The sequence below is a fragment of the Ensifer sp. ENS09 genome (assembly GCF_014852425.1).
Lineage (GTDB): Bacteria > Pseudomonadota > Alphaproteobacteria > Rhizobiales > Rhizobiaceae > Ensifer.
In genome coordinates this window covers 507182-562480 of sequence record NZ_JACVBP010000001.1, presented here as the reverse complement: position 1 = coordinate 562480, position 55299 = coordinate 507182, and the positions used below count along the sequence as shown (strand labels likewise).

Sequence of the window (55299 nt, the reverse complement as noted above, 5' to 3'; positions counted from 1 at the left end):
GTCGCACGCTGCTGCAGAGCGTGGTATCGCCGGTCATTTCCACTTCGCTCTATTTCATCGTCTTCGGGGCGGCGATCGGCGGACGTATCCAGGAGATCGACGGCGTCTCCTATGGCGCCTTCATCACGCCCGGCCTGATGATGCTGACGCTGCTGACGCAGTGCATCGGCAACGGCTCCTTCGGCATCTACTTCCCGAAATTCACCGGCACGATCTACGAGGTTTTGTCCTCGCCGGTCTCGATGGTCGAGATCGTGCTCGGCTATGTTGGCGCGGCGGCGACCAAGGGGATGATGATCGGTACGATCATTCTGCTGACGGCGTCGCTCTTCGTCGACCTGACCATCGCTCATCCCTTCGTGATGGTCTTCTTCTTCGTGCTGACGGCCATATCCTTCAGCCTGTTCGGCTTCATCATCGGCATCTGGGCCAAGGATTTCGAGCAGCTGAACCTGATCCCGATGCTGGTGATCCCGCCGCTCGTCTTCCTCGGCGGCAGCTTTTACTCGATCAAGATGCTGCCGCCCTTCTGGCAGGCGGTCAGCCATTTCAACCCGGTGCTCTATCTCATCAGCGGTTTCCGCTGGAGCTTCTTCGAGGTCTCCGACGTCAGCCCGATCTTCAGCGCCGTGATCATCGTCGCCTTCCTGACGGTCTGCATGTCGGTGCTCGCCTGGATCTTCCGCACCGGCTACCGCCTGAGAAACTGACGGCCGCCGGTCGTCAGTGTGTCGGCGCCGGCACAGCTCCGCTGGCATAGGCTATGATTGTGCTGGCGACGGCCATCGCAAGCAGCGCCTGAAGAATCGTGATTACGACGTGGAGGAACGACCGCACGGCGGAAAGCCCGAGGTCGGCCATGAACCAGCGCGTTTCGGCGACGATGTACCAGACGATCGAGGCGACGACGAAGACGACGCCGGCGGAGGTGAAGGCGTTGTGCCCGGCAAGCAGCAATTGGCCGCCGAGGCTGATCGCAAAAGCGAAGGGCGCGGTGACATAGCATTGGCTGAAGAAGGGCGGACGCAGCGTCTCGCGTGTCAGCTTCGCACCCTTGCTGCGCAGGAGCTTCACCGCCATCAGCAAGGGTAGAATGCTGAAGGCGACGGCGCGAAACATCAGCAGGTTGGAATCGGAGGCAAGGAGCGACGTCGCGGTCCACGGAACAGCCTGCCTGACGAGGCCAAGCTCCAGCGCGTGTGCCAGAAGCAGCGTGATCAGCAGAAAGAGCGGTGGGCTCAGCGCATCCGAATACTGGTCCTGAAGCTCGTCGCCGAGCTCGACGTCGGCATAGCGCATCATCGCCTGCGGGTGTCGCAGCGTGCGCCACAGGGTCAGCGGATAGAACAGCAGCCAGCAGACGAGCTCGTAGAGCAGCTCTTCGATCGACTTCAGCAGTCGCATGAAATCCATGAGCGGCTCCTCTGCCAGGATTGATCGGGCCGGAGCAGTGACCGGCCGGATGTGCGGTCAGTCGCGCAGGCGCAGCTCGTCGGTGCGCATCTGCAGCATCTCCAGCGTCGACAGGAAGCTCATGCCAAGCAGGCTCTGGTCGAGCTTGCCTTCGGCTGCAACGGTCGCACCGATGTTGCGGCGCGTGATCGGGCCGATCGAAATCTCCTGAAGCATCACCGGGGCTGCCTGGGCTCGGCCATTGGCAGTCATGACGGTGACGATGTAATTGAGGTTGGCCGGGTCGAGGCCGATCTTTTCCGCATCTTCATAGGTGAGCGCGATGCTGCTGGCGCCGGTATCGACCAGCATGCTGATGTCCTTGCCGTCGACCGTCGCGGTGGTCTCGAAATGACCGTTCAGCATCTTCTGCAGCACCACTTCCTGCTGGCCTTCGCTGTCGGTGATGATGGTGGCGCGGCCGGGGATCAGGCCGGCGAGCAGGCGGTTGCCGAAGCCCTGCAGCTCGAAGCGGTAGACATAGGCCGAGACCAGCGCCAGAACGACGAAGAGCCAGATGGCGATCTGGCGCAGCCCTTCGCCGAAGCGGTGGCGGCTTTGCAGGATGCCGCCGCCGATCAGCGTGGCGATGGCGCCGAGCGAAACCAGTTGTCCGAACTGGTCGTTGGCAAGCCCCATTGTGCGGCCGGTGTCGTGGTTGACGATCAGCAGGACGAGACCGATGGCCAGGATCGAGAGCAGGATGGCAAGACGGGTCATGCTTCGCCGCGTTCCCTCGCCATGCGCGTGCGCCGGGTTTCACGCCGCGGTTTGCGCTCGACGGTCTCGAGGCGCTGAGGCAATGCGCTCATGATCGCCCGGCGTTCGGCATCGGTATAGAGCGTCCAGCGTCCGACTTCGTCGCGGGTGCGGCCGCAGCCGAAACAGTAGCCGGTCTTGTCATCGATCGAACAGACGAGAATGCAGGGAGATTCCATGGGCGTGCTCAGTTTTCCCTTGATATATCGATGTTTCAAACCGTCAGCGCAAGGGCACCGAGTACGGCGATTTCGGTCAGTTGCTGCGTGGCTCCGATCGTGTCGCCCGTTTGTCCGCCGATCTTGCGCATTGCCAGCCGAGCGAAACCCTTGACGGTGACAAGGAATGCGACGAGCGCTGCGACGAGGCCAAGCGATGGAACCTGCGCAAGATAGAAGAGCAGCATAGCAACAAGAACGCCCGAGGCGAGCGCGAAGCGCGTGGCCGCCGGCTCGGGCGCGCCGGCTGCTGCGGCGACACCGCCGCTGCGTGCTGGTGGGAGCGAGGACCAGTGCCAGACCATGGCGGCGCGGCTGAGGCACGCGGCACCAAGGACGGCCATGGCAGCGCCGAGCGGTGAAAAGAGCGGCAGGATCGAGGCGAGCGCCGAGACGCGCAGACCGAAGGAGAGGATGAGGGCGACGGCCGCATAGGTGCCGATGCGGCTGTCCTTCATGATCGCAAGCGCCGCGTCGCGGTCGCGGCCGCCGCCAAAGCCATCCGCCGTGTCGCCAAGCCCGTCTTCGTGCAACGCGCCGGTGACAAGCGCCTGGATGGCGACGACGACAAAGGCGGCAAAAAGCGAGCTCACCTGCAGCGCCACGAGGCCCATGGCGACGGCGGCCGACGGCAAGGCAATCAGCAGGCCGGCAAGCGGGAAGGCGCGCACGGCGCGGCTCAAGCGCCCGTCATAGCCTTCGAAATGGCGCGCGGGCATGGGGATGCGGCTCAAGAAGCCGATCGACCGCGCCACATCGTCACAGAAATCGCCAACGAAGCCCATGGCTCCTCCAAGGTTGCGGCCATTGAGCCGGCCTCTGCCAAACTCGCCGACTGCGGCGAGTCTCGCAAGCCGGACGGGCCCGCCGGTGCGTACCGGCCACACTTTTCCAAGACCTTTCACCGGCCGCCTGCAACCGCTGACGGATCGAGGCGGCGACGCCGATTGGCGCAAATGTCGTTGCCCGAATTTTCAGCGACCTCTATGAGGGGCGTAGATAGAGCTTCACGATGATGCAAGGATTCCTCCCATGAGTGCCAGCGGCCTGCCGTTTGATGACTTTCGCGAATTGTTGCGCAACCTGCCGGGCCCGGATGCGGCCGCGCTGGTTGCCGCACGGGAGCGGGACGCCCAGCTGACGAAGCCACCCGGCGCGCTCGGCCGCCTCGAGGAAATCGCCTTCTGGCTCGCCGCCTGGACCGGCAAGGCGCCGGCCGTCAACCGGCCGCTGGTGGCGATCTTTGCCGGAAACCACGGCGTCACCCGTCAGGGCGTGACCCCGTTCCCGTCGTCCGTCACCGCGCAGATGGTCGAGAACTTTGCTGCCGGCGGTGCTGCGATCAACCAGATCTGCGTCAGCCACGACCTCGGGCTGAAGGTCTTCGACCTGGCGCTCGAATATCCGACCGGTGACATCACCGAGGAAGCGGCACTTTCCGAGCGCGATTGCGCGGCGACCATGGCCTTCGGCATGGAGGCAATTGCCGGCGGCACGGATCTGCTGTGCATCGGCGAAATGGGCATCGGCAACACCACGATCGCGGCCGCGATCAATCTCGGCCTTTATGGTGGCACGGCCGAGGAATGGGTCGGCCCGGGCACCGGCTCCGAAGGCGAGGTGCTGAAGCGCAAGATCGCTGCCGTCGAAAAGGCCGTGGCGCTGCATCGCGACCACCTGTCCGATCCGCTCGAACTAATGCGCCGCCTCGGCGGCCGCGAGATTGCGGCCATGGCCGGCGCCATCCTGGCGGCGCGTGTGCAGAAGGTGCCCGTGATCATCGACGGCTACGTGGCGACCGCCGCGGCCTCGATCTTGAGGGCAGCCAACCCGTCCGCGCTCGACCATTGCCTGATCGGCCATGTCTCGGGCGAGCCGGGGCATCTGCGCGCAATCGAGAAGCTCGGCAAGACGCCGCTGTTGGCGCTCGGCATGCGGCTCGGCGAAGGCACGGGTGCGGCGCTCGCCGCCGGCATCGTCAAGGCGGCAGCCGCCTGCCACAGCGGCATGGCGACCTTTGCCCAGGCCGGCGTCAGCAACAAGGAATAGTGAAGTTTCGGCCGGTCTTTGCAGGAAGACCGGCCGGTTTCTGTCCAAGGCCTGTCACGGGCGCGACGCCGTCGTGTGCCGGGCCTTGATGGATGCGTCCTTCTCGCCTATCCAAAGCGCAAATGCGCGCCCTAGCTATAGTCCTTGGGTGCCTGCAACCGAAACCGCCTTGCATTCGCCTCAATCACGATGTCGAAGCAAGCATAGTTTCAAGCCCTGTCGAGACGAAATGGACGCCAAGAACACCACGCACCGCATTGGACAGACGGGTCCTGTCGAAAAGCAGACCGGCATTCGGCATCTGTTTGCCGCTGCGAGCTATTCGCTCGGCGGCGCCAAGCGGCTGATCGGCGAGGCGGCCTTCCGCCATGAGCTGATCGCCTTTGCTGCTGCGATGGTCGCTTTCATCGTCGTCGGCGCAACCTTCTTCCAATATGTGGCGATGGCGATCCTCTTCCTGCTGATGATGGCCTTCGAGGCGATCAACACGGCCATCGAGGAAATCGTCGATCGCGTTTCTCCCGAAATCTCGGAAATGGGCAAGAACGCCAAGGATCTCGGATCCTTCGCCTGCCTCTGCCTGATCGTCGCCAACGGCGTCTATGCCGCCTATGTCGTGATCTTCGATGGCTTCATGAACTAATCGGCCAGCCGGCCGGCGCCTTCACCCGATAGAGCACGTGCGGGCGCAGCGGGTTGCCCACGGGCACCGTGACGTCGTCGAAGTCCTCGGCCGGATCCGTGCGCATGCCCAATCGTTCCATCAGTGCCCGCGACGGCTGGTTGATGCGCGAGGTGTAACCGATGACCTCGGCAAGGCCGAGTGCGCGCCACGCATGGTCCAGGCAGGCGCTCGCCGCCTCCAGCGCATAACCCTGCCGCCAGTGGACGCGGGCGAGGATCCAGCCGATTTCGACATGCGGACCGCCGGGGATTTCGTCTCCGGCCTCCGAAAGGCCGAGACCGCCGATCAGCGCCCCATCGGACTTGCGTTCAACGGCGACGAAACCGAAGCCGCGGTCGGCGAGGTGACGGGTGCAGTCGTCAATCATCGCTGCCGTTTCGTCGTGCGTCAGAATGGCCGGATAGTAGTAGCGCCGGACTTCGGGATCGGCATTCGCAAGCGCAAAGGGCGCGATGTCGCGTTCCTCCCAGGGCCGAAGCCTGAGGCGTTGCGTTTCGATGTGCATGGATCAGGCGAAGCTCTTGCGGCGGCGAACCGGGGCTGACACATCCTCGATCGCCGGCAGGCTTTCGAGCACGCGGCGGGCCGGCAGGATGGCGATGGCTTCAGTGCCTTCGCGCAGCTTCGAGCGCAGAATGAATTCGCCATTGTGCTTGGCAAGGATCGCCTGGACGATCGGCAGGCCGAGACCGGTGCCCTGTTCAGCGCTCTTGATGGCGATCGAGCCCTGGCCGAAAGCGGAAAGAACGATCGGAATTTCCTCTTCGGGAATGCCCGGGCCGTTGTCCTTGATCGAGAGATACTGGCCGCCGCCGGCAGTCCAGCCGACCTTGAAGGTGACTTCGCCGCCGGTACTGGTGAACTTCACGGCATTCGACAGCAGATTGAGAATGACCTGGCGCATCGATTTTTCGTCGACCCAGACCGAGGGCATGCCGTGTTCGAACTGCTGGTGGATCGTGATGTTCTTGGCGCGGGCCTTCAATTGCACCATGCCGATGCAATCCTCGGCGATATCGACGAGGCTGACTGAATCCTCGTTGAGATCGTAGCGGCCAGCCTCGATGCGCGACAGGTCGAGGATCTCGTTGATGAGGTTCAAGAGATGCTCGCCCGAGCGGTGGATGTCGTTGGTGTATTCCTTGTAGGTCGGGTTGCTGAGCGGGCCCAGAACCTCGGTCGACATCACCTCGGAGAAGCCGAGAATGGCGTTCAGCGGCGTGCGCAGCTCGTGCGACATGGATGCGAGGAATCGCGACTTGGCGAGGTTGGCTTCTTCAGCGCGCCGGCGGGCTTCGTCGGACATCGACTTTGCCACTTCGAGTTCCGCGATCAGGTCGTCCTTTTCCGACTGAACGGAAAGGATGTGAACGCTTGCGCGGTTCATCCGGTCGGTCATCAGCACCAGGAAGAGCAGCGACAGCGAGATGATGCCGGTGAGGCCGACATAGATGGGGTCGCCGGTCGTGAGCGATGCGAAGGCGAGGGCGGCGACGACCGGTGCGAACGTGTAGAGGAGCGCGTTGCGCAGCAGGAACGTGCCCATGGCGGTCGCAGCAAGCGCGACCAGCAGCACCGTACCCTCGAAGAAGCCGAAGCGCACATTGCCGCAACTGGCACAATCCTGCGCCACGAAGGTCGCCCAGCAGAGGCCCATCAGCACCTGGCCGAGCAGGAAGCGGCGACGCCAGACCGGAACCTTCTCGGCGCTCATGTCTTCCCGGCGTGCCTTACGCGCAAAGAAGAGCGTGACGGCATGGGCCGAAAGCGTCATGACCGCCCAGAGGACGAAGCCGAGATTGCCGGAGAGGTAGATACCGACCGCTGTTATCAGCGCGACGAGCACCGGGATGGCGATCGCGCCATGCAGCGCACTGTCGATGTAGAGATTGAGCATCTCGCGCTCGAAGCCCGAAGGCACCGACGAGCCCGTCTGCAGCCGTTCGCGCGTCGCGCGGACTGTCCTCGAAACAGCCTTGTTTCGATGGCTACGCGATTTGTCGACGATAATCTTATCGGTCGATGTGCTGGCAGCGATACTCATGCTCATATGCGACGGTTGCGATTGCGTTGCAGTCTAGTGAGCAATCCTTAAGAAGTTGCTGCGGTGCGTGAAGGATTCGACAACCATTGTGGCGCAGCCGTGTTCAAGGGCGCAACAGATCGTGCTGCATGTGAGATTCCTTCTCTAATCTTTTGGAATCGACCATGTTTATGACGCGCTGGTCTGTCAGGCACCGTGCGGGCAAACGAGGTTAGGGCAGGCGTGAAATTCGGGCGGACGACATATCGGTTTCCCAGGGGCCGCGGCAGGTCCCGCGGTCATCCGCCGTCCGGCGGACGTCGCGGCATGGCCGGCGGATGGATCATTCTTCTGCTGCTCGCGATCGGCGCCTTTTTCGCCGACCGGTTGCCCGTCGGAGAGCGATCTGCGACCGGTTCAGCACGGGGCGCGGCGATTGCGAGCGACGGCGACAGCCTGCGGATCGACGGGAAGCGCGTCCGCATCGAGGGCATCGATGCGCCGGAACTCGCCCAGACCTGCCAGCGCGACGGCGTTGCCTGGGATTGCGGCCGTGAGGCGCGCGACCGGTTGCGGGCGCTGATATCGGCGGGCGATGTGCGCTGTCGTTTTCACGGCCGCGACAAATACGGCCGCGAGCTTGGTATCTGCGATGCGGCCAGCCGCGATGTCGGGCGCGAAATGGTGCTTTCGGGTTATGCGGTGAGCTACGGACGCTATGAGGCCGAGGAGGCAAGGGCTGAACGGGAGCAGCGCGGGCTCTGGGCCGGCGAGTTCGTGAAGCCGCAGGAGTGGCGTCGGACAAACGGTCATCCCGACGAGGGGCCGCACCTGATTGATGGCTGGCTTGCCGCGATCCGCGGTTGGCTGCTCGAACGCCTGACCGCACTCTTTTCCGGTATCGCCGATGCCTGACGATCGCATTGCTCAACTCGAACGGTTGCGGGCAGACATTGCCGCCTGCCGCATCTGTCGCGACAATCCGCAACGTGGCGAGGCCGACCGGCTGCCGCACGAGCCGCGGCCGGTGGCGGTGATCTCCACTGCCGCGCGCATCCTGATTGCCGGGCAGGCGCCCGGGCTGCGTGTGCATGACAGCGGCCTGCCGTTCAACGATGCGTCCGGCGACCGGCTGCGGCAGTGGCTGGCCGTCGATCGCGAGGCTTTCTACGATCCGGATAAATTCGCGATCGTGCCGATGGGCTTCTGTTTTCCGGGCTATGACGCCCATGGCAGCGACCTGCCGCCGAGGCGCGAATGCGCGCCGCTCTGGCGCCACCGGGTAATGGAGCAGATGCCGCAGGTGGAGCTGGTGCTGGCGATCGGCCACTATGCGCAGCGCTGGCACATCGGCCCGGACTGTCCGAAATCGATGACCGAGACGGTGAAGGATTGGCGGCGCTACGCCATGCGCAACGCTGTGCCGGCGATCCTGCCTCTGCCGCATCCAAGCTGGCGCAACACCGGCTGGCTGAAGCGCAATCCCTGGTTCGAGGCGGACGTGCTGCCCTTTCTGCGCGAACGCGTTTCCGTTCTCGCGAATTGAAACAATTTTCTTTATCTTCACCAATTTCGCGCTATAGAGGGAAAAATAATTCGAGAGGGACTCTCATGGATCGCCTAGACCGCAAAATCCTGCGCCTGCTGCAGGAGGATTCCACGCTGGCCGTTGCCGACCTTGCCAAGAAGGTCGGGCTTTCGACCACGCCGTGCTGGCGGCGCATCCAGAAGATGGAAGAGGACGGCGTCATCCGCCGTCGCGTCGCGCTGCTCGATCCGGTGAAGATCAACACCAAGGTCACGGTCTTCGTCTCGATCCGCACGAATTCCCACTCGATGGAGTGGCTGCGCCGGTTCTCCGAGGTGGTGTCCGAATTTCCGGAAGTGGTCGAGTTCTACCGCATGAGCGGCGACGTCGACTATTTGCTGCGCGTCGTCGTGCCTGACATCGCGGCCTATGACGCCTTCTACAAGCGCATGATCGCCAAGATCGAGATCCGCGACGTCTCCTCCGTCTTCGCCATGGAGCAGATCAAGTATACGACCGAGCTGCCGCTCGACTACATGATGATCGACCAGGCGAAGTCCAGCGAGGACTGACCTCAGCTAAGGCTCAGGCGAGGCCAAGCCTTGCCAGGATCTTTTCGTTCGACAGTTCGCGAACCGCGTCCTTGCCCGTCCAGCGGGCGGCGCGGTTTTCGCTTTCCGCCAGTTTCTTAGCCAGTGTAAGTGCCGGGCCGTGGCAGGCGGCACTGCGCTTGCCGATCTGCCGGAGCGCCCAGTTGACCGCCTTCTTGACGAAGTTGCGATCGTCGCCGGAATGCTGCTCGATCAACGGTAGCCAGGCGAGAAGCGTTGCGTCCGGCTCCTTCTTCAGGTGAACCGCAGCCGTGGCGATCATCGCAAAGGCGATGCGGCGGACGAATTCCCGTTCGTCGGCGGCAAACTCCGGGATCAGTTCGCGTTCGAAGCGTGCGGCAATGAAAAGGTCGGCGACGGTATCGACCACTTCCCAGGAATTGCAGTCCTCCGCCCAGCGGCGCGCCTCGTCGAGCGTCAACACTTGCGGATTGGCGGTGAAGGCGGCCAGGATGCGCGCCTCGCGAATGCCGGACTGCCAGAGCTCCAGCGCACGGCTGTGATCAGCTTTCACCAGCCGGGTGATCTTGTGCAGTTCGACATTGGAGAGCCCGATCGCGCTATCGGTGACGATGCCGAAACGTGCCATACCGGGGAGATTGTCCTTGGAGCCGAGTGACCGCAGATGAGCGATGATCTCGTCTGCGGTCGAGGAGGGGCCGAGGCTCACTTTTCGAGGCGGGCGAGCAGCGAGGACGTATCCCAGCGATTGCCGCCCATTTCCTGCACATCGCCGTAGAACTGGTCGACCAGCGCCGTCACCGGCAGCTTGGCGCCGTTGCGGCGGGCTTCGGCGAGCACGATGTCGAGATCCTTGCGCATCCAGTCGACGGCAAAGCCGAAATCGTACTTGCCGGCGTTCATGGTCTTGTGGCGGTTTTCCATCTGCCAGGAGCCGGCCGCTCCCTTGGAGATGACGTCGACGACCTTCTCGATGTCGAGGCCGGCCTTCTTGCCGAAATGAATGCCTTCGGCGAGCCCCTGGACGAGGCCGGCGATGCAGATCTGGTTGATCATCTTGGTGATCTGGCCGGCGCCGGCCAGGCCCATCAGGCCGACCATGCGGGCAAAGGCTTCGATGACCGGCTTGGCGCGATCAAAGGCGGCCTCGTCGCCACCGCACATCACCGTCAGCACGCCATTTTCGGCACCCGCCTGGCCGCCGGAAACCGGGGCGTCGATGAAGTGAGCGTTGCGGGCCTTGGCCGCCTCGTAAAGTTCGCGGGCGACCTCGGCGGAGGCCGTGGTGTTGTCGATGAAGACGGCATCGGCCTTCAATTTCTCGAAGGCGCCGTCCTTGCCGGTGGTGACCGAGCGCAAGTCGTCGTCATTGCCGACGCAGCAGAAGACGAAATCGGCGCCATCGGCAGCTTCCGCCGGCGTGCGCGCCGCGCGACCGCCGAACTCGGCAGCCCATTTCTCGGCCTTGGCGAAGGTGCGGTTATAGACCGTCAGCTCGTGCCCGCCGCGGACCTTGAGGTGGCCGGCCATGGGGTAGCCCATGACGCCGAGACCGATGAATGCAACCTTTGCCATTTTCCGAATACTCCCATTGCTTTCGCCTTGGTGTAGCCGATGGCGCGGGTGCGGAAAAGAGAGAAGGGAGCATCGTGCGATGCTCCCTTCTCATGATGCCGTCATGGCCCAATCAGGGCTTGAAGCGTGCGACCACCAGATGTCCGGCAATCGGCTCGCCTTCTTCCAGGCGAACCGTGATGTCGCCGACTTCGACGATCTCGAAGCCGGTGGCGGCGAGGCGGTCGCGCAGGTAGCTCTCGGCATGGGCAAAGCGCTGGTGCGGGCCGACCATGAAATCGCGGCCGGCGAAGGTTTCCGTGGGCAGCGTCTCGCTGGAGAAGATCAGCAGGCCGCCCGGCACGAGGTTGTCGACGGCGCCAAAGAACAGCGCCTCGAGCGCGCCCATATAGGGAAGCACGTCGGTGGCGACGATCAGGTCGAAGGGCTCGTCGTCATTGTCGTCGAGAAAGTCGACCGCTTCGGCGACGTAGAGCGTCTCGTAGAGGTCTTTTTCATGGGCGATCTCGACCATGTTTTCGGAGAGATCGACGCCGGTGATGTCTTCGGCCATGTCGCGCAGCGCGCCGCCGGTTAGCCCCGTGCCGCAGCCGAGATCGAGCACGCGGTCGAACGGCCCGAGCTCAAGCGCCTGCAGGCGCTGGCGAACGAGCAAGGGCACGCAGTAGCCGAGCTGGTCGACGAGCACGTTGTCGAAGACTTCGGCATGCTGGTCGAAGAGCGTGGCGACATAGGCGTCGGGCGCCTTCACAGGCGTTTCGCCGCGTCCCATCGAGGCCAGCCGCACGGCGGCGCCGCCGTGGTCTTCCGGATCGAGCGCCAGCACTTCGTGATAGGCGTCCGCGGCGGCATCGAACTTGCCGGACTTTTCCAGGGAGAGGGCGCGATTATAGGCCTCGGCCAGCGCTTCCTCGTCGATTTTCGTGCTTTTCTGGGTCATGGGCGCTTCTTACGTCCGCAGCCGGTCTTTGGCAATCTCCGTCGGCGAAAGCTTTGCGGCGGCAGGTCGGGCGTGCCTGTGGCCAGTGGCAGGATTTCATTGATCTTTTGAACGAAAAACGTCGCCATGCGGCGTCATCGGGATTTATCGGCGACAGGAAAGGAGTCATCATCGCAAGCATAAGAAAAGACGGGAGGAATGCCGATGTCCGCCGAGCTTGGGCCGCTGATCTTGAGCGCCGAAACGAAGGAGCCGAAAGGCCCGCCTTTGCCGCAGACGTCGCAGGAACAGATCAACGCCGTGGTGCATTATTATCGCGGCGAGATGGGGCGCATGGCCGGCTGGCGCGACCGCATTGACCGGACGTCCAACTGGGCAATCACTGTCGTTGCGGCGCTGCTTTCGGTCTCACTATCGACGCCGTCGTCGCATCATGGCGTGCTGCTCTTCGCCATGCTGCTGATCACGCTCTTGCTTCTGATCGAAGCCCGGCGCTATCGCTTCTTCGACGTCTACCGCGCCCGGGTGCGGCAACTGGAGCGCGGCTACTTCGCCCAGATCCTGGCGCCCGACGGCACGCCGAACCTCAATTGGGCGGCGTCGATCGCCAAGAGCCTGCGCAAGCCCGCCTTCCTGATGAGCTACCGGGAAGCGGTCTGCCGCCGGCTGCAACGCAATTACTGCTGGATGTACCTGATCCTGCTGCTCGCCTGGGCGCTGAAGATTTCGTCGCCGAAGATCTCCACCAATGGCGAGCCTTTCGGCCACGTGCGCTCCTGGATGGACGTCGCCCAGAATGCAGCCCTCGGTCCGTTGCCCGGCTGGCCGGTGATCATCGGTGTCGTGCTGTTCTATGGGGTGGTGCTCTACGGCTCGCTGCACAAGGAGCCGCACGAGGGCGAACTGGCGCATGGGGAGGTGCATGTCTGAAGGCGCCGGGCGTCACGTCTCGCCGGTCTCGACGACAGAGAGCGATCACCAGTGAAGCTCTCAGTGCAGAATGAACTCGCCCTTCAGTGCGCGCCATTCGGTGGCCGAGATCAGCTTGCGGTGCACGTAGCGCACCGAATGCAACGGCCCGTCGAGCTTCTCTTCCCAGAATTTCAGGAAGCTGCGCATCTCCGGGAATTCCGGTGCCAGGTCGTAGTGCTGCCAGATGTAGGTTTGGAGGAAGGCCGGATGGTCGGGCAGGTGGTAGAGGATCTGCGCCGTCGTCAGTCCATAGCCCTTGAGCTGAAGTTCCATCTCGTTCGTCATGTGGACCTCACTTCTCGCAAAGGTTGGTCTCTATGATGAAACGCCTGATTTGTTAATCAAGGGCTAATGTTTGTCCCGAAGTGAAACTTTCTCGTGAAATAACAAAAGCTTGGCAGCCTCTCTTTGGGAGTGCTGCCAAGCCCGTTCGAAATCGACGTAGAAAACCTAGCGCTTCAGATGGCGCGTCAGCCGCGCTTCCAGCAGGCTCCAGATGTTGCGCAGGATCTCGACCATGATGAGGTAGAGAATGGCTGCCCAGATATACATCTGGAAATCGAAGGTGCGGGAGAAGGCGTAGCGTGTTTCGCCCATGAGATCGAAGACTGTGACGATCGCGACGATCGCCGAGCCCTTGATCATCAGGATGATTTCGTTGCCGTAGGGGCGCAGCGCCACGATCATCGCCTGCGGCAGGATGATCTTCCAGAAGGCGACGCGCTGGGGAAGGCCGAGCGCGTCAGCGCCCTCGCGTTGGCCGCGCGGCACGCTCTCGATCGCGCCGCGCAGGATTTCCGCCTGGTAGGCTGCGGTGTTGAGCGTGAAGGCGAAGATCGCGCAGTTCCAGGCGTCACGGAAGAACCACCACAGGCCGACCGCTTCGAGCTGCGGGCGGAAGCTGCCGAGGCCGTAATAGATGAGGAAGAGCTGTGCCAGCAGCGGCGTGCCGCGGAAGAAGTAGACATAACCGTAGGCGAGCCACGACAGGACCTTGTTCTTCGACATGCGGGCAAAGGCGATCGGCAGCGACAGGATGGCGCCCATGACGATCGAAAGGCCGACCAGCATCAGCGTGACGCCGAGGCCGTTGATGAAACGCGGGCCGTACTTGGCGAACTTGTCCGGATCCCAGCCGCCGACCACGGTCAGGAAGATGCCGACGCCGAGCGCCAGCCAGATGCCGAGCGCAACGCTGCCGACGAAGCGGGTGAGCGTGTAGGGCTTCGCCGGAACCGGCGGCGGCGCCTGCGGCGGGATCATCGTTGCAACGACACTCATCGGCCCATCTCCGCACGTTTGGTTCGCCGTTCAATGTAGGAGAAGACGATCGAGGAGATCATCGCAAGAATGAGGAAGAGCACGCAGGCAACACCGTAGAATTCGAAGGCCTGCTTGGTCACGCGGGCGGCAATGCCGGTCTGACGCAGGATGTCCGTCAGGCCGACGACCGAGACGAGGGCGGTGTCCTTGAGCAGCGCCATCCAGAGATTGCCGAGACCGGGCAGGGCGATGCGCACGAGCTGCGGCAGGATGATGAGGCGCATGGTGCGGCCGCGATGCAAGCCAAGGGCGTCACCGGCTTCGTATTGTCCATGCGGGATGGCCTTGAAAGCCGACAGCAGCACCTCCGAGCAATAGGCGGAGAAGACGACGCCGAGTGCGATCATGCCGGCGAAGAAGGCATTGATCTCGACCGGACCGTCGTAGCCGAGCGATGCCAGCAGTTGTTGAACGAGGATCTGCAGGCCGTAATAGACGATGAAGAGCGTCAGCAGTTCGGGCAAGCCGCGGAAGATCGTCGTGTAAATGTTCGACGCGAGCCGAACTGTGCGCTCTTCGGACTGTTTGCCGAGCGCGATGAAAAAGCCGATCAACAGGCCGACGGGCAGCGTTGCGATGGCAAGGCTCGCGGTAATGACGAAGCCGTGGGCGATATCGTCACCCCATCCGGTGTCACCGCAGGCGAGAAGCGTGCCAGGTGCGAGCCAGGTAAAGACCCCGACCGGGCCGCAGAATGGATCGACGATCGATCCGATCCAGGAGAGGATGGAATAGAAGCCGGCAAACAACCCGCTCATGTCAGAGATTTCCCCTTTTGCGCTGTTTTTATGCGTATCGATCGCGCTTTGTTTTAGGCACTTGTCAAACAAAAACGGCGGAAGGGCAAGCCATCCGCCGTTGCAATTTTCGCATCAACCGACGTTTTTCCGGCATGATTCACTAGGAAATCGCACCGGAAACAGTCAATCAGCTGCCGTAAACGTCGAATGGGAAGTACTTTTCGTTGATTTCCTTGTACTTGCCGTTGGCGCGGATCGCTTCGATCGCCTTGTTGAACTTCTCGCGCAGCGCATCGTCGCCCTTGCGGACCGCGATACCGGCGCCGTCGCCGTTGATGACGGGGTCGATCGGCAGGGTGCCGAGCAGCTTGCAGCAGGCGCCGTCAGCAGTCTTCAGCCATTCCGAGAGCACGACGACGTCGTCGATGACCGCGTCGATACGGCCGTTGGCGATGTCGAGCTTGTACTCGTCAGCCGTCGGATAGAGCTTGATTTCGGCACCCTTCATATGCGCTTCGGCATAGTTGGAATGGGTGGTCGAGCCTTGCGCGCCGAGCGCCTTGCCCTGAAGGGCGGCTGCGGTTGCCTCGGTGATCGGCGAATCCTTCGGCACGACGATTGCCGGCGGGGTGTTGTAGTACTTGTTGGTGAAGTCGACCTTTTCCTTGCGCTCGGCGGTGATCGACATGGACGCGATGATGGCGTCGAACTTCTTGGCGATGAGCGCCGGAATGATGCCGTCCCAGTCCTGCGTCACGAAAGTGCACTCGGCCTTCATTTCCACGCACAGCGCCTTGGCGATGTCGATGTCGAAGCCCGTCAGCGTGCCGTCCGCTTCCAGGTTGTTGAAGGGCGGGTAGGCGCCTTCCGTGCCGATCACGACCTTTTCGCCGTCGGCCATGGCCGAGCCTGCCATGAGCACGAAAACGGCAGCCGATGCGGCGGCTGCCAGCCGCTTGGAAATACGCATGATAGTCCTCTCTGTTGGTCGACATCCGGCATTGTTGTTTTTCGCGGATGCCAATTTCAGCCGGGGCGTCTGCCGCCGGTTGTGGCGATATTCGTACTCTTTTCCACTAAAAATCAACAGGAAAGCGAAGGCGCTCAACGGGAATCGGAATTCGACCGATGATTGTGCTTTTCAGTGTCGGAGAAACATGAACAAGGCGTTCAGCGGCGGTTAATCTTGCCTCCGCTAGCCCTTGTCAAGGAACCGGTTCGCGGTTTGGGCGTTGCATTGGACCGCGCGTCTCGCGGCCAACACAAAAAAGCCGAAACCTTGGGTCAAGGCCCCGTAAGTATTCGTGTTCGTATTCCCTTCGTCAGCGTCTCATGGGTTGACGAGAGGATGCGGGCCAGGACCTCCCAGGAAGAGGAAGGAAGACAAAATGTCGATTCGATCCAAGCTGTTTGCGACCGTCGCGCTGCCGGTGCTGTCGGTGTCCGTGGCGGTTCCGCCTGCCGTGGCCGACAGCCTGATGAAGCCATTCGAGGTTGCACAGGAGGGCGGTGGCCAATCCGACCAGGAACTGCTGCTGCAGCAACAGCGCCAGGCGGAAGAAGAAGCTGCGCGCCAGGCTGCCGAACAGCAGCGCGCCGCTGAAGAAGAGGCCGCGCGCCAAGCCGCCGAGCAGCAGCAGCGTGCTGCCGAGGAAGAGGCAGCGCGCCAGGCGGCCGAACAGCAGCGTGCCGCTGAGGAAGAAGCTGCGCGCCAGGCTGCCGAACAGCAGAAGGCTGCCGAGGAAGAGGCTGCCCGTCAGGCCGCCGAACAGCAGAAGGCCGCTGAGGAAGAAGCTGCCCGTCAGGCCGCCGAGCAGCAGAAGGCTGCTGAGGAACAGAAGGCTGCTGACGAGCAGAAGGCCGCTGACGAGCAGAAGGCTGCTGAAGAACAGAAGGCTGCCGAAGAGCAGAAGGCTGCCGAAGAGCAGAAGGCCGCTGACGAGCAGAAGGCTGCTGAAGAGCAGAAGGCTGCCGAAGAGCAGAAGGCTGCCGAAGAGCAGAAGGCTGCTGAAGAGCAGAAGGCTGCTGAAGAGCAGAAGGCTGCTGAAGAGCAGAAGACTACTGACGAACAGAAGGCTGCTGAAGAGCAGAAGGCTGCTGAAGAGCAGAAGGCTGCCGAAGAGCAGAAGGCTGCCGAAGAGCAGAAGACTGCTGACGAACAGAAGGCTGCTGACGAACAGAAGGCTGCCGAAGAGCAGAAGGCTGCTGACGAACAGAAGGCTGCCGAAGAGCAGAAGGCTGCCGAAGAGCAGAAGGCCGGTGGCGAAACCGCTCCTGCCGTCGAGCCGCAGCCGCAGACCGGCGAAGGGCAGCCTGCACCCGGCACGGAACAACCGCAGACGGGTGAAGGCCAGCCTGTGCCTGGTGCGGAGCAGCCGCAGACGGGTGAAGGACAGCCTGTGCCTGGTACCGAGCAGCCGCAGACCGGCGAAGGCCAGCCCGTGCCCGGCACCGAGCAGCCGGTGACCGCCGAGCAGCCGCAGGTGCAGCAGCCGGCTCCGGAAGTGGTCGATACCCGTACCGAAGAAGAGAAGGTGAAGATCGCCGACGATCCGGCCGCGACCGACGAAACCGTCGTCCTGCCGGTCGAAAACGGTGCGGCCGTGCTCGACAGCGACAAGGACGCCGACAATGCCGGCGGCAACCAGGCGCGCGAAGAGCGTCAGAAGCTGCGCGAGGAACTGCGCGCCAAGGAAGAGGACGCACCGCCGCCAGCCGACGATGCCGCAGCGCAGGCTGCGATCGCTGCCGAGATCCAGGCCGACCTGCCGCAGAAGATCGAAGCGAACCTCAACGAAAAGGGTACGCGCGTCGACGAGGCTCCGGTCTTCGTGGTTCCGGAGACGACCAACATCGTCAACAACACCGTTATCAACAACACGGTGATCAACAACAACACGACGGTCAACAACATCACCAACAACATCACCGAGGTGAAGATCGTCGAACAGATCGACAACCGGGTGATCCTCGGGGTCGGCGACCAGATCTTCGTGCGTGGCGACGACCGTCCGCGCCTGCGTTACGATGCGGAAGAGACCTACTACGATCAGCTTCCGCGTGGCCGCACCCGCGAAACCATCGTGCGTCCGGGCGGCTACCGGATCGTCACCGTCTACAACCGTTACGGCGACATTCTGCAGCGCTCGCGTGTCGACCGCGACGGCAACGAATACCTGATGATCTATGCGCCCGAGCGTGACGAAGGCCCGCGTCCGGCGATCATCGACGTCGGCTACGAACTGCCGCCGATGCGCCTGCGCATCCCGGTCCGCGACTACATCGCCGACGTTTCCGACGATCCCGATCGCGACTACTACCAGTTCCTCGCCGAGCCGCCGGTCGAGCGTGTCGAACGCGTCTACACGATGGACGAAGTGCGCCACTCCGCCCGCCTGCGTGACAAGGTTCGCCGCGTCGACCTCGACACCATCACCTTCCCGACGGGCAGTGCCGAAGTGTCGATGTCGCAGGCCAAGACCATGCGCAAGGTCGCAGCCGCGATGGAGAAGATCCTTGCCAAGGATCCGGGTGAAACCTTCTTCATCGAAGGCCACACCGATGCCGTCGGCTCGGACCGCTCGAACCTGGTGCTCTCCGACAAGCGCGCCGAATCGGTCGCCTCGCTGCTCACCGAGGTTTACGGCATTCCGCCGGAAAACCTGGCGACCCAGGGCTATGGCGAGCGCTTCCTGAAGGTTCGCACCCAGGATGCCGAGCAGCAGAACCGTCGCGTCACCATTCGCCGTGTGACGCCGCTGGTTCGCCCGGTCGCGCAGCGCTAGGCGCCGATCAAGCTTCGGGCAGGGCTGCCCACCTAAATCCCGGAAACCCGCCTCGCAAAAGGCGGGTTTCTGTCATTTGACATTCCTTCCCAGACATTCTTCCTCGGATTGCCATGAAAGCCCTTGTTCTCGCGCTTGTTGCCGCCACCACGTTCGCCCATGCGGCCACCGCTGCGCCTGGGCTCGTCGAGCCGGATCTGCGTCTGCCTTCCAATCCCGGCGGAAAGGGCGCAGCCCCGCGGGTTGCGCTGACGCTTGACGCCTGCAGCGGCGCCACCGACATGCGCATCCTCGGCACGCTGATCGAAAACCGTATCCCGGCGACGATCTTCGTCACCGCGCGCTGGCTGAAGCGCAACGGCCTCGTCGTCGAGGTGATGAAGGCACATCCTGATCTGTTCGAGATCGAGGACCACGGCGCGATGCACGTGCCGCCGATCGACGTGAAGATCTCCGTCTATGGTATCGCGGCAGCCGGCTCCGAGGCGGCGGTCGCGGCCGAAGTCGATGGCGGCGCTGTCGCAATCAAGGCGCATGGACTGCCGGCGCCGAAGTGGTTTCGCGGCGCGACGGCCAAATACACCCATTCGTCGATGAGCCAGATCCGCGCCATGGGTTACCGCATCGCCGGCTACTCGGTGAACGGCGACGGCGGCTCGCTGCTGGGGGCCGCAATGGCTGAAAAGCGCATTCGCGCCGCCAAGGACGGCGACGTCATCATCGCCCACATCAACCAGCCGACCCATTCGGCCGGCGCCGGCGTTGCCCGCGGCATTCTCGACCTCAAGGCCAAGGGCTACAGCTTCGTGCGTCTGAACGACATTCCGGACCAAACGGCCGTCGGCGCGACGAACTGACGATGACCAGCAGGGCCGTGGCCCACGGCATCCCCGAGGTACATCGGGCGCCCGGCCGCGGAGTTGATTGGGCGGCGCGCATGGTGCGCAGCCCAGCAATTGACGGCCGCTGCTCGACGCGTTGAAGCCGTCTGTCGAAATCGATTTTCGGTTGAAGGAACCTCGCCATAGGATTTTTCCGCGTAGCGGTAGCCTGGGAGGTGTGGATGAAGCGCGTCGTCTTCGGACTCGTTGTCGCCCTGATGTCGTCGGTGTTCTCGTCCTCCGTCCACGCGGACGGTGCGGCCCCGGGCCTGCCGCCGTTCGACAAGGTGCTGGAGCGGGCTGAAGACGGCGATGTCCAGGCGCAGGTCGATCTCGGTATGCGTTACCACACCGGCGAGGGCGTTGAGCGCGACTTCCTGAAGGCGATCGGCTGGTACCGGAAGGCGGCCGAGAGCGGCGATGCGAAGGCGCAATTCCACCTCGGCACCATCTATTTCAACGGCGGCGAAGGCGTGAAGCAGAACTATGAGGAGGCCGGACGATGGTTTCGGTTCGCCGCCGAGCAGCGCGTTCCGGAAGCCCAATACAGTCTCGGGGTGATCTACGAACAGGGGTTGGGCGTCGCCAAGGACGATGCGCAGGCCTTCACCTATTACCGGTTGGCGGCTGAACAAGGCTATGCGGCGGCCCAGTTCAACCTAGGCTTTCTCTACCAGCAGGGGCGCGGTACGGCGCGCGACCCGGCCGCGGCGTTTGAATGGTATCGGAAAGCATCGGAACAAGGCCTGGTGGCCGCCATGCACAATCTGGCCATCGCCTATTTCCAAGGCAGCGGCACGCTGAAGAATGACGCGGAGGCTTACCGATGGACGTCGCGAGCCGCGGTCGCCGGAGAGGCGCGTGCCCAGTACAACCTCGGTTTCATGTATGAGAAGGGTGTCGGCGTGGAACGCAACATGGCCGAAGCGCTGCGCTGGTACCTGCGTTCCGCCGAGCAGGGATATGTTGATGGGCAAGCGAATGCCGGCCGGCTCTATTTCAACAGCGAGGCGGGGCGAATCGACGCCCAGGAGGGACTTCGCTGGCTTCGCCCGGTTGCGAACGCCGGCCATAAGGAAGCGCAAAATCTGCTCTGCGGCGTTTACGTGCGCGCCTTCGGCGTCGGACGCGACGATCGGGAGGCGGTGAACTGGTGCCGCAAGGCGGCCGACCAGGGGATGGTTGCAGCGCAGGTGGACCTCGCCACCTTCTACATGCTCGGTCGCGGCGTCGAGAAGGATCCGGCAGCGGCCTTTGACCTCTACCTGAAGGCGGCCAAGCAAGGGGATGCCAAAGCCCAGTTGAACGTCGGCCTCATGTACCTGAAGGGGACCGGCACCGGAGAAAGCTACGCGGAAGCGCACCGCTGGTTTCTGACACTGGCTGATCGCGGGGATCCCCGCGGCCAGTTCCATCTTGCGGTGATGTACGCAGGCGGCCTCGGCCTCGAGAAGAACCTCAAGGAGGCGGCGCGGCTTTATGAACTCGCGGCCAATCAGGGCTACGCTCTGGCGCAGTTCAGTCTCGGCGTGGCCTATCTCAATGCCATCGGTGTGGAAAGCGACGCTGCGGCTGCAGCCAGATGGTTTCGCAAGGCCGCCGAGCAGGGAAACGCCGACGCGCAACTCAATCTCGGCATCGCCTATGCAAGGGGCGCCGGCGTGGAGCAAAATCTTGCGTCGGCTGCCGAATGGTATGCCAGGGCGGCGAAACAAGGGATGCAGAAGGCGCAGCAGTTGCTCGACGGGCTGCCGCAGAAGTATCGCGACGCCAGGACGCCTTGACTGTCGACCTCAGGCCCGCGCGTATTGGTCAGGAAGCCGCGTCCTTGCGCTTGAGACCCGTGACCTTCTCGACGAAGTCGGCGATCGCGTCCGTGTCATCGAGGTCGAAGACCGGAAGATCGCTATCGGAAACCGGATGGTCGGCGGCGATCGCGCAGATGTGCGGATCCGTGGGGGCCAGCGGCTCGCGGTTTGCCGACTCCAACCGGCGGGCCTCGACCTTGGGGATCGGTTCGCGCTTGTAGCCTTCGATGAGCACGAGATCACAGGGCGCAAGCCGCGCCAGGATATCCTCGAAGCTTGGCTCTGGCGCGCCGCGCAATTCATGCATGATCGCAAATCGCGTGCCGGAGACGATGGTCACCTCATGGGCGCCAGCCTCGCGGTGGCGGTAGCTGTCGGCGCCGACCTTGTCGATATCGAAGTCGTGGTGGGCGTGCTTGACGGTGGAGACGACGTAGCCGCGCTGCGTCAGTTCGGTGACGAGCCGCACCATCAGGCCGGTCTTGCCCGAATTCTTCCAGCCGGCGATGCCGAAGATCTTCATGGCGCTCATGTCTTGTCATCCTCGAAGAAACGCAACCAGTGCTCCGCGTCGATCAGATCCTCGGGCGTATTGACGTTGAAGAACGGGTCGAATGCGCCTTTTGTCGTCGCGACGAGCGGAAAATCGACCGTGACCGACGAGTGGCTTTCGATGAAGGCGCGGACGCGGCGCTTCGGATCGCTGGTCAGGAAGGCCTCAAGTTCGTCGGCAAGGGCGAGCGGCCAGAGCCCGAACAGCGGATGCATCTGCCCGTCGGATGCCGCAACGGCGATCTGCTGCTGCTCTGTCAGGGCGGCCACCATTCGGGTGACGAGATCGTCCGGAAAGAACGGCGTATCGGTCGGAACGACGACGACGTGGCTTGCGGCCGGATTGGTGGCCGCGACATGGCGCATGGCTGTCAGCACGCCGGCAAGCGGACCGAGAAACCCGGGGACCGTATCGGCGATGACGGGCACGCTTTCATCCATGGCGCCAGCCGGATCGGCGTTGAGGTTGACGGCGACGCTCGTCACCTGAGGCTGAAGCCGGGCGACGATGCGCGTCAACATCGTCTGGCCGCCGAGCTGAAGGCCGAACTTCGGGCTGCCCATACGGCGCGACAATCCGCCGGCAAGGACGACGGCGGGCCGGGACGCGCTGATCAGGGGCGAGGGAGGGCTTTCGGGCATTGTCGGCTCCTATTCCAGTGGGCCGGTCAGCGAGCGCTGGGCGACGGCTTTGCGGCCACGTAGCGTCTCGCGGTAGAAGGTGTAGAGGCCCGAGCCGATGATGATCGCGACGCCGACCAGCATCCAGTGATCCGGCACCTCGGCAAAGAAGAATATGCCGATCGCAATCGACCAGATCAGGCTGGTGTAGCGGAAGGGCGCAATCACCGAGATGTCGCCGGCCCGCATCGCCAGCACGATCGTCTGGTAGCCGAGCATCAAAAGAACGCTCGCCGCAGCGATATGGCTGAAGGTGGTCGTCGACATCGGTTGCCAGCCGCCCATCGGCTGGATGAGCAGGGCGCCGACGATGGTGGTGACGAGCGAAGTCGATACGGTGATGTAGAGCGCCGGCACGTCGTGGCCGATGCGGCGGGTACAGAGGTCGCGGGTGGCGGTGACGAAGACGCAGCCGACCACGGTCAGCGCCGCCGGCGTGAAGCCCTCGGGGCCCGGCCGGAGCACGATCAGCACGCCGATGAAGCCGGCGATAATGGCGGTCCAGCGGCGCCAGCCGACCGGCTCGCCGAGGAAGAGCGCGGCGCCGAGCGTGACTGCCAGGGGCAGCGCCTGCATGATCGCCGAGGCATTGGCGAGCGGGATCTGGCCAAGGGCCGAGATGTAGGTGACGGAGGCCAGCGCCTCCATGGCGATGCGCAAGAGGATTACCGGCCGCATCAGCGTTCCGATCGGCCGGAAGGCGCGAAAGTGCCAGGCGGCGAGCACGACCATCAGCGTCGTCAGCAAGCCACGCACGAAGATGATCTGCCCAACATTCATCGCACCGGTGACGGATTTGACGAGCGCGTCGTTGCAGGAAAACGTGACCATCGCCAGGCACATGAAAAGAATGCCGCGGAAATTGGTGGAGGCTTGCATGCTGGCTGTCCTGCGGCGCCGGACGAGCGGACTGCGCTGCCGGCGAATGGGAGGCGAATCCGTGAATGGATCGCCTAATGTTTAAGCATTGGCTGCCGCCTTGTGCAAACGGGATCGCATGACGCGACGACTTTTCTTGTTCGACAAGTAGAAGAGGTGTTTTCGCGCCGAACCCTGTGCAGGAAAGACTGTCGTTTGCCGGTAAAACGGGTGCGCTCGAACATAAGCTTATTCGTGGAATCTTAAGTTTCACTGCCTATCGTCGCCGCAATTCCGCATCCATTCGCATGACGCGATCGGCGGGGTGGCGCCGCAATAAACCTTGCAGGGTGGCCATTCCAGGGGCGTTTGCTTGAGGCTTGGGAGAGCCTTCGGCCGATGTCCTATCGGTGTTTCCACCAAGAAAAGCCGCCGCGCGGGCCTGCTTCCCATAAGAATAATCAGGGGTGCGCAATGTCTTTCATCGATCGCTTGCTGCAACGGCTGCGTATCGTCACCAAGGTTCTGCTTTTCGTGGTTCCGCTCGTGGCGCTTATCGCCGGCATTGGTCTCATCGGCTTCTTCACTGCCCGTACGCTCAACGGCCATATGACCGTGACGCGGGAAACCATCAACAATCTCTCGGATTTCCAGGCGCTGCGCGGCGCGCTGCAGGCGTTTGCCGATGCGCCGAGCGAAGAGACACGCACGGCCCTGTCGAGCCAGATCGACGAACAGGAAAGCGGCGTGAAGGCGCTCGACGACCTGTTGAACCGTGCCGAGGACAAGGCGGAGATCGCCTCTGTGCTGGCGCTCGGAAGCGCGATGCGCAGCCAGACGGACAAGCTCTGGGCGACCAAGATCGAACGTGACCAGGTGACAGCGTCGCTCGACAAGGCGCTCGCCGACATGACCGAACAGGGCAACGGCGCCTACAAGCAGATCGACATCATCCGCAAGGAATCCGGCGAAAAGGAAGCCTTCGCCAAGGCGTTGCTTTTCGATGCCGCCGCCTATCAGGGTCTTGCCGAGCGCATCAAGAAATTCCGCCTGCCGGTGACGATGGCCGTCAATCCCGACGCCAAGGTCGACCAGGCGAACAAGCTTCTGCCGCATCTCATGAAGCAGATTGACGAAGCCGAAAAGATCGCCTCGGAAAAGGTGCAGGCGCCGATTGCCGAAGTGAAGGACCAGGCAACGAAGGTGCAGGCGATCCTTGCCGGCGGCGAGGACAACGAGGCGAAGAAGAACGCGCTGGTGCCGATCCTCAGCAAGTTCTCGAAATATGAGGCCGACTTTGCCAAGGAGGCTGCGAAGAATTCCGACACGGCCGCCAAGCGCTTCGTCGGCATGGATGCCGAGATCTCGCAGCTGAAGACCTTGATCGCGCTGATGGGCGACACCTTCAAGGGCCTCGACAGCACGCGGCTGCACATCAGCGAGCTGCATCGCAAGCTCGATGCAGCCGGCCGCGCGCCGGTCATGGCCGACATCCAGGCAGTTCGCGAGACGGCAGCCAAACTTGGCGAACTCGGCGGCAAGAATGCAGCCCTTCGCGATCTGCCGGGCAAGCTCGGCCCTTCGCTCGACAACATCGACAAGGGCACGGCAGCATTGATCGATGTCGGCGGCCGCTGGCAGGCGGCAAAGAGCGAAGCGGCGACGATGGTCGCAACCGCCAGCACGACGCTTGAGAGCTTTGTCAGCAGCGCCCAGGAGGCCGGCAAGGTCGACAGCCAGCGCTCGGCCGATGTTTCGATCGTGGCGATGATCGCCGGCACGCTGCTCGCCATTATCGGCGGCCTGATGCTGGTCGAGACGTTGCGCGGCCCGCTGAAGCGCGTGACGGAAACGATGACGCGGCTTGCCAATGGCGATCTCGACGTTGCCATCGAGGGCCGCAACCGTGGCGACGAGATCGGCGACATGGTGCGCTCGGTTGCCGTCTTCCGCGACAATGCGGTCGAGAACGTGCGGCTTGGTCGCGAGGCCGAGGCTGCGCGTGCGCTTTCTGCGGAAGAGGAAACGCGCCGGGCGGCCGAGCGCGCCCGCATCGAGGCCGAGCAGATGCAGGCGCTGAACGCGCTCTCCGACGTGCTGGCGGCACTTGCCGACGGCGATCTCGAAGAGGGCATGTCCGAGGACCTGCCGGCCGATTACGTGATCATGGCCCGCACCTATAACAATGCCGTCGAGGCGCTGCGGGCGACGCTTGCCGACGTGCGCGTCGTCACCGGCGAGATCACCGGCGGCACCGGCAATCTCGCTTCGTCTGCGGACGACCTGGCGCGCCGGACCGAGCAACAGGCGGCGGCGCTCGAAGAAAGCTCACGGGCGCTGCGGCAGTTGACCGATATCGTCCGCGCGACGGCCGAAAGCGCCCGCAAGACGACGGTTTCGGTCGGCGAGACCAATTCCTACGCCAAGCATTCCGGCCAGGTGGTCGCCAAGGCGATCGATGCCATGGCCGAGATCAACCGCTCCTCGGAGAAGATCAGCACGATCATCGGTGTCATCGACGAGATCGCCTTCCAGACCAACCTGCTCGCGCTGAATGCCGGCGTCGAGGCGGCGCGGGCAGGCGAGGCGGGCCGCGGCTTTGCCGTGGTGGCGCAGGAAGTGCGCGAGCTCGCCCAGCGCTGCGCCGGGGCTGCCCGCGAGATCAAGGGGCTGATTTCCGAAAGCTCGGCACAGGTGAGAAGCGGCGTCGCTCTCGTCCAGGAAACCGGCGACGCGCTGACGGTGATCAACAGCCATATCGGCACGATCCACGACCTCGTCAGCAACATCGAGGCTTCGGCCGCAGACCAGTATACCGGCCTCAACGAAGTGAACTCGGCGGTGCACGAGGTCGAGCTGATCACCCAGCAGAATGCCGCGATGGTCGAAGAGAACACTGCCGAAATCCACGGCCTGCGCCGACAGGTGGAAGCGCTCAACGAGAAGATCGAACGCTTCCGCACCGGTACTGAAGGAATGGGTACGCACGGACAGGGGCATCGAAGCTACGCGGCTTGAGCCCCTGGGCGGGTGGCTGGTCTCTCTGCTAGCTCAATGTCCTCGGAGTCAATCCGAGAACTAAACCTCACCGGCAGGCGGGCACGGAGAGCGTGCCGGGCTGCCGAGCGCCCTGATGCAGGCGCTATCCACTGACACGCGGAGTACGTGGGGACATGAAGATGTGCCCCACATCCCCTTCTCCCCATCTGCGCGGAGAAGGTGCCGGCAGGCGGTTGAGGGGCCGCCTGCCGGTTGTTCTTCCAAATTGGTATCCTGATGAAATATCAGCCGCCGGTGACGCTCATGTGGCGGGCAACGGCCGGGCGGTTGTGCTCGCGGTCGATGATGAAGTCGTGGCCCTTTGGCTTGCGACCGATCGCCTCGTCGATCACCTGGCTGAGATAGGCGTCGTCTTCCGAGGCCCTGAGCGCCGTGCGCAGGTCGGCCGCGTCGTTCTGGCCGAGGCACATGTAGAGCGTGCCGGTGCAGGTGAGACGGACGCGGTTGCAGCTCTCGCAGAAATTATGGGTCATCGGCGTGATCAGGCCGAGCCTTCCGCCGGTTTCCGCCACTTCGAGATAACGGGCGGGGCCGCCGGTGCGATAGGGAATATCGGAGAAGGTAAACTGTTCTTCCAGCTGTCGGCGCATTTCCGACAGCGGCATGTAGTGGTCGGTGCGGTCTTCCTCGATCTCGCCCATCGGCATGGTCTCGATCAAGGTCAGGTCCATGCCGCGGCCATGGGCCCAGCGCATCAGGTCCGGGATCTCCTGGTCGTTGAAGCCTTTGAGCGCCACCGCATTGATCTTGATCTTGAGGCCGGCGGCCTGGGCGGCGTCGATGCCTTCCATGACCTTGGAGAGTTCGCCCCAGCGGGTGATCTGGTGGAACTTTGCCGGGTCGAGCGTATCGAGCGAGACGTTGATGCGCTTGACGCCGCAGTCGGCGAGTTCGGCGGCATATTTCGCGAGCTGCGAGCCATTGGTCGTCAGCGTCAGTTCATCAAGCCGGCCGGCCTCGATCTCACGACCGAGTTCGCGCACCAGAAACATGATGTTCTTGCGCACCAGCGGTTCGCCGCCGGTAAGCCTGAGCTTGCGGACACCCTTCTCGATGAAGGCGGAACAGAGACGCTGCAATTCTTCGAGCGTCAGCAGATCCTTCTTCGGCAGGAAGGTCATGTGCTCGGCCATGCAATAGGTGCAGCGGAAATCGCAGCGGTCGGTGACGGACACGCGCAGATAGGTGATCGCCCGCCCGAAGGGGTCGATCATCGGGGCCGTCTTCTGCTCCAGCGGCAAAGCGCCAAATCTGTCTATCGTTGCTGTGTTCAAGCGTCTTTCTCCCAGCCCCCTTCAATGTCGTCGTCGAAGATGGTCGCGTCAAGGCGCATACTGTCGCAAAGTGTTGATCGGAAGAGACGGGTAATTCTCGCGCGCCGATTTCTGCGCTAGTGCATTGTCGTCCCTTAGAGCAATGCCGCATCGGGAACGCAGATTACGGCGAATGGGCGGCATCCGGTTTGTCGTACGCGAAAGGAAGCAGCGAAATGAGCGAATTCTGGCCGACGGAGTTGCGGGTGTCGAAGGATCGCCACCGGCTTGTGGTGACGTTCAACGACGGAGCGTCCTTCGATCTTTCGGCGGAGATGCTGCGGGTGCTTTCGCCGTCCGCCGAAGTGCAGGGCCATGGTCCTGGCCAGCGGGTGACGGTTCCCGGCAAGCGCAATGTGCAGATCATTTCCGTGCAGCCGACCGGCAACTATGCGGTCCGCATCGGCTTTGACGACTTCCACGACACCGGCATCTTCACCTGGAGCTATCTGCATGAGCTTGGTGAAAAGGGCGCGGAACTCTTTGCTGCCTACGAGCAGGAGCTCGCCGACAAGGGCATGTCACGCGACAAGGCCGAAAAGCCGCGTTAATCCGCGCTCTCTTCCGACAGCTCGCTCTCTTCCTTGAGCAAAATGCCGATCAGCCGCTCCATGGACTTGGCGACGATCATGCATTCCTCGATCGGCGAGCCTTCCATCGACTTCTCGATCAGTCCGGTGTGAATTTCCATCGCGGCTTCAGTCAGGCTGCGGCCTTCCGGCGTCAGCGACAGCCGCAGCACCCGTTTGTCCTTCTCGTCGCCACGCCTGAGGATCAGGCCGCGCTTTTCCAGTTGCGGCAGCAGCATGCTCATGTTGGATCGGCCGACCAGCAGCTTGCGCGCCAGTTCCTGCTGAGAGATGCCGTCAAAACGGTAGAGATTGATCAGGATGTCGAGATGCGGCGGCTTGATGTCGAGATGGGCGATCTCGCGCGTCAAGGTCTGCTGCATGAGCTGGCAGGCGCGCGCCACGGCGATCCAGCTGCGAAAGCGGGGATGGTCCCAGGGAAAATGGTGTTCGCTCGTCACTTGATTTTTGTTCAACGTTGTACAATTATGTTCAGCATTGAACATAACAAGAGATTCCCACTATGGCATCCTTTGCGATCAAGGTCATCCGCAACGCGCTGAAGGGCGTCGACGCCTTTTCACCCGAGACGGCCGGGCGGCTTGCTTTCAGGCTGTTCACTCTCACGCCCGGCAGAAAGCCGAAGAACGCCAAGGAAAAGGCGGCGCTCGCGGCTGCAGCCCCGGTGATCGCCAGGGGCCAGCCGGTGACGCTCTCCTATGCCGGCGGCTGGGTGCTGGCGCGCCGGTTCGCGGCGCCGCGCGAGGCCGCCAACACCAAGCGCATTCTCCTCGTGCACGGTTGGGGATCGCGCAGCGACTATCTAGCGGCGATGATCGACGGCCTGGTCAAGGGCGGCGCCGAGGTGGTGACGCTCGACTGGCCCGGGCACGGAGCTTCGCCGGGGCGCACGTTGACCATGCCGGCAGCGGTTCGGGCGATCGACGCGGCCTGGCGGCACTTCGGCAATTTCGACGTCTGTGTCGGCCATTCCTTCGGCGGCGGCAGCCTGGCTTGCGCTGCCGGCGGCATCGTCTGCGACGTGCACAGCCATATCCCGAAGAAGCTGGTGCTGATCGGTGCGCCAAGCGAGATGACTTGGCTTTTCAAAGGCTTCGGGAGAATTCTTCGCCTTTCCCCGAAGGCGCAGGTGGCCTTCGAAGGCGTTGTCGAACGTCTCTCCGGCCGCCGACTTCAGGATTTCGATGCAGCGCACGTGATCCAGGCGCGCGCCGTGCCGACGCTCGTCATCCATGCGGAGGACGACAAGGAAGTCTCCGCCGACCATGCGCGCCGTTATGCGGCGGCCGGGCCGAATGTGGAAATGCACTGGGCAAATGGCTTTGGCCACCGGCGCATAGTTTCGGCCGCACCGGTGATTGCGCGGATCAACGCCTTCATACACGCGGAAGATCAAAAAGCCGCCGCCTGACTATTTTCGTTGACCGTGTCATCAGTCTGTCATGCTATCTGCCGAAGGGTCGCTGGCCCGGGATTCTCTGTATCCAGATTGCTCCCGGGATTTTTGGCAGCATTGGAGGACGGCATGTCGATCATCAGCTCGGTCGAGGAACTCAACGCGCTCTATGGCGGCGTCAGCGAAGCATCGGTGGCCAAGGTCACCAAGACGCTGACGGCCGAATACCGGCTGATGATCGAGGCATCGCCTTTCTGCGCGCTCGCGACCGTCGGTCCGGAGGGACTGGATTGCTCGCCGCGCGGGGACGATGATTGCGTCGTGCGGATCGGCGACGACAGGACGGTGCTTCTGCCGGACTGGCGCGGCAACAACCGCGTCGATTCGCTCGCCAATATCGTGCGCGATCCGCGCGTGGCGCTGATGTTCCTGATCCCCGGTTCGAACACGACGATGCGCATCAACGGCACGGCGGTGCTCAGCGTCGATCCCGCCCTGACGGAAAGCTTCGAGGTCGACGGCAAGCACCCGCGCAGCGTCATCGTCGTGACGATTGGCGAGGTCTATTTCCAATGCGCCCGCGCCGTCATGCGCGCCCAACTCTGGAACCCCGACCGCTTCCTTGATCCGGCATTGCTGCCGACGCCCGGCACGTTGCTGAAGGCCGCCAAGGCGGATTTCGACCGCGAGACCTATGACCGCGAATGGCCGGAGCGCGCCGCCAAGACCATGTGGTAAACTGCACCCCGGCTGATCGGCGCGATCAGGCAAGCACAGAGGCTGGAGGCGAGGGTGCGGCAGCAAGCTCTGACAGGTGCATTCCTGCTCGCCCTCCTGGCTGGCAAGGCGTCTGCTGGTGAGCCGTCGCTGGCGGAAAAGCTCAATCTGCTGGCAGCAAGTTACCCGGATGCCATCGAGCGCATCGACGGCAACGCCTTGATCCTTGGGGATGGCGGGCCGCCGATCGTCATCGACGACGGCCGAACGAAAAGCCATGCCGAGAAACTCGCTGCGGGGGACGTCGAGGACAGCCTGTCACAAGTCTATCCGATCGGTGCCTGTGCGACGCCGCCAGCGGTCGATTTCGACCCGGGGCGCATACGCAGCGAAGCGCTTCTGAAACGGCTCTATGGCGGCAGCGCTACAACCGTCCGGCAGGATCTCGTCGGCGTGGACTGGTTCGGCGAGCGGCTGCAGGTAACGAGGAAGCACGGGATGGCGGCGGCGCTGAAGGCTGTTGCCGCGGACCTTTCGCGACAAGCCGAACTCAGGCGCTATCTCAGCCCGAGTGCCGGCACCTTCAACTGGCGCCCGATTGCCGGCACCGCGACGCTGTCGGTCCACAGTTTCGGTGCGGCCATCGATATCAACACGCGCTTTGCCGACTATTGGCGCTGGGCCGGAAAGGCCCGCGGCGGCTATCGCAACCGCTACCCGCTGGGCATCGTTCAAGCCTTCGAAAAGCGCGGCTTCATCTGGGGCGGCCGTTGGTATCACTTCGACACGATGCATTTCGAATACCGGCCGGAGATGATCGCAATCGCTCGCGCCGCAGGCGCCGATGCGTGTCGCCAGTAGTCTCAGCGGGAAACGGACTCGCGGGCCATGAAACGCAAAAGGCGCCCGTGGAGGGCGCCCGTTGTCTGTTTGGTCTACGAAGGCGTTGCCGCTTCTCAGCGGCGATAGATCAGCCAATTGCGGCCGGATTCCTTGCGCATGCCGTCTTCGAAGAGAACCGTCTTGTTACGGCCCGCGTTCTTGGCCGAGTAGAGCGCGATGTCAGCCTTGTTGTAGAGGTCCACCGGGTCTTCGGCGGCCGTCGCCATGCAGACGCCAACGGACAGCGTGATCGGGCCGTAATTGACGCCGGTCTTGGAATTGCGGAAGGCCGTCGCGGCCAGTACGGTGCGGATGCGGTCGGCAATCTGAAGGCACTCTTCCTGGCTGCTGTCGCCGAGGATGATGGCGAATTCCTCGCCGCCGGTGCGCGCGACGAAAGCCTCGCGGCGCAGATTGGCGCGTAGCACGCCGCCGACGGTCGCCAGGATCTTGTCGCCGACCGGATGGCCGAAGGTGTCGTTGACCTTCTTGAAGTGGTCGATGTCGGCAACGAGCAGGCCGGTGAAGTTTCTCAGGTGCTCGTTGTTGTAGACAGCCGCCAGATTGTCGTCGAAGGCACGGCGGTTGGCGAGCCGCGTCAGCGAATCGGTGTTGGCGATGCGCTTGTATTCATCGAGTTCCTGACGGATGACCTCCATCTCGAAGGACTTCTGCACGACGGTCTCGACGCGTTCCTTGCCCTGGCTCATCGTCTCGGCCGTCGCATCGGTCAGAATGCCGATGGCGTGGCGCAGGATATCGGCGCTCGATGCGCTCTTGCTGACGATGTTGACATAGGCTTCGTCGAGAACCTTGTTGTAGTTCTCGAGTGCGTATTGCTCGTCGCGCAACAGGGTCACGAGTTCGGCAAGCTTGGCGGCAAGCGTGGTGTGGGCGCGCTCGATGCCGGTGGAGCGATGGATGTGGCTGAAATACTGCGCACCGATCGCGTCCAGTTCCTCCTGGGTCGCGCGGCTGCCGAGTGCGGCCAGTTCCTTCGACAATTGCGGATTGGAGCCGAGATAGGCTTCGTAATAGAGCTCGTAATTGCGGGGGATGGGCGCCACGCCCATCATGCGCATCGCATGGGTTACCTGCGCTGCGATATCGGGCGTCTGAGCCTTGCCCGAGCTTCCCGTTTGCATGTGCAAACCCCCTAATATGAAACGCTGCTTATCGGTCATTATTTTTAGGGGCAAATGATTTGCGAAGTCTTAATATTTGCCGCCGTCGCGCCGCCGCATCGTGACCGATCGCGGCAGGTTTTGCCGATCGACAGTGCGTTCGCGACATCAAGGCCACGGCGCCGCGGAGGCGCCGTGGTGTATCAAAATGGATCAGGCCGGGCTGATCATCGTTTCCGGACGAACGACGGCGTCGAACTCTTCGTTCGTCACATAGCCGCCGCCGACCGCTTCTTCGCGCAGCGTCGTGCCGTTCTTGTGCGCGGTCTTGGCGATTTTGGCGGCGTTGTCGTAGCCGATCTTCGGAGCGAGCGCCGTCACCAGCATCAGCGAGCGGTCGAGCGCTGCCTTGATGTTGTCTTCGCGGGCCTCGATGCCGACGACGCAATTGTCGGTGAAAGACACGGCCGCATCGGCGAGCAACTGAACCGACTGCAGGAAGTTGTAGGCCATCAGCGGGTTGAAGACGTTGAGTTCGAAATGGCCCTGGCTGCCGGCGAAGGTGAGCGCGGCGTGGTTGCCGAAGACCTGGACGCAGACCTGGGTCAGCGCTTCGCACTGGGTCGGGTTGACCTTGCCCGGCATGATCGACGAGCCCGGCTCGTTTTCCGGCAGCGACAATTCGCCAAGGCCCGAGCGCGGGCCGGAGCCGAGGAAACGGATGTCGTTGGCGATCTTGAAGAGCGCTGCGGCCGTCGCGTTGATCGCGCCGTGGCTGAAGACCATGGAATCATGGGCGGCGAGCGCTTCGAACTTGTTCGGCGCGGTCGTGAAGGCGATGCCGGTGATCTTGGCGATCTCTTCGGCGACCTTTTCGGCAAAGCCGACAGGTGCGTTGAGGCCGGTACCGACGGCCGTGCCGCCCTGGGCGAGTTCGCAAAGGCCCGGCAGGGTCATTTCGATGCGCTTGATCGAGGAGGCGACCTGCGCCGCGTAGCCGGAGAATTCCTGGCCGAGCGTCAGTGGCGTTGCATCCTGGGTGTGGGTGCGGCCGATCTTGATGATGTGGTCGAAGGCCTTGACCTTGGCTTCGAGCGCCTTGTGCAGGTGCTTCAGCGCCGGCAGCAGGTCATGGATGACGCGCTCGGCGCAGGCGATGTGCATCGCCGTCGGATAGGTGTCGTTTGACGACTGGCTCATGTTGACGTGGTCGTTCGGATGCACCGGCTTCTTCGAGCCCATGACGCCGCCCATGAGTTCGATGGCGCGGTTCGAGATGACCTCGTTGGCGTTCATGTTCGACTGGGTGCCGGAGCCGGTCTGCCAGACGACGAGCGGGAAATGGTCGTTGAGCTTGCCGTCGATCACTTCCTGCGAAGCCTTGACGATCGCATCGGCTACGGTCGAGTCGAGGCGGCCGAGTGCCTGGTTGGTGCGGGCGGCCGCCTGCTTGACGATGCCGAGCGCCCGGACGATCGAAGCCGGCTGCTTTTCCCAACCGATCTTGAAGTTGCCGAGCGAACGCTGGGCCTGAGCGCCCCAATAGCGGTCGTTCGCCACTTCGATGGGGCCGAACGTATCTGTTTCCGTGCGCGTCGATGTCATCGTGATACCTGCCTTGATCATGCGGTTCATGAAGCCTGGGCGAGGGGCCGTGTGGCGGATCTCTCCAGGGTGCCGGGCCTCTCTCTGCCCCGACGGCCGGAGCTTGTAAAGGGGCGGGCCCGGGCTGGCTATGCTACAATCGTTTGAAACCCCACGGGCGTGGCGGGTCCACGCTGCGCCACCGTGATTCGGTCTCTGCCGAGCCTCCGGCAGCGTTGTGATGTTTCGGTCACAGACGCCATCTTCTTTTCCGGCGACGATCGCCTGCCGCTGCCGGCGCAAGCGCGCATGCCGAAATAAAATCCATTGGGATCAAATTTTTATCGCTCTCCCTACGTCTTTAAAATGAGGCGTTCGGGAGATTTTGACAGGAGGTCCGACGGCGATCAGTGCCGGCGCGTTTCCTTTTCATTCACCATCCTTTTCTATAACTTTTAGCGCACGAGGGCGTGGCGAGAATCTGGCTTCAGCCGAATTCGGCGACAACGCGATACGGGGACGTAGTTTCATATGAGAGTTCTTAAGACGGCAGCGATCGTAGCGCTCATGAGCGGCTGTGCGATCGCGACCATGGACGCGCGGCCGGCTTCGGCCTTCACACTTGGCGATTTCATCCGGGCAGGCCGGAAGAAGCCGGAAACACAGCAGGCCCCGACCAACGAGGCGCTTCCCGGCGTCGGGGCGATGGTCGATCCGCAGCAGCAGGCGGCCAAGCCGCTGCCGAAAATCACCGGCCCGAAATACTATACCTACAAGGCCGAGCCGCTGCGCCGGATCGCAACCGACAAGTTGCTCGATCCCTTGGTTACCGGTTCCGTGCGCAACGACGCGCTGCCGCCGATGCTGCGTACGCCGTTGGCCGATGCGCGCCAGTTCCTTCCCAGCATCAACGTGCGTGCCTCGGGCGATGTCGCAAAGGCGGTCGAAGCCCATTACGGCGCCCGCATGGACTACATCTGGATCGGCGCTGAAGGCGTCAATGCCAAGGCGAAGGCGGCGGTTGCCGTTCTCGCCGACGCCGCCAAGGTCGGCCTCGATCCCCAGGATTATGCCGTCAGCGTGCCCTCCGACACTTTCGACCGCGGCGACATGATCGCCCGCGAAAAGGAGCTGGTGCAGTTCGAGATCGCGCTTTCGGCCGCGACGCTCAGCTACGCGCAGGACACCGTGCGCGGCCGCATCGATCCGAACAAGATCTCCGGCTACCACGACTTCAAGCGCAAGACGGTGGAGCTGCTGCCGCTTCTCGATAAGATGTCGGCAAGCAGCGACGTTGCCACGTTGTTGAATGAGCAGAGCCCAAAGAGCGCGCAGTTTGCCGCTCTTTCCGCGGAACTAGCAAAACTGCGCGCCGAACAGGGTGTCGAGCAACGCGTCGAGATCGCGCCCGGCACGTTGCTGAAGCCGGGGCAGAGCAATCCCGAACTCGCAAACATCATCGCGGGTATCCGGCTCAAGGGTTCGGAAAAGCTGAAGACAGACCATGCTACGGTTCTTGCCGCCTACCAGGGCACACCGGACTATACGCCGGAACTGGTCACGGTGGTCGAGGCGTTCCAGCAGGAGCACGGGCTCAAGGCCGACGGTGTTGTCGGCCAGGCGTCGCTTCGCATCCTGACCGGCGGCGACACGGTCGCGGCCAAGATCAACAAGCTCGAGATCGCCATGGAGCAGGCGCGCTGGCTGCCGGATGGTCTCGGCGACCGCTACGTCTTCATCAACCAGCCGGCCTTTACCGCCACCTACGCCGACAAGGGCGCCGAGCAGTTCTCCATGCGCGTCGTCGTCGGCTCCAAGGCGAACCAGACCTACTTCTTCCAGGACGAGATCCAGACGGTCGAGGTCAACCCCTACTGGGGCGTGCCGCAGTCGATCATCGTCAACGAGATGCTGCCGAAGCTTAGGAGCGACCCGAACTATCTCGATCGCATGGGCTACCAGGTCGAGGTCGGCGGTCGCCCGGTCCCGTCCGCATCGGTCAACTGGAACGGCTCGACCGCATCGGTTGCTGTGCGTCAGCCGCCGAGCAGCGACAATGCGCTTGGCGAGTTGAAGATCCTGTTCCCCAACAGCCACGCGATCTACATGCACGACACACCGTCGAAGAGCTTCTTCAAGCGTGACAACCGCGCGCTCAGCCACGGCTGCGTGCGGCTTGCCGATCCGCGCCTGATGGCGGCAGCCGTGCTCGGCACGAGCGTTGACGATGTCGGCAAGGAAATCGCCGGCGGCCGCAACAAGGCGCTGCAGGTTCCGGTGAAGGTTCCGGTCTACGTTGCCTACTTCACGGCTTGGCCGAACAAGGACGGCGTGGTCGAGTACTTCAACGACGTCTACGACCGCGACATGTACATGAACCGGGCCTTCGACGCGACGCGCGGCGCGCGCCGGGCGGAAGGATAAGCAAGAAAAAGGCCGCTTCGAGCGGCCTTTTTCTTATCTGCTATTTGGAAAACAATCCCGAGACCAGATCCGGGGTCAGCTCGTCGAAGTGGCCGATGACGACGGTAGGGTCGAGGCTTTCGACCGGAACATCGGAGTAGCCGAAGGGAACCGCGATCGAGGGCACGGACGCATTGCGGGCGACGAGGAAGTCGTTGAGGCTGTCGCCGACCATCACGGTGCGAGTCGCCAGGCCCCCGGCATTGGAAACCGTGCGCAGCAGGTGGGCGGCATCCGGCTTGCGCACTTCGAAGGTGTCGCCACCGGAAATCGCGGCGAAGCGCTCGATCAGGCCGAGCCGTTCGAGCAGGCGCGTGGCGAGCTTTTCCGGCTTGTTGGTGCAGACGGCGAGCTTGAAGCCGGCACCGGACAGGCGGTCGAGCGCGTCGACGAGACCTGGATAGGGCAGCGAATCGCCCGGCATCGAGCCATGGTAGAATTCGACGAATTCCTTCAGCTGCCATTCCAGCACGTCTTCGGAGAGCGGCTTTTGCCGCATCGCGAAGGTGCGCTCGATCATAGCGCGGGCTCCGTGGCCGACGAGATGGGTAAGGTCGCCGTAGGTGACCGGCTCGACGCCGGCCTGGGTAACCGCATGGTTGAGGCTGGCGACCAGGTCTGGCGCCGTGTCGACGAGCGTTCCGTCGAGATCGAAAACGACAATGGGAGAAGACAAGGAGAAAACCTCTTGGCGCTGAAAACCGTTGTTGATCGGGTAGGCGAACTCATCGGCGATTGCAATGGCAAGCCGGCGCGGCAAAGCACGCGGAATCCTGAGTGCTGATTTCATTTTGGCTTTTGTTTGCGCCGTCGGGCGTGTAAGTGTCACAGCGGAAAAACGGGCGGCCGTTCGCTGATTGCGGCCTGCTGCCCGTGCGAATCACAAGGGAGCGACCGGCGCATGGACGCCCGCGAAATGAAGATCAAAGCCGCGGCCGCGGCGCTGGAATATGTCGAAGACGGCATGCGTCTCGGCATTGGCACGGGTTCCACGGCCGAGGAGTTTGTGCGGCTCCTGGCCGAGAAGGTCGCAGCGGGCTTTCGCATCGAAGGCGTTCCCACCTCGGAGCGCACGGCGCGGCTCTGCCTCGAACTCGGTGTTTCGCTGAAGTCGCTCGACGAACTGCCCGAACTGGATCTGACGATCGACGGCGCCGACGAGGTCGATGGCCAGTTGCGGCTGATCAAGGGCGGCGGCGGCGCGCTGCTGCGCGAAAAGATCGTTGCGGCCGCGTCCAAGCGCATGATCGTGATTGCCGACGAGACGAAGGTGGTCGACGTTCTCGGCGCCTTCAAGCTGCCGATCGAGGTCAATCCCTTCGGTCAGGTGGCAACGCGGATCGCGATCGAAAAGGTGGCTTCCCGCCTCGGGCTTTCGGGCGAAATCGCCGTGCGCCAGTCCCATGACGGCCCCTTCCTGACGGACGGCGGGCACCTCATTCTCGATGCATCTTTTGGCCGTATTCCTGATGCAGATGCGCTCGCGGGGGAGCTGAATGCCATTCCCGGCGTCGTCGAGCACGGGCTTTTCATCGGCATCGCTTCGCTGGCAATCATTGCCGGGCCGCAAGGGGCACGCACGCTGACTGCGTCCTGAGCCGGCTTCGCTGCCCCGTCAGGGGCAGGAGCGGTGAAGACAACAGGTTTCCATACATGCGGGCCTGGCGGCGGCAATCGCCCGGGCAGCATGCGACAAACACAGGAGCAAGGGTAAAAATGAACAAACTCGCAGGTCTTGTCCGCACTTTCGCTGCCACCGCGGTTCTGCTGTCCGCGTCCGTTCCGGCGGTCAAGGCCCAGGACGTCTCCGAAGACCAGATCAAGGCGGCGCGCGCGACGATCGCTGCTCTCGGCGTAACCAACAGCTTCGACAACATCCTGCCGAACCTGGCCGAGCGCCTGAAGAACACGCTGATCCAGGCATCGCCGAACCATCAGGAACTGATCACCGCGACCGTCGACGATAAGGCGCTGAGCCTTGCCGCCCGCCGCGCCGATCTCGAGAATGAAGCCGCGACGATCTACGCCAAGACCTTTTCGCTCGAAGAGCTGAACGCGATCACCGAGTTCTACAACTCGGCCGCCGGCAAGAAGCTCCTGAACGACGGCCCGATCGCCTCGCGCGAACTGCTGAAGGCCGCCGACATCTGGGCATCGGGCGTATCGCGCGACCTGACCCAGGAAGCCACCAAGTCGCTCGACGAGAAGGTCGGCTCCGCCCAGCCGGCAGCAGCCGAAGGCGCCGTTCAGGCGCCGGCCCAATAAGCTGTAGCGCTTAGCGCCTTCATCACGTTTCGAGGAGCCCGGAGCGATCCGGGCTTTTCTTTTGCCCGGAGGCTCCACTATATGTGCCTGCGACGCAGCCATCGGCTGCGCCCGGTTGCGTGTCGGCCAAGCATCGTTCGGCCCGCTTTTCAGATCGCCATTTCGGCCCGCTTGCTTTCAGGAGACTGCCCATGCCCGCTTTCGACTATGACCTTTTCGTAATCGGCGGCGGTTCGGGCGGCGTGCGCAGCGGGCGGCTCGCCGCAAGCCTCGGCAAGAAGGTCGCGATTGCGGAAGAGTATCGCTATGGCGGCACCTGCGTCATTCGCGGCTGCGTGCCGAAGAAGCTTTATGTCTACGCGTCTCAGTTTTCCGAGCACTTCGAAGACGCAGCCGGCTTCGGCTGGACAGTCGGCGAAAGCACGTTCGACTGGAAGAAACTGGTCGCCGCCAAGGAGCAGGAAATCACCCGGCTCGAAGGGCTCTACCAGAAGGGCCTCAACAATGCCGGCGCCGAAATCCTGCATACGCGCGCCGAGCTCGTCGGTCCGAACACGGTTCGCCTGCTCGACAGCGGCAAGACGGTAACGGCGGAACGCATCGTCATTGCCGTCGGTGGTCATCCGACCCCGCATGACGCGCTGCCGGGTCACGAGCACTGCATTTCGTCCAACGAAGCCTTCGACCTTGCGGAGCTGCCGAAGTCGATCCTGATCGCCGGCGGCGGCTACATCGCCGTCGAGTTCGCCAATGTCTTCCACGGCCTCGGCGTCGAGACGACGCTGATCTATCGCGGCAAGGAAATCCTGTCGCGCTTCGACCATGACCTGCGCCGTGGGCTGCATGTGGCAATGGAAGAGAAGGGCATCCGCATCCTTTGCGAGGACATCATTCAGTCCGTCGCGCTCGACGCCGACGGCAAGCGCGTCGCGCACACGATGAAGCACGGCGACATCGCCGCCGACCAGGTGATGCTGGCGCTCGGCCGCGTGCCGAACACCAGGGGCCTCGGCCTGGAGGCCGCCGGCGTGAAGACGGACGAGCGGGGCGCCATCGTGGTCGACGCCTTCTCGCGCACCAGCGCGCCCGGCATCTATGCGCTTGGCGACGTGACCGACCGTGTGCAACTGACGCCGGTCGCGATCCATGAGGCGATGTGCTTCATCGAGACCGAGTACAAGAACAATCCGGTGTCGCCGGACCACGACCTGATCGCGACCGCGGTCTTCTCGCAGCCGGAAATCGGTACGGTGGGCCTGACCGAAGAGGACGCGGCGCGCCGCTTCGACGAACTCGAAGTCTACCGTGCCGAGTTCCGGCCGATGAAGGCGACGCTTTCCGGTCGCAAGGAAAAGATGATCATGAAGCTGATCGTCAATGCCGCCGACCGCAAGGTGCTCGGCGCTCATATCCTTGGTCATGACGCGGGCGAAATGGCGCAGTTGCTCGGCATTTCGCTGAAGGCCGGCTGCACGAAGGACGACTTCGACCGGACGATGGCGGTGCACCCGACGGCAGCCGAAGAGCTGGTGACGATGTATTCGCCGTCCTATCGCATCCGCAAGGGCGAGCGGGTCTGAGCCGCCTCAGGCAGACGCTCCCGCAAACCGCGCCTCCTCGCGTTTAAAAAGATCGGCGAGACGATCGATGACCGTCCGGACCTCCGGACGGCGCCGGTCGTCGTCGTTTGCCGCGATCCACAACGGATGCGTCAGGTCCTCGATCAATCCGCCTTCGCGCTTAAGGAATGGATCTCCTTCGCCGACAAAGGCGGGCAGGACGCCGCGGCCGGCGCCGTTGCGGATCAGCCGCACGAGAAGGGCGGCACTGTCGGTCCACGTATGGATCTGCTGCTCGCGGTTTTCAAAGACCCATCTTTCCGCCGGCGAGCTGGCAACTTCGGTGCCAATCGATATCCAGGGAAAGTCCTCGCGCTCCGGCATGTTGCCGGCGCGATAGACGGCATAGGCTATGTCCACCGAGCGGCGCACTGCTACATTACCTGAGTGCGGCTTTTCGTGCAGGACGGCGACATCGGCCTCTCTGAAGGTCAGGTCGAGGCCGCGATGCGCGTGCTTGCAGCAGAAGCGAAAACCGTCGCCCGAGGCGCGGATGTCGGTTGAATGATCGGCGACGAAGCCGGCGAGCCAGGCATCGCTTGCGACCGACACGATCGGCAGGGCAAAGGCGTCGCGGTGCCAGTCGGAGATGTTCTCGGCGGCATTCTGCATGGCGCGGACATGTTCGAGAAGGATCTGGCCGTCGTGAGCGAGGCGATAGCCTTGCTGGCTGCGGATGAAGAGTACCCTTCCGGTCGCTCGCTCGAGTGCGAGCATGCGCCGGCCGATGGTCGGCGCGCTCAACCCCGTCCGCGTGGCAGCCCCGCTCAAGCCGCCCTCGGTCGCAACGTGATAGAACAGTTTCAAATCGTCCCAGGCTGCCTCGGCCATAAGTCCTCCATGGAGGTTACTGTCTCGTCCTAACGCGGAGCGTCCGCCTTGGCTTCCATTCGCGGATGAAAGACGTCTTTCAACGGTGCGCCTACAACGCTGCCGGCAAAGACATTAGGTCTCCCCCTGTCTCAAGGCAAAGGAGGCGAGACCATGTTTGAACATTGGGCAGTCATGTGGACGGTTCTGCAGCGCGAACGTCGCGACGGGGCACGCAACGGCCTGGATGATCCGCTCGACGGACCGGAGTGGCGCGGCCTGCACTGGGTGCTGCCGGTCTTCTCGTTCCTGCTTAACCGGCGCAGATCGGACGCGCGCTTGACGCGAGGGCCAGCCATTGCCGGCCGCAAGCAGCCGGGCACGATCATTGAACATACTGTCGCCGATCTCGGCGGCTGCGCCGGAGCACTAGGATGCCACTATCCCATTGAAACTGCGCATCGTTCTTTCGATATAGGGAGCAGGACTTTCGGGATCGTGCGCTCCCAGGACATATCGTTGCGCGCCGGGCGCCCTGCAAAGCAATGAATTCTGGTAGGATGGCTTTCCAAGCGTTTCCTTAACGTCTATAAGCCCGCATTCCGCGGCGTTTCCGGCTGGGCGGGCACGAGGCTTGGCCAAGTGACCGGGGCAGGGCCTGCGGATGGTGAGTGAAATTTCAGAATACCGGGCGGCCGCATTGGCCGTCAGGGCGTGACCCGCGCGGTTGGATCCGCGGCAGACAACAGGTGATCGAAATGGCACAGACTTGGACTCCAAACAGCTGGCGGCAGAAACCCATCCAGCAGGTGCCGGAATATCCGGACCTGGCAGCGCTTGAGGCGACCGAAGCGCGCCTCGCGAAGTATCCGCCGCTGGTGTTTGCGGGCGAGGCCCGTCGTCTGAAGAGTGCCCTTGCCAATGTTGCTGAAGGCCGCGGCTTCCTGCTGCAGGGCGGCGACTGCGCGGAGAGCTTTGCCGAGCACGGCGCCGACACGATCCGCGACTTCTTCCGCGCCTTCCTGCAGATGGCCGTCGTATTGACGTTCGGCGCGCAGCAGCCGGTGGTCAAGGTCGGCCGTATCGCCGGCCAGTTCGCCAAGCCCCGTTCCTCGGGTGTCGAGAAGCAGGGTGACGTGACGCTGCCGTCCTACCGCGGCGACATCATCAACGGCATCGAGTTCACCGAGGAAGAGCGTATTCCGAACCCGGAACGCCAGATCATGGCTTACCGTCAGTCGGCAGCGACGCTGAACCTCCTGCGCGCCTTTGCGATGGGCGGCTATGCCAACCTCGACAACGTGCACCAGTGGATGCTCGGCTTCGTCAAGGACAGCCCGCAGGCGGAGCGCTACCGCAAGCTCGCCGACCGGATCTCCGAAACCATGGACTTCATGAAGGCGATCGGTATCACCTCGGAAAACCATCCGAGCCTGCGCGAGACCGATTTCTTCACCAGCCATGAGGCGCTGCTGCTCGGCTACGAGCAGGCGCTGACGCGCGTCGATTCGACCTCGGGCGACTGGTACGCCACGTCCGGCCACATGATCTGGATCGGCGATCGTACCCGTCAGCCCGACCATGCGCATATCGAATATTGCCGCGGCATCAAGAACCCGCTCGGCCTCAAGTGCGGCCCGTCGCTGACGGCCGATGGCCTGCTGGAGCTGATCGACCTGCTCAACCCGGCCAACGAAGCCGGCCGCCTGACGCTCATTTGCCGCTTCGGCCATGACAAGGTCGCCGAGCACCTGCCGCGCCTCATCCGCGCGGTCGAGCGCGAAGGCAAGAAGGTGGTCTGGTCCTGCGACCCGATGCACGGCAACACGATCACGCTCAACAACTACAAGACCCGTCCGTTCGAGCGGATCCTGTCGGAAGTCGAAAGCTTCTTCCAGATCCACCGCGCCGAGGGTTCGCACCCGGGCGGCATCCATATCGAGATGACCGGCAACGACGTGACGGAATGCACCGGTGGCGCGCGTGCGCTTTCGGGCGACGATCTCGCCGATCGCTACCACACCCACTGCGATCCGCGCCTCAACGCGGACCAGGCGCTGGAACTCGCCTTCCTGCTCGCCGAGCGCATGAAGGGCGGCCGCGACGAGAAGAAGATGGTCGTCAACGGCTGATCTAAATCTCTGGCATCGTTCAGGTTTTCTGAACGTCGCTTGGATGCTTTGAATTTGACAATGCCGGGCCGGCTCTGGAAGTTGGCCCGGCATTTTCGTGTCTGGAGCAGGGCGCGGCGCGGGCTGTCGCTTGGGCCGGCGCGCTCCATGGCACGATCGAGGGATCGTGATCTTCAGGAGGGGCCATGCAGGACATTCATCACGGGGGCTGCCTTTGTGGCGCCATTCGCTTCAAGGCGCGCGGCGAGCTGCGCGAACTGATCTTCTGCCACTGCAGCCAATGCCGGAAGCAGACCGGGCTCTATTACGCCGCAACCAACGTCCAGGATCAGGACTTCGAACTGGAGGGGGCGGAGAACGTAACCTGGTACAGGGCCAGTGACAGCGCCAGCCGGGGCTTTTGCCGGCACTGCGGGTCGGCGATGTTCTGGAAGGCGGACGGTTCGGATTATACCTCGATCCTCGCGGGCACGTTCGACAAGCCGACGGTGCTGAAGCCCGGCTACCATATCTTCTGTGAAGACCAGGGCGATTTCTACGAGATCAAGGACGACCTGCCGAAATTCGCGGCCGGCCGCGTCTGAAGGTCAGGCCGGCGGGTTTGCCGCTCGCCGCTCGGCCTGTTCGAAGCCGTTGGCAAGGCCTGCAAGCTTGACCGCCTGCCACTGGCAATATTCCGCGATCAGCCGCTCGCTCAGCCAGAACAGGCCGCGCTGCCCTTCATCGGCTCTTCCAAGCAGGCCCAGGTCCTGGGCGCGGGTGAAGATGCGCCGAATATGGGTGTTCGAGATCATGTAATGCGTGGCGAGGTCCGAGAGGTTTGCCTCCAGCCACACCTTGCCGTCCACGGGGTCGAGACTCTTCGGCCGCGCCATCAGGTCGTCGAGCAGAAGGCCGCCGCACTCGGTCCACACGAACGCCGCGACCCCTTCCGGCGGTTCGGTCCACCGGCGGTCCGATAGCAGCAAGCGGGCGGCGATCGGCTGAGCGCGCTCGAAAACAGTGCGGTCGGCGTCGACGCGCGCGACACGGCATTGGCCGTCGAACCGATCGAGCGTTCCCATCTGGCTCATGAACCAGCGCAACATGGCGCCTTCGCTGATTTCCGTCGGCTCCAGCGGACGGATCTTCTTGCGCGCCCGCCCGCCATCCGCATCGCGCAGAAGCTTGTAGGTCAGGAGCTCGGCGATGAAGGCGGCGGCGGTGTTGCGGCTGGCGCCGCCGGTCTCGTGGATGAACTTGAGGAGGCGTGCGGTCGTAATCCCGGATTCGGGATTGCCGGGCTCGCGCTCGAGGTGAAGGGCGTAGACAGCCTGGCTGAGGGTCCATTTCTGGTGGGAGGCAACAAGGCGGGCGATACGGGGAAACGTGTCGTAGGCGGCCATCAGGTCGCGCGCGCTCGCCTGGAGCACGTTGCGCAATTCCGGATGACGAAGAAAACCTTCCGCTGTGAAGGCGAGCGAGCCATCCCGCGCAGCACCTTCCTGCTCTGCCACCACCCGCATCTGCTGCGCACACCCCCAATGCTCGCGCGGCCCGCCGAGGGCAGGGAACTCAAGGAACCCCGCCGGCCAGCTGCCAATCAGCTGTACCCTTCTAGCAGGGCTACCTTGTGCATAACGTGTCAGCAACTGAATTTGTTCAACGGGGCGTTGACGGTTGCCGCCGAGCGCTCCGTTGAAGGGACTACTGCACCAGCACCGGCGACTGGCACTTGACGCCGGTGACGCGCACATCGGCCTCGCCGACCCGCACGCCGACGAGCAGCAGAAGGTTGTACAGCAGATCGTCGACCGGCTTGGTGACGGCTCCGAGCGTCTGGGCCAGTGCCTGCTGCACGATGGTCGGGCTGCCGAGCGTCAGGAACAGAACCTGGATGTTCAGGTCGAGATTGTTGAGGAGCGTTTGCGTCGTCGAGGTCAGGATGTCCTTGGTCGAGACGGTCTTGATCGACCGGGCCGCAACTTCGGACGGGCTGAAGCTCAGGCGCGTCGGCTTGAGGTTCTGCGCCTCGACATGGGCGAGTGCATCGATCTTGACCACCAGCGCGTCGACGAGCTTGGCTCTTTGCACCCGGGCGTCGGACGAGAAGTTCGACAAGACGGCCGGATCGACGTCGCCGATGGCGATTTCGGCAATGCCGGGCACTGCGTCGACGCTGACCGAAGCATTTTCGGGCGTGCCGCCATAGCACCGAATATCGGCGAGCTTGGCTTCCGCATAGGCGAGCTCGACATAGATCGGCAGGCGGATGCGAATGCCGGCAAGGGCAGCCAGACCGTCGACGTTGACTTCGACGGCAAGGCGGGTCTGGGCCGTGCGTACCGCCGCACCAGGCGTGCCGAGGCGATGGCTCGGCGTTTCGACCGGCGGCTCGCCGATCGCGAGCTTGACCTTGGCAGATGCGATCCCCGGCAGGCCAGCCACTGCATTCAGCGCGATCTGGTTTTCGCCGTTTGCAATCGCGGCGGCGGCTGAGACGATCTGCAGCGCGCTCACCCGCATCGCCCAATCGGAGCCGGCGTCGATCTGCAGGCTCTTCTTCGGGTCGAGGTTGAGGATCTGCGCGAGCGTGAAGGTGCGCTTGTCGCTGGAGGTCGAAAGCTCGATGCTCTTGAGTGCGGCCGTGACCGTCCCGGACAGGCCCTGGACGAGCCGCATGGAGGCAAGCAGCTGCGGCATTGTCAGGTTTGCCTTCAGCACGTCCTCATAGGAGGCCGCCGTCAGGTTGAGCCTGGTCGCAATGATCTTCAGGAACGGCTGGATATCGATGTCCGCGTCGATGAGCGCCTGGTAATCCATCACCTTGAGCGAGATCGTCGTTCCGAGCATCTGCCCGAGGATTGAGTTGAGCAGCCCGTCATTGAGGCTTGCAAGGCGTGAGCCGACGGAGAAGGCGGCAATCTTCGAACTGGCTGCCGTGCCGTAGACGCTGAGGTCCGGCGCCTTGGTGAAGATCGAGGCGAGGAAGATGTCGCCCTTCCTTTCGAGCATGACCTGCACGGCATCCGTGGGCGTTGCGTCCTTGATGAAGCGCTGGCCGGCATCGACCGACGGATCGGGAACGTAGCGCCCGCGCGTCACGGTTGCGACGCCGTCAAGCTTGGCGGTGTTGATGTCACCGGGCGGCAAGGTCTTACCATCGATGGTCAACAACCCGTTCGGCGTCGACACGCCGTAGTTCAGGCCATTGTTGGCGAAGTGGTTGAGCACGGCCTTCTCCGCGGACGAGACGTTGGCCGCCGCCGCGATCGCGGCGAGATCGACCGTCGACTGCATTTCACGCTTCTGGACGGTGAGGTAGCCGTAGTCGATCGCCAGCGCCATGGACGTGATGACCAAGGGCATGGCCAGGGCGGCCGAGACGCCGATGTTGCCGCTACGTGCACGGGCGAGGGAGCGCATGGGATTCCACAGCATATCAAACCCCTCCGATGCGGATGGTTGCAAAGCGCTCGATCTGTTCGCTCGGCATGGCGAAGGTGAACAGGTTGAAGATCGGCAGGTCGCCGGCGTCGTATTTGATCCGGACGGTGAACTGGTTTGCGTTGTTGGCGTCGTCCTTGACGGTGACGCTCATGCGCGACGACTTGATGAAGGCCTGATCCATCGTCGTGCGACGGATATAGTCGGTCGCGAGCCGTTCACGCTCGGTTTCGGAGAGGCCGGCAATGGCCGTGCGGGCAGCATCGGCGGCGATCTGCTGAATGGAATGGGCGGCACTCAGATAGACGCCGTATGCGATCAGGGTCAGCACGCACATGAAGAAGAGCGGTGCTATTATTGCAAATTCTATCGCAGCGGCCCCGTCTCGGCCACCTAACAGGCGCTTGAAATTGGACATTGCAGCATCTCCGCGTACCCACGTTGCTGTATTTTTCGAATGTCCCTGCACCCCTAACGTGATCCTCAAATATTAATTTTTTCATACTCTGATAAGTTGTTGAATCCCAAGGCATTTCGCGTTTGTTGCAAAATGTGTATTCACAGTTGAATTAGGGTTTATGAAAATGAGCTAGTTTTCGCCCTGATGCGACGGCTGCGCGCGCCCCTTGTGCGGGCTCTGAGATGCGCGCAAAGGCTGCCGGTTATGTCGCCGGCAGGGAGTGCAGCTTGGGCGCATATCCGGTCACTGCCGTGCGGGCGGCGCGCGGTAATGTTCGAGCTGACGGTTGAGCGCCGCCAGGTCGGCGCGCAGTTCGGAGATCTCGCGCAGCAGCACGTCGTCGACCTTGTGATGCAGCGCGATCAACTCGACCTCCGATTTGAGATTGACTTCGTAATCCTTCGACGCGGCGAAGCGGTCGCGCTCGGCCTGGCGGTTCTGCGACATCATGATCACCGGCGCCTGCAGCGCGGCGAGCATCGAAAGCACCAGGTTGAGGAAGATGTAGGGGTAGGGATCAAACGCTCCGGTGATGAGCAGCACCGAATTGATCACGACCCAGCAGACGAGAAAGCCGCAGAAGCCGATGATGAAGCTCCAGGAGCCGCCGACCCGGGCGATATTGTCCGCGAGCCTGTCGCCGAAGGAGAGCCCGGCCGTAAACGCCGCGTGGGAATCCGTGGAAAGCGTCCGGCGATCGCGGGCGTGGGCGAGGATGCGGGCCTCGATCTCGCCCAGCTCGCTGATCGGCTTGCCGAAAAGCTGTTTCGAAATGTCGTTGAAATGCGGCATGGGGATCTCCGGTGTTGGCCGGATAAATCTAGGGCATGTCGCGCAAAAGTGCGCAGCGGTTTTGCTTTGCCCGCGTGCGATCCATCAAAAGCTTAAGGCATGGGGGGAATTCAGGCGTCAGCCAATACCGCCATGGCGGAAGGCGCGAAGCCGGACCGGGTGCGACCGGTCCGGCTTCTTGTTTCAGTGGGTTTCGGCAGCGCTTGCGAACAGGTCCGCGTGCGACTTGAAGAACCGGTCGGTCGAGAAGCGGTCGCCGAACATCATGTCGTGCTGCAGGAAGCGGTAGTCACGCAGCAGTGCCGGCACCTTCGGCTGGCGCGACCATTCGGCGACTTCCTTGCCGTTCTTGCGGATCAGCATGTAGCGGTCGACAACGCGGTACTGGTCGTACACCTTGCCGAGGAAACCGGTATAGTAGGGGTGCTCGTAACCGGACTGCTTGAGGATCTGGTAGGAGAGGAAGGCCGGGCTGATGGTGCCGACGTTCTTCTTCGGACCGGTCTTGTTCGACCAGACGACGAGCGGCGTTTCATGCTGCGCCTTCATCTGCTCCTTCGAACCTTTGCGTTCCGCCGTCACGCCCTTCATGAATCCGGTGCTGGTATAGACGGTGTTGAGCGGCGGCAGGTGGTCGCCGAAGAGCACGATGACCGTTTCGCGGTCGCGGTTCTTGGCCCAGTCCATCAGCTTCTTCAGGCTGTCGTCGGCTTCCTTGATGCCCTGGGCATAGGTGGCAAGCACCTGGCGGTCGGCTTCCGGCAGGTCGCCTTCGACCTTGATGGTGTTGTTGGCGTAGCGGTTGGCCTCGTAGGGGCCATGGCCCTGGAGCGTGACGGCGAAGAAGAAGAACGGATCGTCCATCGCGTCGGCCTGGCGGATGATCTCGTCGGTCAGAGATTCGTCCGAGGCGAAGATGCCGCGCTTCTGCATCGGCGGCATGTTCTCTTCCGACTTGAACATGTCGAAGCCGAAGGCCTTGTAGACGGCGGTCCGGTTCCAGAACCAGCTCTGGAACGGATGGATGGCGCGCGAGACATAACCTTCGCCACGGAAGAAGGTGGCAAGCGACGGGATCGGATTGCGGATGTACTGCTGGTACGGGATGCTGCCATAGGGCAGGAACGCGTTGGAGAAACCGGTGAGCGCCTCGAACTCGACGTTGGCGGTCATGCCGCCGAACTCCGGCGAGAAGACGTTGCCCGACTGCATTTCGCGGATCGTCGGCATCGGATCTGGCGACAGCTTGACGTTCGGCAGGCGGGTCGGATCCCAGAAGGATTCGCTCATCAGCACGATGACGTCGGGCTTGCCGCGGTGCGAGGTGCCGGCCGGCAGCGGCTTCACCGGGATGCGGTCGATCGCGTCGGCCATGTAACCGGCGGGCGCGCTGACATTGGCCATCGGCAGGTTGATGGCAAAGGCGAGCGCAAAGCCGTTGTGCTTATAGTTCTCGGTCTGGTCCCACATGATCGGGATGACCTTGAGGCGATCACGGATCCAGGAGAACTGGTTGTAATCCATGATGTTCCAGAAGGCGACGAGCAGCGGCAGCGCGAAGGCGAGGCGGGCCATGCGCTCGCGGGTCGTGAGCTTCGGGAAGGTGCGCCAGGCAAAGCGCAGCAGGAGGGCGATGCCAACGACGGCGACGACCAGGCCGACAGCGATGCCGACGGCCGTCCACGGACGGTCCTTCACCAGAACCGGCATCAGTTCCATGATCTGGCGACCGAACAGGAAATCGGTCGGATAGAGCGGATCGGACAGGAAGACCTGCTTCTGCTGGCAGACGACGGCGGGGATGATGGCAAGCGGCGCAATCACCACGGCAGACTTGTGCTCGCGACCGAAAATGCCGTCGACAGCGAGCAGGATCAGGAAGAAGGCGCCAACGGTCGTCAGCGCCGGGCGCGTCGGATCGAGCATGTAGGCGATGCTATCGGCAAGCGACTGACGCACGATCAGTTCGACGAGGAATACCAGAACGGCTGCGACGAAGAGGGAGAAGAATGCGCTGCGGGTGGCCGCGAGCGTCTTGGCGTGCCGTGTGGCGAAGCCCGGTCTATCGACATAGACACGTGAGCCTCTCGCAACCGCGGAATCGATACTGGCCAACATATTCTCCAATTTCATAAATGCGTCGTGTAACTGTCATACGCCCGTCATTTTGAACAGGGGATGAATGGTTTCTTAACGGACATGGAGGGTGGCTTTTCGTGGCGTGAAGCCACGCGAACAGCCCAGCATAAGGACCGGGAAAAACAGAATTTTTCGGTTTTTTTCGTGTCGTTGCGATTGCCTGTGGGTATTTTCCCGCAGATTGCGCTAAAGAACATTGCGAAAGTCAGCTGCAATCGTTCAGGACAGACCGACAGGCCCGCTCATGACCGCCCATAAAAACGCCCCTTCGCTCCTTCGCATCGCAATTGCCCAGCTCAATCCGACCGTGGGCGACATTGCCGGAAACCTGGCCAAGGCGCGTGAGGCGCGCGCCGACGCGGCGCGCCAGGGCGCCGATCTCCTGCTTTTGACGGAGCTGTTCATTTCCGGCTATCCGCCGGAAGACCTCGTTCTGAAGCCGGCCTTTCTGAAGGCGTGTCTCCAGGCCGTCGAAAAGCTCGCTGCCGAGACGGCCGATGGCGGTCCGGGCGTGATTATCGGCTTCCCGCGGCTGGCAAAAACCGGCCGGCACAATTCAATAGCCGTGCTCGACGACGGTAAGGTGATCGCGGTCCGCGACAAGGTCGACCTACCGAACTACGGCGAGTTCGACGAGAAGCGCGTGTTCGATCCGGGCCAGATGCCGGGGCCGGTCAATTTCCGCGGCGTGCGCATCGGCATTCCGATCTGCGAGGACATCTGGGGCGATCTCGGGGTCTGCGAGACGTTGGCCGAAAGCGGTGCTGAAATCCTGCTGTCGCCCAATGGCTCGCCCTACTATCGCGGCAAGGTCGACGTGCGCCATCAGGTGGTGCTGAAGCAGGTGATCGAGACGGGCCTCCCGATGATCTACGCCAACCAGCTCGGCGGCCAGGACGAGCTGGTGTTCGACGGCGCCAGCTTCGCCTTCAACACCGACAAGTCGCTCGCCTTCCAGATGAGCCAGTTCGAAGAGGCGATCTCGATCGTGGAGTGGAAGAAGGGCGACAGCGGCTGGCATTGCGAGCACGGCCTGAAGTCGCGCCTGCCGGAACGGGAGGAGGCGGACTACCGCGCCTGCTTGCTCGGCTTCCGCGACTATGTGAACAAGAACGGCTTCAAGAATGTGGTGCTCGGCCTTTCCGGCGGCATCGACTCCGCCATCTGCGCGGCACTTGCCGTCGATGCGCTCGGCGAGGAGCGGGTGCGCACGGTCATGCTGCCCTACCGCTACACTTCGCAGGAATCGCTGAAAGACGCCAAGGAATGCGCCGAGGCGCTTGGTTGCCGTTACGACATCGTGCCGATTTCCGAGCCGGTCGAAGGGTTCCTCAGCGCTCTCTCCGATACATTCGAAGGTACGGAGTCCGGCATCACCGAGGAGAACCTGCAGAGCCGCACCCGCGGCACCATTCTGATGGCGATCTCCAACAAGTTCGGCTCGATGGTGGTGACCACGGGCAACAAGTCGGAGATGTCGGTCGGCTACGCCACGCTCTATGGCGACATGAACGGCGGCTTCAACCCGATCAAGGACCTCTACAAGATGCAGGTCTACGCGATCTCGAGCTGGCGCAACACCACGGTTCCGCCGGGCGCGCTCGGTCCTTCCGGCATCGTCATTCCGCAGAACATCATCGATAAGGCGCCTTCGGCCGAGCTTCGCCCGAACCAGACGGACCAGGATTCGCTGCCGCCCTATCCGGTGCTCGACGACATTCTCGAATGCCTGGTGGAAAAGGAAATGGGAACGGACGAAATCGTCGCTCGCGGCCACGACGAGGCGACCGTTCACCGGGTTGAGCATCTGCTCTACATCGCCGAATACAAGCGCCGGCAATCGGCGCCGGGCGTCAAGATCACCAAGAAGAACTTTGGCCGCGACCGCCGCTACCCGATCACCAATCGCTTCCGCGATCGGGGCTAGGGAGTGGACACCCGCTCCGAGGAGACGGACGGCCGACAGGGCCGTCCAGAATTTACGGAGGAGGAAATCCGGCTCCTGCGACTTTGGTCGGCGAGCGACGTTTCGGCCGGCCGGCAGCTTTCGGCGCAGGTCGGCTATTTCGCGACGCCTGCGATCTTCGGGACCTATGGCCTTGCGACGGGAAGCCTCACTCTCGTCGGCGTTGCCTTCATCTGCATCCTGCTCCTGCTAGCCTGGGGTCTGCTCACCACCTGGCGGGATCGGCGCGATTCCATCCTGATGCAATCGGTCTGTTCCAAGGTGTTGGCGACCCTGCCGGTCGGTGAAGACAAGAGATAGCGGCCATATCCGGGGAGAAGAGCATGCGCAGTTCCGTCGAAATCCACGACATCTTGACCGGCGAGACGCGGGTTGTCTGGCAGACGGACAGGCTGGTCGAGGCGCCAAACTGGTCGCGCGACGGTGAGCATCTGATCATCAATGGCGACGGCAGGCTCTATCGGCTTGATCTTGATGGCTCCGAGCCGGTGGAGATCGATACAGGCTTTGCCACGCTCTGCAACAACGATCACGGCCTCTCGCCGGATGGTAAGACGATCGCGATCAGCGACAAGACCGAGTTCGGAAAATCGGCGGTCTATCTGCTGCCGGCCGAAGGCGGCACGCCGCGGCTCGTCACCCGCAACCTGCCGTCCTATTGGCACGGCTGGTCGCCCGACGGGAAAACGGTGACCTATTGCGGGATCCGCGACCAGCTCTTCGACATCTACACGACCTCCGTCGATGGCGGCGAGGAGCGGCGGCTGACCCATGGCGAGGGCCGCAATGACGGGCCGGACTGGTCGGCAGACGGCGAATGGATCTATTTCAACTCCAGCCGTACCGGCCAGATGCAGATCTGGCGGATCCGCCCGGACGGACGCGACGTCACGCGGATCACCGACAGCCCCTATGGCGACTGGTTCCCGCATCCGTCGCCTGATGGTAAGCACCTGCTGGTGCTTTCCTATGACGGCGATGTCTTCGATCACCCAAGAGACCTCAATGTCCGCTTGAGGCTGATGGACATGGACGGCGGCAATGCCCGCATCCTGTTCGCGCTCTTCGGCGGGCAGGGAACGATCAATGTTCCGAACTGGGCGCCGTCGAGCGATCGTTTCGCCTTCGTCCGCTACGAACCGGAAAGCTGACCGCGCTGGACAAGTATATCGGGACCATGCTAGCGAAGCGGTCGTTCGCAGGGCGCATCCGATCCGCGGGAAGGGCAAGGCCCGCCTGTCTCACTGAACTTGGTTGCCACACCTCTTTTCAGTCTGTGGGCGCGGATACCGGACGTGAATGAAAGGAGGTCTTTCATGATCACGCGCGATCTTTCCGCGAACATTACCCTCGATACGATCCGCAAACGGGCCAAGGCTTTTTTGAAGGCCGTCAAGGCTGGCGATGCCAGTGTTAGGCAGCGGGCAATTCCCTACTTCTCCGAACCGACCGCAATGGGCCTTCAGGATGCCCAACTGGTGCTGGCCCGCGAATTCGGCTTTGCCAGCTGGACGCGGCTGAAGCGGCATCTGGAGAAGGCCGAGAGCGGCACGCCGTCGACCGAACAGGTCGCAAACCGCTTTCTCGCTCTGGCGACGGTCTCCTATTTCGGCGACATCGCCGCCGATCCCGAGCGGTTCTCTCAGGCGCTTGATCTGCTCAAGGACCATCCTGAGATCGCCGGGGACAGCATTCACGTGGCCGCCGCACTCGGCGACGCCGCGGCGATCGACCGCTTTCTCGATGGCGACCCGAAACTTGCAGAGAAGCGCGGTGGTCCGTTTGACTGGGAGCCGCTGCTCTATGCCGCCTATGCACGCGTTCCCGGCCGCTCGTCGCTGCCGGCGGGCGCCCGCCTGATCGCGCGCGGGGCTGATGCAAACGCCTACTGGCTCGACAACGGCCAGTATCGTTTCACCGCTTTGACAGGCGTTTTCGGTGAGGGCGAGGCAGGGCCGGAGCGGCAGCCGCCGCACCCGGATTGCCTTGCCTTTGCGCGGCTGCTGCTGAATGCCGGTGCCCGGGCCAATGACAGCCAGGCGCTCTACAACCGGATGTTCGAGCCGGACAATTCCTGCCTGCAGTTGCTTCTCGATCATGGCCTCAATGCCGACGACCGCAACAACTGGCTGGTGCGCAACGATGGCGGTCTGGTCGAAGACGGCGAGCGCGTCTTCGACTATCAGCTTGCCTGGGCGCTGGAAAAGCGGATGGCAGATCGCGTCCGGCTGCTCGTCGCGCACGGGGCCGACGTCAATCGCCCAATCAAGGGGCGCACGCCCTATCAATGGGCGGAGCTCGGCGGCGATCCGGCGCTGGCGCAATACCTCGTGTCGCGCGGCGCGACCGAAGCACCGCTGGAAGATGTCGACCGGCTGGCCCGCGCCATCGGCGAAGTGAAGGCCGACGAGGCGAGGGAACTCGTCCACGCGGATCCGACGCTTGTGGCCCGAACCCAGGCCGCGCACCCGGCTATCCTGCACGAGGCGGCGGGCGAGGACCGGCACGATGCTGTGGCGCTGATGCTGTCGCTCGGCTTCGACGTCAACCGCATGACCTCGCGCACGCCGTTGCACGAGGCGGCGCTGCACGGCCATGTCGCGATGGCGCGGCGCCTGCTCGATCACGGCGCCAATGCCTCGGCCCGCGACCCCTACCATCATGCACCGCCGATCGGCTGGGCCAAGTACAACGGCAAGGAGGAGATGGTCGCATTCCTGAAGGATCAGCCGCTCGATGTCTTCGCAGCCGCGTCCTTCGGTGTGACCGCGCGCCTCGCCGATATCCTCGACCGGCAGCCGGATCTGATCGAAACGCCATTCGGCACGTTCCGCGGCCGCGGCCGGCCGGAACCGCAGCACGACTGGATGACGCCGCTGGCCTTCGCGGTGATCAACGGGCAGGCAGAATCGGTACAGCTGCTTCTCGAAAGGGGCGCGAATGCGCGCCTGCGGGATGGCGCCGCAGGTCCATCGATACGCGATCTTGCCGTAGAGCAAGGCAATGCGGAGATCATCGCGTTGCTGCGCGCTTCGGCCGCCACTCCGCAATAGGCTCTGCAGAAGGAGGCGCGGGCGACTGCCCGCACCTCCAGATCTCCGCTGCGACCGCTGATTGTCGGGTGATTCAGTCGGTTGAAATCGTTAATTATTTCATCACC

Annotated in this window: 53 protein-coding genes (1 of these 53 running past the window's edge); 26 read left to right on the top strand and 27 right to left on the bottom strand. The window is 63.1% G+C overall.

Going from position 1 to position 55299, the window contains the following annotated elements; genetic code table 11:
- Positions 1-710, top strand: the 3' portion of a protein-coding gene (locus tag IB267_RS02780; RefSeq protein WP_192446301.1) for an ABC transporter permease. Its footprint begins 52 nt before the window's first position; only the last 710 of its 762 coding nucleotides appear in the window; the start codon falls outside the window, past its left edge; the stop codon is at positions 708-710.
- A gap of 13 nt (positions 711-723) precedes the next feature.
- On the opposite strand, the gene IB267_RS02775 is transcribed toward IB267_RS02780, so the two are convergent.
- Genes IB267_RS02775 through IB267_RS02760 form a run of 4 tightly spaced genes read right to left on the bottom strand, consistent with a single transcriptional unit; the run spans position 724 to position 3214 of the window.
- Positions 724-1413 carry a permease gene (locus IB267_RS02775; protein WP_246765002.1) on the bottom strand — a complete coding sequence of 230 codons (690 nt, stop codon included), beginning with the start codon at positions 1411-1413 and terminating at the stop codon, positions 724-726.
- A 57-nt stretch (positions 1414-1470) separates the two neighbouring features.
- Positions 1471-2172 (bottom strand): TIGR02281 family clan AA aspartic protease, encoded by a 702-nt coding sequence (locus tag IB267_RS02770; RefSeq protein ID WP_192446300.1) that lies wholly within the window; start codon positions 2170-2172, stop codon positions 1471-1473.
- Positions 2169-2390 (bottom strand): DUF1289 domain-containing protein, encoded by a 222-nt coding sequence (locus tag IB267_RS02765; RefSeq protein WP_043626030.1) that lies wholly within the window; start codon positions 2388-2390, stop codon positions 2169-2171. The genes IB267_RS02770 and IB267_RS02765 overlap by 4 nt, the downstream gene beginning before the upstream one ends.
- Before the next feature lie 35 nt (positions 2391-2425).
- Positions 2426-3214: an adenosylcobinamide-GDP ribazoletransferase gene (locus IB267_RS02760; protein WP_192446299.1), complete on the bottom strand. Its 789-nt coding sequence runs from the start codon at positions 3212-3214 to the stop codon at positions 2426-2428.
- Positions 3215-3461: 247 nt separating this feature from the next.
- Here IB267_RS02760 and cobT point away from each other — a divergent pair, with 247 nt between their 5' ends.
- Positions 3462-4478 (top strand): nicotinate-nucleotide--dimethylbenzimidazole phosphoribosyltransferase, encoded by a 1017-nt coding sequence (cobT, locus tag IB267_RS02755; protein ID WP_043625456.1) that lies wholly within the window; start codon positions 3462-3464, stop codon positions 4476-4478.
- A gap of 229 nt (positions 4479-4707) precedes the next feature.
- Entirely contained in the window at positions 4708-5121 is a 414-nt protein-coding gene (locus IB267_RS02750) for a diacylglycerol kinase (protein ID WP_043625459.1), read from the top strand.
- On the opposite strand, the gene IB267_RS02745 is transcribed toward IB267_RS02750, so the two are convergent.
- Complete coding sequence (locus IB267_RS02745; protein ID WP_192446298.1) at positions 5111-5668, bottom strand: GNAT family N-acetyltransferase; 558 nt, start codon at positions 5666-5668, stop codon at positions 5111-5113. The two genes, IB267_RS02750 and IB267_RS02745, sit on opposite strands and share 11 nt — an antisense overlap.
- A 3-nt stretch (positions 5669-5671) precedes the next feature.
- Complete coding sequence (locus IB267_RS02740) at positions 5672-7207, bottom strand: HAMP domain-containing sensor histidine kinase (RefSeq protein ID WP_192446297.1); 1536 nt, start codon at positions 7205-7207, stop codon at positions 5672-5674.
- A 306-nt stretch (positions 7208-7513) separates the two neighbouring features.
- On the opposite strand from IB267_RS02740, the gene IB267_RS02735 reads away from it, so the two are divergent.
- From IB267_RS02735 to IB267_RS02725, 3 genes are all read left to right on the top strand, one after another.
- On the top strand, positions 7514-8101 hold the full coding sequence (locus tag IB267_RS02735) for a thermonuclease family protein (RefSeq protein WP_192446296.1): 588 nt from the start codon (positions 7514-7516) through the stop codon (positions 8099-8101).
- Positions 8094-8732: a uracil-DNA glycosylase family protein gene (locus IB267_RS02730; RefSeq protein ID WP_192446295.1), complete on the top strand. Its 639-nt coding sequence runs from the start codon at positions 8094-8096 to the stop codon at positions 8730-8732. The genes IB267_RS02735 and IB267_RS02730 overlap by 8 nt, the downstream gene beginning before the upstream one ends.
- Before the next feature lie 65 nt (positions 8733-8797).
- Positions 8798-9286, top strand: coding sequence for an Lrp/AsnC family transcriptional regulator (locus IB267_RS02725; protein WP_034795162.1), 489 nt, complete (start codon positions 8798-8800; stop codon positions 9284-9286).
- 13 nt (positions 9287-9299) lie between these two features.
- Here IB267_RS02725 and IB267_RS02720 read toward each other — a convergent pair whose 3' ends face one another.
- The 3 genes from IB267_RS02720 to IB267_RS02710 form a co-directional block, all read right to left on the bottom strand.
- On the bottom strand, positions 9300-9995 hold the full coding sequence (locus tag IB267_RS02720) for a DNA alkylation repair protein (protein WP_192446294.1): 696 nt from the start codon (positions 9993-9995) through the stop codon (positions 9300-9302).
- Entirely contained in the window at positions 9992-10861 is an 870-nt protein-coding gene (locus IB267_RS02715; protein ID WP_192446293.1) for an NAD(P)-dependent oxidoreductase, read from the bottom strand. The genes IB267_RS02720 and IB267_RS02715 overlap by 4 nt, the downstream gene beginning before the upstream one ends.
- Positions 10862-10973: 112 nt before the next feature.
- The gene (locus IB267_RS02710; protein ID WP_192446292.1) at positions 10974-11801 is read right to left on the bottom strand and encodes a class I SAM-dependent methyltransferase; all 828 of its coding nucleotides are present in this window, start codon (positions 11799-11801) and stop codon (positions 10974-10976) included.
- Positions 11802-12005: 204 nt separating this feature from the next.
- Here IB267_RS02710 and IB267_RS02705 point away from each other — a divergent pair, with 204 nt between their 5' ends.
- Positions 12006-12731: a DUF2270 domain-containing protein gene (locus IB267_RS02705; RefSeq protein ID WP_192446291.1), complete on the top strand. Its 726-nt coding sequence runs from the start codon at positions 12006-12008 to the stop codon at positions 12729-12731.
- 60 nt (positions 12732-12791) lie between these two features.
- On the opposite strand, the gene IB267_RS02700 is transcribed toward IB267_RS02705, so the two are convergent.
- The 4 genes from IB267_RS02700 to IB267_RS02685 all read right to left on the bottom strand — a co-directional run bounded on the left by IB267_RS02700 (position 12792) and on the right by IB267_RS02685 (position 15806).
- The gene (locus IB267_RS02700; protein WP_043625476.1) at positions 12792-13058 is read right to left on the bottom strand and encodes an usg protein; all 267 of its coding nucleotides are present in this window, start codon (positions 13056-13058) and stop codon (positions 12792-12794) included.
- A 165-nt stretch (positions 13059-13223) separates the two neighbouring features.
- On the bottom strand, positions 13224-14054 hold the full coding sequence (locus IB267_RS02695) for an ABC transporter permease (protein WP_192446290.1): 831 nt from the start codon (positions 14052-14054) through the stop codon (positions 13224-13226).
- Positions 14051-14854, bottom strand: a complete 804-nt coding sequence (locus IB267_RS02690; RefSeq protein WP_034795142.1) for an ABC transporter permease — start codon at positions 14852-14854, stop codon at positions 14051-14053. The genes IB267_RS02695 and IB267_RS02690 overlap by 4 nt, the downstream gene beginning before the upstream one ends.
- A gap of 169 nt (positions 14855-15023) precedes the next feature.
- Positions 15024-15806 (bottom strand): ABC transporter substrate-binding protein, encoded by a 783-nt coding sequence (locus tag IB267_RS02685; protein WP_034795139.1) that lies wholly within the window; start codon positions 15804-15806, stop codon positions 15024-15026.
- A 418-nt stretch (positions 15807-16224) separates the two neighbouring features.
- Between IB267_RS02685 and IB267_RS02680 the strand changes: the two genes are divergently transcribed.
- From IB267_RS02680 to IB267_RS02670, 3 genes are all read left to right on the top strand, one after another.
- On the top strand, positions 16225-18621 hold the full coding sequence (locus tag IB267_RS02680) for an OmpA family protein (protein ID WP_192446289.1): 2397 nt from the start codon (positions 16225-16227) through the stop codon (positions 18619-18621).
- A gap of 113 nt (positions 18622-18734) precedes the next feature.
- The gene (locus tag IB267_RS02675; RefSeq protein WP_192446288.1) at positions 18735-19478 is read left to right on the top strand and encodes a polysaccharide deacetylase family protein; all 744 of its coding nucleotides are present in this window, start codon (positions 18735-18737) and stop codon (positions 19476-19478) included.
- Between the two features lie 206 nt (positions 19479-19684).
- Positions 19685-21286: a tetratricopeptide repeat protein gene (locus IB267_RS02670; RefSeq protein WP_192446287.1), complete on the top strand. Its 1602-nt coding sequence runs from the start codon at positions 19685-19687 to the stop codon at positions 21284-21286.
- Positions 21287-21314: 28 nt separating this feature from the next.
- Here the strand turns inward: IB267_RS02670 and mobB are convergent, their stop codons facing one another.
- The 3 genes from mobB to IB267_RS02655 are packed head-to-tail and all read right to left on the bottom strand — an operon-like array spanning position 21315 to position 23422.
- Positions 21315-21842: a molybdopterin-guanine dinucleotide biosynthesis protein B gene (gene mobB, locus IB267_RS02665; RefSeq protein ID WP_192446286.1), complete on the bottom strand. Its 528-nt coding sequence runs from the start codon at positions 21840-21842 to the stop codon at positions 21315-21317.
- The gene (mobA, locus tag IB267_RS02660) at positions 21839-22504 is read right to left on the bottom strand and encodes a molybdenum cofactor guanylyltransferase MobA (protein ID WP_192446285.1); all 666 of its coding nucleotides are present in this window, start codon (positions 22502-22504) and stop codon (positions 21839-21841) included. Before mobA ends, mobB begins: the two co-directional genes overlap by 4 nt.
- A 9-nt stretch (positions 22505-22513) precedes the next feature.
- Positions 22514-23422, bottom strand: coding sequence for a DMT family transporter (locus tag IB267_RS02655; RefSeq protein ID WP_043616450.1), 909 nt, complete (start codon positions 23420-23422; stop codon positions 22514-22516).
- A 453-nt stretch (positions 23423-23875) separates the two neighbouring features.
- On the opposite strand from IB267_RS02655, the gene IB267_RS02650 reads away from it, so the two are divergent.
- Positions 23876-26419 (top strand): methyl-accepting chemotaxis protein, encoded by a 2544-nt coding sequence (locus IB267_RS02650; protein ID WP_192446284.1) that lies wholly within the window; start codon positions 23876-23878, stop codon positions 26417-26419.
- A gap of 266 nt (positions 26420-26685) precedes the next feature.
- Here IB267_RS02650 and moaA read toward each other — a convergent pair whose 3' ends face one another.
- A complete protein-coding gene (gene moaA / locus IB267_RS02645; protein ID WP_192446283.1) occupies positions 26686-27735 on the bottom strand; it encodes a GTP 3',8-cyclase MoaA in 1050 nt (349 codons plus the stop codon).
- Positions 27736-27950: 215 nt separating this feature from the next.
- Between moaA and IB267_RS02640 the strand changes: the two genes are divergently transcribed.
- Complete coding sequence (locus tag IB267_RS02640) at positions 27951-28325, top strand: gamma-butyrobetaine hydroxylase-like domain-containing protein (protein ID WP_043616443.1); 375 nt, start codon at positions 27951-27953, stop codon at positions 28323-28325.
- Here the strand turns inward: IB267_RS02640 and IB267_RS02635 are convergent.
- Positions 28322-28819, bottom strand: a complete 498-nt coding sequence (locus tag IB267_RS02635) for a MarR family winged helix-turn-helix transcriptional regulator (protein WP_371742486.1) — start codon at positions 28817-28819, stop codon at positions 28322-28324. The two genes, IB267_RS02640 and IB267_RS02635, sit on opposite strands and share 4 nt — an antisense overlap.
- Before the next feature lie 47 nt (positions 28820-28866).
- On the opposite strand from IB267_RS02635, the gene IB267_RS02630 reads away from it, so the two are divergent.
- The 3 genes from IB267_RS02630 to IB267_RS02620 all read left to right on the top strand — a co-directional run bounded on the left by IB267_RS02630 (position 28867) and on the right by IB267_RS02620 (position 31338).
- On the top strand, positions 28867-29775 hold the full coding sequence (locus IB267_RS02630; protein WP_192446281.1) for an alpha/beta fold hydrolase: 909 nt from the start codon (positions 28867-28869) through the stop codon (positions 29773-29775).
- 114 nt (positions 29776-29889) lie between these two features.
- Positions 29890-30498: a pyridoxamine 5'-phosphate oxidase family protein gene (locus IB267_RS02625; RefSeq protein ID WP_192446280.1), complete on the top strand. Its 609-nt coding sequence runs from the start codon at positions 29890-29892 to the stop codon at positions 30496-30498.
- Positions 30499-30552: 54 nt separating this feature from the next.
- Entirely contained in the window at positions 30553-31338 is a 786-nt protein-coding gene (locus IB267_RS02620) for a M15 family metallopeptidase (protein WP_192446279.1), read from the top strand.
- A 95-nt stretch (positions 31339-31433) separates the two neighbouring features.
- Here IB267_RS02620 and IB267_RS02615 read toward each other — a convergent pair whose 3' ends face one another.
- Both IB267_RS02615 and fumC read right to left on the bottom strand, forming a co-directional pair.
- On the bottom strand, positions 31434-32504 hold the full coding sequence (locus tag IB267_RS02615) for a GGDEF domain-containing protein (protein WP_192446278.1): 1071 nt from the start codon (positions 32502-32504) through the stop codon (positions 31434-31436).
- A 192-nt stretch (positions 32505-32696) separates the two neighbouring features.
- On the bottom strand, positions 32697-34088 hold the full coding sequence (gene fumC, locus IB267_RS02610; RefSeq protein WP_043616470.1) for a class II fumarate hydratase: 1392 nt from the start codon (positions 34086-34088) through the stop codon (positions 32697-32699).
- A gap of 510 nt (positions 34089-34598) precedes the next feature.
- Between fumC and IB267_RS02605 the strand changes: the two genes are divergently transcribed.
- Positions 34599-36491 (top strand): murein L,D-transpeptidase, encoded by a 1893-nt coding sequence (locus IB267_RS02605; RefSeq protein WP_192446277.1) that lies wholly within the window; start codon positions 34599-34601, stop codon positions 36489-36491.
- A 40-nt stretch (positions 36492-36531) separates the two neighbouring features.
- On the opposite strand, the gene IB267_RS02600 is transcribed toward IB267_RS02605, so the two are convergent.
- Positions 36532-37206: an HAD family hydrolase gene (locus IB267_RS02600; protein ID WP_192446276.1), complete on the bottom strand. Its 675-nt coding sequence runs from the start codon at positions 37204-37206 to the stop codon at positions 36532-36534.
- Positions 37207-37431: 225 nt separating this feature from the next.
- Between IB267_RS02600 and rpiA the strand changes: the two genes are divergently transcribed.
- From rpiA to gor, 3 genes are all read left to right on the top strand, one after another.
- Positions 37432-38127 (top strand): ribose-5-phosphate isomerase RpiA, encoded by a 696-nt coding sequence (rpiA, locus tag IB267_RS02595; RefSeq protein ID WP_192446275.1) that lies wholly within the window; start codon positions 37432-37434, stop codon positions 38125-38127.
- 119 nt (positions 38128-38246) lie between these two features.
- On the top strand, positions 38247-38795 hold the full coding sequence (locus tag IB267_RS02590) for a DUF2059 domain-containing protein (RefSeq protein ID WP_043616419.1): 549 nt from the start codon (positions 38247-38249) through the stop codon (positions 38793-38795).
- 191 nt (positions 38796-38986) lie between these two features.
- Positions 38987-40375, top strand: coding sequence for a glutathione-disulfide reductase (gene gor, locus IB267_RS02585; protein ID WP_192446274.1), 1389 nt, complete (start codon positions 38987-38989; stop codon positions 40373-40375).
- 6 nt (positions 40376-40381) lie between these two features.
- Here gor and IB267_RS02580 read toward each other — a convergent pair whose 3' ends face one another.
- On the bottom strand, positions 40382-41245 hold the full coding sequence (locus IB267_RS02580) for a LysR family transcriptional regulator (protein WP_192446273.1): 864 nt from the start codon (positions 41243-41245) through the stop codon (positions 40382-40384).
- Positions 41246-41398: 153 nt separating this feature from the next.
- Here IB267_RS02580 and IB267_RS02575 point away from each other — a divergent pair, with 153 nt between their 5' ends.
- The 3 genes from IB267_RS02575 (at position 41399) to IB267_RS02565 (ending at position 43940) form a co-directional block, all read left to right on the top strand.
- Entirely contained in the window at positions 41399-41773 is a 375-nt protein-coding gene (locus IB267_RS02575; RefSeq protein ID WP_192446272.1) for a hypothetical protein, read from the top strand.
- A gap of 209 nt (positions 41774-41982) precedes the next feature.
- Positions 41983-43356 carry a class II 3-deoxy-7-phosphoheptulonate synthase gene (locus tag IB267_RS02570; protein WP_043616467.1) on the top strand — a complete coding sequence of 458 codons (1374 nt, stop codon included), beginning with the start codon at positions 41983-41985 and terminating at the stop codon, positions 43354-43356.
- A gap of 185 nt (positions 43357-43541) precedes the next feature.
- Entirely contained in the window at positions 43542-43940 is a 399-nt protein-coding gene (locus IB267_RS02565; RefSeq protein WP_192446271.1) for a GFA family protein, read from the top strand.
- A 3-nt stretch (positions 43941-43943) separates the two neighbouring features.
- On the opposite strand, the gene IB267_RS02560 is transcribed toward IB267_RS02565, so the two are convergent.
- From IB267_RS02560 to IB267_RS02540, 5 genes are all read right to left on the bottom strand, one after another.
- Positions 43944-44861 carry a hypothetical protein gene (locus tag IB267_RS02560; protein WP_192446270.1) on the bottom strand — a complete coding sequence of 306 codons (918 nt, stop codon included), beginning with the start codon at positions 44859-44861 and terminating at the stop codon, positions 43944-43946.
- A 181-nt stretch (positions 44862-45042) separates the two neighbouring features.
- Positions 45043-46776 carry a TadG family pilus assembly protein gene (locus IB267_RS02555; RefSeq protein ID WP_246810534.1) on the bottom strand — a complete coding sequence of 578 codons (1734 nt, stop codon included), beginning with the start codon at positions 46774-46776 and terminating at the stop codon, positions 45043-45045.
- 1 nt (position 46777) lies between these two features.
- Entirely contained in the window at positions 46778-47200 is a 423-nt protein-coding gene (locus IB267_RS02550; RefSeq protein WP_192446269.1) for a TadE/TadG family type IV pilus assembly protein, read from the bottom strand.
- Positions 47201-47485: 285 nt separating this feature from the next.
- Complete coding sequence (locus tag IB267_RS02545; protein ID WP_192446268.1) at positions 47486-48034, bottom strand: DUF1003 domain-containing protein; 549 nt, start codon at positions 48032-48034, stop codon at positions 47486-47488.
- Between the two features lie 183 nt (positions 48035-48217).
- Positions 48218-50149 (bottom strand): LTA synthase family protein, encoded by a 1932-nt coding sequence (locus IB267_RS02540; protein ID WP_192447157.1) that lies wholly within the window; start codon positions 50147-50149, stop codon positions 48218-48220.
- A 268-nt stretch (positions 50150-50417) separates the two neighbouring features.
- Here IB267_RS02540 and IB267_RS02535 point away from each other — a divergent pair, with 268 nt between their 5' ends.
- The 4 genes from IB267_RS02535 to IB267_RS02520 all read left to right on the top strand — a co-directional run bounded on the left by IB267_RS02535 (position 50418) and on the right by IB267_RS02520 (position 55192).
- The gene (locus IB267_RS02535) at positions 50418-52100 is read left to right on the top strand and encodes an NAD+ synthase (protein ID WP_192446267.1); all 1683 of its coding nucleotides are present in this window, start codon (positions 50418-50420) and stop codon (positions 52098-52100) included.
- 3 nt (positions 52101-52103) lie between these two features.
- Entirely contained in the window at positions 52104-52439 is a 336-nt protein-coding gene (locus IB267_RS02530; protein ID WP_192446266.1) for a hypothetical protein, read from the top strand.
- A 23-nt stretch (positions 52440-52462) separates the two neighbouring features.
- Positions 52463-53290 carry a TolB family protein gene (locus IB267_RS02525; RefSeq protein ID WP_192446265.1) on the top strand — a complete coding sequence of 276 codons (828 nt, stop codon included), beginning with the start codon at positions 52463-52465 and terminating at the stop codon, positions 53288-53290.
- A 165-nt stretch (positions 53291-53455) separates the two neighbouring features.
- The gene (locus tag IB267_RS02520; RefSeq protein WP_192446264.1) at positions 53456-55192 is read left to right on the top strand and encodes an ankyrin repeat domain-containing protein; all 1737 of its coding nucleotides are present in this window, start codon (positions 53456-53458) and stop codon (positions 55190-55192) included.
- The last annotated feature ends 107 nt before the right edge of the window (positions 55193-55299 follow it).

What these genes read in the sequence shown, in the direction of transcription:
- IB267_RS02700 (WP_043625476.1), bottom strand. Translation starts at nt 13,058, where the DNA reads ATGACGAACGAGATGGAACTTCAGCTCAAGGGCTATGGACTGACGACG.
- rpiA (WP_192446275.1), top strand. Translation starts at nt 37,432, where the DNA reads ATGGACGCCCGCGAAATGAAGATCAAAGCCGCGGCCGCGGCGCTGGAA.
- gor (WP_192446274.1), top strand. Translation starts at nt 38,987, where the DNA reads ATGCCCGCTTTCGACTATGACCTTTTCGTAATCGGCGGCGGTTCGGGC.
- IB267_RS02685 (WP_034795139.1), bottom strand. Translation starts at nt 15,806, where the DNA reads ATGCGTATTTCCAAGCGGCTGGCAGCCGCCGCATCGGCTGCCGTTTTC.
- IB267_RS02695 (WP_192446290.1), bottom strand. Translation starts at nt 14,054, where the DNA reads ATGAGTGTCGTTGCAACGATGATCCCGCCGCAGGCGCCGCCGCCGGTT.
- IB267_RS02735 (WP_192446296.1), top strand. Translation starts at nt 7,514, where the DNA reads ATGGCCGGCGGATGGATCATTCTTCTGCTGCTCGCGATCGGCGCCTTT.
- mobB (WP_192446286.1), bottom strand. Translation starts at nt 21,842, where the DNA reads ATGAGCGCCATGAAGATCTTCGGCATCGCCGGCTGGAAGAATTCGGGC.
- IB267_RS02615 (WP_192446278.1), bottom strand. Translation starts at nt 32,504, where the DNA reads ATGCAAACGGGAAGCTCGGGCAAGGCTCAGACGCCCGATATCGCAGCG.
- IB267_RS02760 (WP_192446299.1), bottom strand. Translation starts at nt 3,214, where the DNA reads ATGGGCTTCGTTGGCGATTTCTGTGACGATGTGGCGCGGTCGATCGGC.
- IB267_RS02625 (WP_192446280.1), top strand. Translation starts at nt 29,890, where the DNA reads ATGTCGATCATCAGCTCGGTCGAGGAACTCAACGCGCTCTATGGCGGC.
- IB267_RS02710 (WP_192446292.1), bottom strand. Translation starts at nt 11,801, where the DNA reads ATGACCCAGAAAAGCACGAAAATCGACGAGGAAGCGCTGGCCGAGGCC.
- IB267_RS02750 (WP_043625459.1), top strand. Translation starts at nt 4,708, where the DNA reads ATGGACGCCAAGAACACCACGCACCGCATTGGACAGACGGGTCCTGTC.
- IB267_RS02765 (WP_043626030.1), bottom strand. Translation starts at nt 2,390, where the DNA reads ATGGAATCTCCCTGCATTCTCGTCTGTTCGATCGATGACAAGACCGGC.
- fumC (WP_043616470.1), bottom strand. Translation starts at nt 34,088, where the DNA reads ATGACATCGACGCGCACGGAAACAGATACGTTCGGCCCCATCGAAGTG.
- IB267_RS02745 (WP_192446298.1), bottom strand. Translation starts at nt 5,668, where the DNA reads ATGCACATCGAAACGCAACGCCTCAGGCTTCGGCCCTGGGAGGAACGC.
- IB267_RS02730 (WP_192446295.1), top strand. Translation starts at nt 8,094, where the DNA reads ATGCCTGACGATCGCATTGCTCAACTCGAACGGTTGCGGGCAGACATT.
- IB267_RS02770 (WP_192446300.1), bottom strand. Translation starts at nt 2,172, where the DNA reads ATGACCCGTCTTGCCATCCTGCTCTCGATCCTGGCCATCGGTCTCGTC.
- IB267_RS02580 (WP_192446273.1), bottom strand. Translation starts at nt 41,245, where the DNA reads ATGGCCGAGGCAGCCTGGGACGATTTGAAACTGTTCTATCACGTTGCG.
- IB267_RS02575 (WP_192446272.1), top strand. Translation starts at nt 41,399, where the DNA reads ATGTTTGAACATTGGGCAGTCATGTGGACGGTTCTGCAGCGCGAACGT.
- IB267_RS02560 (WP_192446270.1), bottom strand. Translation starts at nt 44,861, where the DNA reads ATGCGGGTGGTGGCAGAGCAGGAAGGTGCTGCGCGGGATGGCTCGCTC.
- IB267_RS02565 (WP_192446271.1), top strand. Translation starts at nt 43,542, where the DNA reads ATGCAGGACATTCATCACGGGGGCTGCCTTTGTGGCGCCATTCGCTTC.
- IB267_RS02640 (WP_043616443.1), top strand. Translation starts at nt 27,951, where the DNA reads ATGAGCGAATTCTGGCCGACGGAGTTGCGGGTGTCGAAGGATCGCCAC.
- IB267_RS02590 (WP_043616419.1), top strand. Translation starts at nt 38,247, where the DNA reads ATGAACAAACTCGCAGGTCTTGTCCGCACTTTCGCTGCCACCGCGGTT.
- IB267_RS02535 (WP_192446267.1), top strand. Translation starts at nt 50,418, where the DNA reads ATGACCGCCCATAAAAACGCCCCTTCGCTCCTTCGCATCGCAATTGCC.
- IB267_RS02655 (WP_043616450.1), bottom strand. Translation starts at nt 23,422, where the DNA reads ATGCAAGCCTCCACCAATTTCCGCGGCATTCTTTTCATGTGCCTGGCG.
- IB267_RS02650 (WP_192446284.1), top strand. Translation starts at nt 23,876, where the DNA reads ATGTCTTTCATCGATCGCTTGCTGCAACGGCTGCGTATCGTCACCAAG.
- mobA (WP_192446285.1), bottom strand. Translation starts at nt 22,504, where the DNA reads ATGCCCGAAAGCCCTCCCTCGCCCCTGATCAGCGCGTCCCGGCCCGCC.
- IB267_RS02670 (WP_192446287.1), top strand. Translation starts at nt 19,685, where the DNA reads ATGAAGCGCGTCGTCTTCGGACTCGTTGTCGCCCTGATGTCGTCGGTG.
- IB267_RS02555 (WP_246810534.1), bottom strand. Translation starts at nt 46,776, where the DNA reads ATGCTGTGGAATCCCATGCGCTCCCTCGCCCGTGCACGTAGCGGCAAC.
- IB267_RS02690 (WP_034795142.1), bottom strand. Translation starts at nt 14,854, where the DNA reads ATGAGCGGGTTGTTTGCCGGCTTCTATTCCATCCTCTCCTGGATCGGA.
- IB267_RS02775 (WP_246765002.1), bottom strand. Translation starts at nt 1,413, where the DNA reads ATGGATTTCATGCGACTGCTGAAGTCGATCGAAGAGCTGCTCTACGAG.
- IB267_RS02570 (WP_043616467.1), top strand. Translation starts at nt 41,983, where the DNA reads ATGGCACAGACTTGGACTCCAAACAGCTGGCGGCAGAAACCCATCCAG.
- cobT (WP_043625456.1), top strand. Translation starts at nt 3,462, where the DNA reads ATGAGTGCCAGCGGCCTGCCGTTTGATGACTTTCGCGAATTGTTGCGC.
- IB267_RS02705 (WP_192446291.1), top strand. Translation starts at nt 12,006, where the DNA reads ATGTCCGCCGAGCTTGGGCCGCTGATCTTGAGCGCCGAAACGAAGGAG.
- IB267_RS02545 (WP_192446268.1), bottom strand. Translation starts at nt 48,034, where the DNA reads ATGCCGCATTTCAACGACATTTCGAAACAGCTTTTCGGCAAGCCGATC.
- IB267_RS02675 (WP_192446288.1), top strand. Translation starts at nt 18,735, where the DNA reads ATGAAAGCCCTTGTTCTCGCGCTTGTTGCCGCCACCACGTTCGCCCAT.
- IB267_RS02525 (WP_192446265.1), top strand. Translation starts at nt 52,463, where the DNA reads ATGCGCAGTTCCGTCGAAATCCACGACATCTTGACCGGCGAGACGCGG.
- IB267_RS02725 (WP_034795162.1), top strand. Translation starts at nt 8,798, where the DNA reads ATGGATCGCCTAGACCGCAAAATCCTGCGCCTGCTGCAGGAGGATTCC.
- IB267_RS02630 (WP_192446281.1), top strand. Translation starts at nt 28,867, where the DNA reads ATGGCATCCTTTGCGATCAAGGTCATCCGCAACGCGCTGAAGGGCGTC.
- IB267_RS02715 (WP_192446293.1), bottom strand. Translation starts at nt 10,861, where the DNA reads ATGGCAAAGGTTGCATTCATCGGTCTCGGCGTCATGGGCTACCCCATG.
- IB267_RS02680 (WP_192446289.1), top strand. Translation starts at nt 16,225, where the DNA reads ATGTCGATTCGATCCAAGCTGTTTGCGACCGTCGCGCTGCCGGTGCTG.
- IB267_RS02605 (WP_192446277.1), top strand. Translation starts at nt 34,599, where the DNA reads ATGAGAGTTCTTAAGACGGCAGCGATCGTAGCGCTCATGAGCGGCTGT.
- IB267_RS02550 (WP_192446269.1), bottom strand. Translation starts at nt 47,200, where the DNA reads ATGTCCAATTTCAAGCGCCTGTTAGGTGGCCGAGACGGGGCCGCTGCG.
- IB267_RS02520 (WP_192446264.1), top strand. Translation starts at nt 53,456, where the DNA reads ATGATCACGCGCGATCTTTCCGCGAACATTACCCTCGATACGATCCGC.
- IB267_RS02740 (WP_192446297.1), bottom strand. Translation starts at nt 7,207, where the DNA reads ATGAGTATCGCTGCCAGCACATCGACCGATAAGATTATCGTCGACAAA.